Source organism: Nocardia barduliensis (assembly GCF_013315795.1).
Lineage (GTDB): Bacteria > Actinomycetota > Actinomycetes > Mycobacteriales > Mycobacteriaceae > Nocardia > Nocardia barduliensis.
Map to the genome: position 1 here is coordinate 1 of NZ_JABLTE010000006.1, position 55,729 is coordinate 55,729.

The 55,729-nt window shown below is 69.1% G+C and carries 54 protein-coding genes and 1 pseudogene (1 of these 55 cut by a window edge); 18 read left to right on the forward strand and 37 right to left on the reverse strand.

Features of this window, described 5'->3' with window-relative positions; translation table 11 throughout:
* The 7 genes from HOV91_RS04305 to HOV91_RS04335 form a co-directional block, all read right to left on the reverse strand.
* The coding region (locus tag HOV91_RS04305; RefSeq protein WP_174184123.1) for a family 1 glycosylhydrolase at positions 1-1,187 on the reverse strand (1,187 nt) is incomplete at its 3' end.
* A 93-nt stretch (positions 1,188-1,280) separates the two neighbouring features.
* Positions 1,281-1,862, reverse strand: a complete 582-nt coding sequence (locus HOV91_RS04310) for a TerD family protein (protein WP_174184124.1) — start codon at positions 1,860-1,862, stop codon at positions 1,281-1,283.
* 100 nt (positions 1,863-1,962) lie between these two features.
* Complete coding sequence (locus tag HOV91_RS04315; protein ID WP_438822630.1) at positions 1,963-2,898, reverse strand: phytoene/squalene synthase family protein; 936 nt, start codon at positions 2,896-2,898, stop codon at positions 1,963-1,965.
* A complete protein-coding gene (gene crtI, locus HOV91_RS04320; protein ID WP_174184125.1) occupies positions 2,895-4,430 on the reverse strand; it encodes a phytoene desaturase family protein in 1,536 nt (511 codons plus the stop codon). Before crtI ends, HOV91_RS04315 begins: the two co-directional genes overlap by 4 nt.
* A 15-nt stretch (positions 4,431-4,445) precedes the next feature.
* Complete coding sequence (locus HOV91_RS04325; protein ID WP_174184126.1) at positions 4,446-5,564, reverse strand: polyprenyl synthetase family protein; 1,119 nt, start codon at positions 5,562-5,564, stop codon at positions 4,446-4,448.
* A 65-nt stretch (positions 5,565-5,629) separates the two neighbouring features.
* Complete coding sequence (locus HOV91_RS04330; RefSeq protein WP_174184127.1) at positions 5,630-6,124, reverse strand: DUF6764 family protein; 495 nt, start codon at positions 6,122-6,124, stop codon at positions 5,630-5,632.
* A gap of 126 nt (positions 6,125-6,250) precedes the next feature.
* Complete coding sequence (locus HOV91_RS04335) at positions 6,251-6,862, reverse strand: TetR/AcrR family transcriptional regulator (protein WP_174184128.1); 612 nt, start codon at positions 6,860-6,862, stop codon at positions 6,251-6,253.
* 42 nt (positions 6,863-6,904) lie between these two features.
* On the opposite strand from HOV91_RS04335, the gene HOV91_RS04340 reads away from it, so the two are divergent.
* The gene (locus HOV91_RS04340) at positions 6,905-7,408 is read left to right on the forward strand and encodes a DUF6463 family protein (RefSeq protein WP_217439511.1); all 504 of its coding nucleotides are present in this window, start codon (positions 6,905-6,907) and stop codon (positions 7,406-7,408) included.
* A gap of 132 nt (positions 7,409-7,540) precedes the next feature.
* Here the strand turns inward: HOV91_RS04340 and HOV91_RS04345 are convergent, their stop codons facing one another.
* From HOV91_RS04345 to HOV91_RS04360, 4 genes are all read right to left on the reverse strand, one after another.
* The gene (locus HOV91_RS04345; protein ID WP_174184129.1) at positions 7,541-7,873 is read right to left on the reverse strand and encodes a hypothetical protein; all 333 of its coding nucleotides are present in this window, start codon (positions 7,871-7,873) and stop codon (positions 7,541-7,543) included.
* Positions 7,864-8,562, reverse strand: a complete 699-nt coding sequence (locus tag HOV91_RS04350) for an MspA family porin (protein ID WP_312884460.1) — start codon at positions 8,560-8,562, stop codon at positions 7,864-7,866. Before HOV91_RS04350 ends, HOV91_RS04345 begins: the two co-directional genes overlap by 10 nt.
* 37 nt (positions 8,563-8,599) lie before the next feature.
* Positions 8,600-10,543, reverse strand: coding sequence for a glycoside hydrolase family 15 protein (locus HOV91_RS04355; protein ID WP_246349823.1), 1,944 nt, complete (start codon positions 10,541-10,543; stop codon positions 8,600-8,602).
* Positions 10,544-10,703: 160 nt separating this feature from the next.
* Positions 10,704-11,285 (reverse strand): TetR family transcriptional regulator, encoded by a 582-nt coding sequence (locus tag HOV91_RS04360; protein ID WP_174184131.1) that lies wholly within the window; start codon positions 11,283-11,285, stop codon positions 10,704-10,706.
* 84 nt (positions 11,286-11,369) lie between these two features.
* Between HOV91_RS04360 and HOV91_RS04365 the strand changes: the two genes are divergently transcribed.
* From HOV91_RS04365 to HOV91_RS04375, 3 genes are all read left to right on the forward strand, one after another.
* Entirely contained in the window at positions 11,370-11,846 is a 477-nt protein-coding gene (locus tag HOV91_RS04365) for a DUF4334 domain-containing protein (protein ID WP_438822631.1), read from the forward strand.
* Between the two features lie 6 nt (positions 11,847-11,852).
* Complete coding sequence (locus tag HOV91_RS04370) at positions 11,853-12,941, forward strand: NAD(P)-dependent alcohol dehydrogenase (RefSeq protein ID WP_174184229.1); 1,089 nt, start codon at positions 11,853-11,855, stop codon at positions 12,939-12,941.
* Between the two features lie 177 nt (positions 12,942-13,118).
* Entirely contained in the window at positions 13,119-14,771 is a 1,653-nt protein-coding gene (locus HOV91_RS04375) for a pentapeptide repeat-containing protein (RefSeq protein ID WP_174184133.1), read from the forward strand.
* Positions 14,772-14,904: 133 nt separating this feature from the next.
* Here HOV91_RS04375 and HOV91_RS04380 read toward each other — a convergent pair whose 3' ends face one another.
* Positions 14,905-15,507, reverse strand: coding sequence for a DUF3558 domain-containing protein (locus tag HOV91_RS04380; RefSeq protein ID WP_174184134.1), 603 nt, complete (start codon positions 15,505-15,507; stop codon positions 14,905-14,907).
* Positions 15,508-15,700: 193 nt separating this feature from the next.
* On the opposite strand from HOV91_RS04380, the gene HOV91_RS04385 reads away from it, so the two are divergent.
* The 3 genes from HOV91_RS04385 (at position 15,701) to HOV91_RS04395 (ending at position 18,562) form a co-directional block, all read left to right on the forward strand.
* A complete protein-coding gene (locus HOV91_RS04385) occupies positions 15,701-17,122 on the forward strand; it encodes a cytochrome ubiquinol oxidase subunit I (protein ID WP_246349824.1) in 1,422 nt (473 codons plus the stop codon).
* Between the two features lie 2 nt (positions 17,123-17,124).
* Positions 17,125-18,165, forward strand: a complete 1,041-nt coding sequence (locus tag HOV91_RS04390) for a cytochrome d ubiquinol oxidase subunit II (protein ID WP_174184231.1) — start codon at positions 17,125-17,127, stop codon at positions 18,163-18,165.
* Positions 18,166-18,418: 253 nt separating this feature from the next.
* Positions 18,419-18,562, forward strand: a complete 144-nt coding sequence (locus HOV91_RS04395; protein WP_174184135.1) for a hypothetical protein — start codon at positions 18,419-18,421, stop codon at positions 18,560-18,562.
* A 177-nt stretch (positions 18,563-18,739) separates the two neighbouring features.
* Here the strand turns inward: HOV91_RS04395 and HOV91_RS04400 are convergent, their stop codons facing one another.
* The 12 genes and pseudogenes from HOV91_RS04400 to HOV91_RS04455 all read right to left on the reverse strand — a co-directional run bounded on the left by HOV91_RS04400 (position 18,740) and on the right by HOV91_RS04455 (position 31,741).
* A complete protein-coding gene (locus HOV91_RS04400) occupies positions 18,740-19,006 on the reverse strand; it encodes a hypothetical protein (RefSeq protein ID WP_174184136.1) in 267 nt (88 codons plus the stop codon).
* A 19-nt stretch (positions 19,007-19,025) separates the two neighbouring features.
* Positions 19,026-19,163 (reverse strand): hypothetical protein, encoded by a 138-nt coding sequence (locus tag HOV91_RS04405; protein ID WP_174184137.1) that lies wholly within the window; start codon positions 19,161-19,163, stop codon positions 19,026-19,028.
* A 258-nt stretch (positions 19,164-19,421) separates the two neighbouring features.
* Positions 19,422-19,664: pseudogene (locus HOV91_RS04410) on the reverse strand (IclR family transcriptional regulator domain-containing protein); the annotation flags it as partial.
* A 180-nt stretch (positions 19,665-19,844) separates the two neighbouring features.
* Positions 19,845-20,408: a DUF8020 domain-containing protein gene (locus tag HOV91_RS04415; RefSeq protein WP_246349825.1), complete on the reverse strand. Its 564-nt coding sequence runs from the start codon at positions 20,406-20,408 to the stop codon at positions 19,845-19,847.
* A 157-nt stretch (positions 20,409-20,565) separates the two neighbouring features.
* The gene (locus HOV91_RS04420) at positions 20,566-21,999 is read right to left on the reverse strand and encodes an aldehyde dehydrogenase family protein (RefSeq protein ID WP_174184138.1); all 1,434 of its coding nucleotides are present in this window, start codon (positions 21,997-21,999) and stop codon (positions 20,566-20,568) included.
* A gap of 2 nt (positions 22,000-22,001) precedes the next feature.
* A complete protein-coding gene (locus HOV91_RS04425; RefSeq protein ID WP_174184139.1) occupies positions 22,002-23,708 on the reverse strand; it encodes a thiamine pyrophosphate-binding protein in 1,707 nt (568 codons plus the stop codon).
* Positions 23,698-24,624: an SDR family NAD(P)-dependent oxidoreductase gene (locus HOV91_RS04430; protein WP_174184140.1), complete on the reverse strand. Its 927-nt coding sequence runs from the start codon at positions 24,622-24,624 to the stop codon at positions 23,698-23,700. Before HOV91_RS04430 ends, HOV91_RS04425 begins: the two co-directional genes overlap by 11 nt.
* A gap of 42 nt (positions 24,625-24,666) precedes the next feature.
* The gene (locus HOV91_RS04435) at positions 24,667-26,496 is read right to left on the reverse strand and encodes a flavin-containing monooxygenase (protein WP_174184141.1); all 1,830 of its coding nucleotides are present in this window, start codon (positions 26,494-26,496) and stop codon (positions 24,667-24,669) included.
* 58 nt (positions 26,497-26,554) lie between these two features.
* Positions 26,555-27,931 (reverse strand): aromatic ring-hydroxylating oxygenase subunit alpha, encoded by a 1,377-nt coding sequence (locus HOV91_RS04440; RefSeq protein ID WP_174184142.1) that lies wholly within the window; start codon positions 27,929-27,931, stop codon positions 26,555-26,557.
* A 30-nt stretch (positions 27,932-27,961) separates the two neighbouring features.
* Complete coding sequence (locus tag HOV91_RS04445; RefSeq protein ID WP_174184143.1) at positions 27,962-28,822, reverse strand: SDR family NAD(P)-dependent oxidoreductase; 861 nt, start codon at positions 28,820-28,822, stop codon at positions 27,962-27,964.
* A gap of 7 nt (positions 28,823-28,829) precedes the next feature.
* Positions 28,830-30,440 carry an SMP-30/gluconolactonase/LRE family protein gene (locus HOV91_RS04450; protein ID WP_174184144.1) on the reverse strand — a complete coding sequence of 537 codons (1,611 nt, stop codon included), beginning with the start codon at positions 30,438-30,440 and terminating at the stop codon, positions 28,830-28,832.
* A 494-nt stretch (positions 30,441-30,934) separates the two neighbouring features.
* On the reverse strand, positions 30,935-31,741 hold the full coding sequence (locus HOV91_RS04455) for a FadR/GntR family transcriptional regulator (RefSeq protein ID WP_174184145.1): 807 nt from the start codon (positions 31,739-31,741) through the stop codon (positions 30,935-30,937).
* A 121-nt stretch (positions 31,742-31,862) separates the two neighbouring features.
* Here HOV91_RS04455 and HOV91_RS04460 point away from each other — a divergent pair, with 121 nt between their 5' ends.
* The 5 genes from HOV91_RS04460 to HOV91_RS04480 are packed head-to-tail and all read left to right on the forward strand — an operon-like array spanning position 31,863 to position 37,122.
* Complete coding sequence (locus HOV91_RS04460) at positions 31,863-33,032, forward strand: acyl-CoA dehydrogenase family protein (RefSeq protein ID WP_174184146.1); 1,170 nt, start codon at positions 31,863-31,865, stop codon at positions 33,030-33,032.
* A gap of 32 nt (positions 33,033-33,064) precedes the next feature.
* Entirely contained in the window at positions 33,065-34,006 is a 942-nt protein-coding gene (locus HOV91_RS04465) for an acyl-CoA dehydrogenase family protein (RefSeq protein ID WP_174184233.1), read from the forward strand.
* Positions 34,007-34,010: 4 nt separating this feature from the next.
* Positions 34,011-34,787: an enoyl-CoA hydratase/isomerase family protein gene (locus tag HOV91_RS04470; RefSeq protein ID WP_174184147.1), complete on the forward strand. Its 777-nt coding sequence runs from the start codon at positions 34,011-34,013 to the stop codon at positions 34,785-34,787.
* A complete protein-coding gene (locus HOV91_RS04475) occupies positions 34,784-35,980 on the forward strand; it encodes an acyl-CoA dehydrogenase family protein (RefSeq protein WP_174184148.1) in 1,197 nt (398 codons plus the stop codon). The genes HOV91_RS04470 and HOV91_RS04475 overlap by 4 nt, the downstream gene beginning before the upstream one ends.
* Positions 35,977-37,122: an acyl-CoA dehydrogenase family protein gene (locus tag HOV91_RS04480; RefSeq protein ID WP_246349827.1), complete on the forward strand. Its 1,146-nt coding sequence runs from the start codon at positions 35,977-35,979 to the stop codon at positions 37,120-37,122. Before HOV91_RS04475 ends, HOV91_RS04480 begins: the two co-directional genes overlap by 4 nt.
* A gap of 18 nt (positions 37,123-37,140) precedes the next feature.
* On the opposite strand, the gene bfr is transcribed toward HOV91_RS04480, so the two are convergent.
* From bfr to HOV91_RS04515, 7 genes are all read right to left on the reverse strand, one after another.
* Positions 37,141-37,620 (reverse strand): bacterioferritin, encoded by a 480-nt coding sequence (gene bfr / locus HOV91_RS04485; protein WP_174184149.1) that lies wholly within the window; start codon positions 37,618-37,620, stop codon positions 37,141-37,143.
* Positions 37,621-37,677: 57 nt separating this feature from the next.
* Positions 37,678-37,869 (reverse strand): (2Fe-2S)-binding protein, encoded by a 192-nt coding sequence (locus HOV91_RS04490; protein WP_083888136.1) that lies wholly within the window; start codon positions 37,867-37,869, stop codon positions 37,678-37,680.
* Between the two features lie 153 nt (positions 37,870-38,022).
* Positions 38,023-39,732 (reverse strand): class I adenylate-forming enzyme family protein, encoded by a 1,710-nt coding sequence (locus HOV91_RS04495; RefSeq protein ID WP_174184150.1) that lies wholly within the window; start codon positions 39,730-39,732, stop codon positions 38,023-38,025.
* Positions 39,733-39,757: 25 nt separating this feature from the next.
* On the reverse strand, positions 39,758-40,951 hold the full coding sequence (locus tag HOV91_RS04500) for a MaoC family dehydratase (RefSeq protein WP_174184151.1): 1,194 nt from the start codon (positions 40,949-40,951) through the stop codon (positions 39,758-39,760).
* A 13-nt stretch (positions 40,952-40,964) separates the two neighbouring features.
* Complete coding sequence (acuI, locus tag HOV91_RS04505) at positions 40,965-41,948, reverse strand: acrylyl-CoA reductase (NADPH) (protein WP_174184152.1); 984 nt, start codon at positions 41,946-41,948, stop codon at positions 40,965-40,967.
* A gap of 144 nt (positions 41,949-42,092) precedes the next feature.
* Complete coding sequence (locus HOV91_RS04510) at positions 42,093-42,869, reverse strand: SDR family NAD(P)-dependent oxidoreductase (RefSeq protein ID WP_312884461.1); 777 nt, start codon at positions 42,867-42,869, stop codon at positions 42,093-42,095.
* Entirely contained in the window at positions 42,866-44,407 is a 1,542-nt protein-coding gene (locus tag HOV91_RS04515; protein WP_312884462.1) for a class I adenylate-forming enzyme family protein, read from the reverse strand. The genes HOV91_RS04510 and HOV91_RS04515 overlap by 4 nt, the downstream gene beginning before the upstream one ends.
* 106 nt (positions 44,408-44,513) lie before the next feature.
* Here HOV91_RS04515 and HOV91_RS04520 point away from each other — a divergent pair, with 106 nt between their 5' ends.
* From HOV91_RS04520 to HOV91_RS04535, 4 genes are all read left to right on the forward strand, one after another.
* The gene (locus HOV91_RS04520; RefSeq protein ID WP_174184236.1) at positions 44,514-45,680 is read left to right on the forward strand and encodes a CaiB/BaiF CoA transferase family protein; all 1,167 of its coding nucleotides are present in this window, start codon (positions 44,514-44,516) and stop codon (positions 45,678-45,680) included.
* Positions 45,677-46,948 (forward strand): acetyl-CoA hydrolase/transferase family protein, encoded by a 1,272-nt coding sequence (locus tag HOV91_RS04525; RefSeq protein WP_174184154.1) that lies wholly within the window; start codon positions 45,677-45,679, stop codon positions 46,946-46,948. Before HOV91_RS04520 ends, HOV91_RS04525 begins: the two co-directional genes overlap by 4 nt.
* Positions 46,948-47,715, forward strand: a complete 768-nt coding sequence (locus HOV91_RS04530) for an enoyl-CoA hydratase/isomerase family protein (protein ID WP_174184155.1) — start codon at positions 46,948-46,950, stop codon at positions 47,713-47,715. The genes HOV91_RS04525 and HOV91_RS04530 overlap by 1 nt, the downstream gene beginning before the upstream one ends.
* A 173-nt stretch (positions 47,716-47,888) precedes the next feature.
* Positions 47,889-48,203, forward strand: coding sequence for a 2Fe-2S iron-sulfur cluster-binding protein (locus tag HOV91_RS04535; protein ID WP_174184156.1), 315 nt, complete (start codon positions 47,889-47,891; stop codon positions 48,201-48,203).
* 190 nt (positions 48,204-48,393) lie between these two features.
* Here the strand turns inward: HOV91_RS04535 and HOV91_RS04540 are convergent, their stop codons facing one another.
* Genes HOV91_RS04540 through HOV91_RS04555 form a run of 4 tightly spaced genes read right to left on the reverse strand, consistent with a single transcriptional unit; the run spans position 48,394 to position 52,607 of the window.
* Positions 48,394-49,263: an SDR family NAD(P)-dependent oxidoreductase gene (locus HOV91_RS04540; protein ID WP_174184157.1), complete on the reverse strand. Its 870-nt coding sequence runs from the start codon at positions 49,261-49,263 to the stop codon at positions 48,394-48,396.
* On the reverse strand, positions 49,260-50,174 hold the full coding sequence (locus HOV91_RS04545; protein ID WP_174184158.1) for an LLM class F420-dependent oxidoreductase: 915 nt from the start codon (positions 50,172-50,174) through the stop codon (positions 49,260-49,262). Before HOV91_RS04545 ends, HOV91_RS04540 begins: the two co-directional genes overlap by 4 nt.
* A gap of 24 nt (positions 50,175-50,198) precedes the next feature.
* Positions 50,199-51,428, reverse strand: coding sequence for an acyl-CoA dehydrogenase family protein (locus HOV91_RS04550; protein WP_174184159.1), 1,230 nt, complete (start codon positions 51,426-51,428; stop codon positions 50,199-50,201).
* A 33-nt stretch (positions 51,429-51,461) separates the two neighbouring features.
* Positions 51,462-52,607 (reverse strand): acyl-CoA dehydrogenase family protein, encoded by a 1,146-nt coding sequence (locus HOV91_RS04555; protein WP_174184160.1) that lies wholly within the window; start codon positions 52,605-52,607, stop codon positions 51,462-51,464.
* Between the two features lie 140 nt (positions 52,608-52,747).
* Between HOV91_RS04555 and HOV91_RS04560 the strand changes: the two genes are divergently transcribed.
* Together HOV91_RS04560 and HOV91_RS04565 are read left to right on the forward strand one after the other, a co-directional pair.
* On the forward strand, positions 52,748-54,049 hold the full coding sequence (locus HOV91_RS04560) for a cytochrome P450 (protein ID WP_312884463.1): 1,302 nt from the start codon (positions 52,748-52,750) through the stop codon (positions 54,047-54,049).
* Positions 54,046-54,234, forward strand: a complete 189-nt coding sequence (locus HOV91_RS04565; protein WP_174184161.1) for a ferredoxin — start codon at positions 54,046-54,048, stop codon at positions 54,232-54,234. The genes HOV91_RS04560 and HOV91_RS04565 overlap by 4 nt, the downstream gene beginning before the upstream one ends.
* A 14-nt stretch (positions 54,235-54,248) precedes the next feature.
* Here HOV91_RS04565 and HOV91_RS04570 read toward each other — a convergent pair whose 3' ends face one another.
* Both HOV91_RS04570 and HOV91_RS04575 read right to left on the reverse strand, forming a co-directional pair.
* Positions 54,249-55,043, reverse strand: coding sequence for an NAD(P)-dependent oxidoreductase (locus HOV91_RS04570; protein ID WP_174184162.1), 795 nt, complete (start codon positions 55,041-55,043; stop codon positions 54,249-54,251).
* Between the two features lie 13 nt (positions 55,044-55,056).
* A protein-coding gene (locus tag HOV91_RS04575) for an NAD(P)-dependent oxidoreductase (RefSeq protein WP_174184163.1) crosses the window boundary here: on the reverse strand, positions 55,057-55,729 show its 3' portion. The gene runs 146 nt beyond the window's last position; only the last 673 of its 819 coding nucleotides appear in the window; its start codon lies beyond the right edge, outside the window; its stop codon occupies positions 55,057-55,059.

The window sequence follows — 55,729 nt, forward strand, 5'->3', positions numbered from 1 at the left end:
GTGCGCACGTCCACGGTGTAGAGGCCGAATCGGGGGGTGTAGCTGCCCCATTCGTAATTGTCGGTGAGGCTCCAGTAGTTGTAGCCCATGAGGTTCATGCCGTCGGCCTTGGCGCGCTGGAGCCAATAGACGGTGTCGCGCAGGTGATCGCCGCGGGAGTAACCGTCGGCGCGCGGACGGCCGTTCTCCGAGGGCATGCCGTTCTCGACCACGTAGAGCGGCTTGCCCGGGAATCGGCGCGAATAGAATTGCAGCGCATAGTAGATACCCTCGGTGCGCAGCGGCAGCTCCCAGATCTGCGGCCCCGGCAGGTTCGGCATCGCCGAGCCGCTGGCCCGCACGATGGACTCGATCAGCGACTGGGCCGGATCGTAGGCGAAGTAGTAGTCGACGCCGACGTAGTCGAGCCGGTCGCCGATGCGGTCGATCAGAGGACCGTTGACCTGGGCCTCGGAGCCGGCCACATAGCCGACATTGCTGGTCACCTGGGCGCCCGGCTGCTGTTGATGGATGTAGTCGTAGATGGCGTTGTGTGCCTGCGCGACTCGCTCCAGCATCTCCGCGGCGTCCGCGGCGCCTCGGCGCACCTCGTGCATGATGTAGGCGACGGGCTCGTTCACCGTGACCCACAACGGATTCCGGGAAGCGTAGCGGTCCACGACGTTGCGCATATTGGCCAGCCAGTCGTCGACCATCCGCGGATTGCGCCAACCGCCGCGGTCTACCGCCCAGCCGGGGTAGACCCAGTGATCGAGGGTGATCATGGGGCGCATCCCGGCCCGCTCGACGCTCGCGATGACCGCGTCGTAGAAGCGAAACGCGCCCTCGTCCCACACTCCCGGCGCGGGTTGCAGTCGGGCCCACTCGATCCCGATCCGGAACACCTGCGTGCCGAGCCCGGCCGCGAGCTGGATGTCCGAGTCGTACCGGTTGTAGAAATCGACCGAATCGCGCAATTCGTCGTAACCCGGGTTCCCGGCGACGTACCGCGTCCAATTGCTGTCGGGCGCACGGCCTTCGGACTGGAATCCCGACGTAGAGACGCCCCAGAGGAACTCCGAGCCCAGCGGCGCCGGGCCTGCGACCGGCTGGATCAGCGGGGTGGCCGGGGCGTGAGCGGCCAGCAGCAGCGTGGATGCCGCGGCGGCGAGCGCGGCCAGGACGTACCGACGGAACCGAGATCGCATCCGCCCAGGGTAGCCGCGCTCGTCCGGCGAGTGTCGAAATCCGCGTATCGGGGCGATTCGAAGCGTGGACAGCCGACGCCGAACGTACCGTCGCTACTGCATCGCGAAACGCAGCAGTGCCTGCATGTCGCCCTGCTTGATCTTGCCTTGGCGGTTGAGGACTTCCAGCTGCCACTGATCGCCGTTGCGGAAGGCGCGGGCGACCGCGTTGGCGTTGTCGGTGCCAAGGAGCGAGGGCCAGATATCGGCGACTTGCTGACTGTTGCCGCCGGTCGCGTCGTAGATCTTGAAGGAGATGTTGTTCGCCTTCTCGAAGGAACTGCCCTTCTTGAACGCGGCGGCGACGAAGATGATCGCGGTGATCGCAGTGGGGACATCGGCGAAGGTCACGTGGATGGTCTCGTCGTCACCGGAAGCGGCGCCGCTCTGCTCGTCACCGGTGTGCGAGACCGCGCCGTTGCCCAGGGGGTCCAGCGAATCGAGGCCGGCGAAGCGCACCGGGTCGTTGCCTTGCATGAGGATGGCGATCAGATCGAGATCCACACCCTTCTTGCGGCGCGCCCAGCCGAGTGCACCGCCGCTCGTGCCGGAGGACGGATCCCAGCTCACCCCCACACTCAACTTCGAGATACCTGCGAGGTCTGCGGCACCGTCTTCTTTTCTGAGCGTAATCACGACATCAGGATACTGATGGTTGCCTGTCGCGCTCGGCGGACAATCGACTTCGCCTCCGCTACCAGAGCCAGCGGAATTCGCACCGTTCCCGCCGCAATCGTCACCGGTTCACTCGGCGCGCCCACCATGCCTTGGCGAGTCCGGTCGCCCCGACCCGGGCTCGCCGCCGGTTCGGCACCGTGGCGCGATGGTGGAACACGGCGAAGTCGCTGTCCTCGATGCGGTCGAGAATTTCGGCGTACAGCGTCGTCGCCGTCGCTACGCACGGGCGCGAGCGGCGGTGCAGCAGCGCGATTCCGGCGTCGGCGAAGCGGTAGATGTCGCGAGTGAGCGCGGACTGGGCCGCCAGGGCGCGGCGGACCCGGGGCTCGGTGCGCTGACGTGCCAGGCACCAGTGCAGGAGGTCGCGATCGACGCCGAAGTCGGCCAATTCGTCGGCGGGGAGGTATACCCGGTCACGGAGCAGGTCCTCGCCGACATCGCGCAGGAAGTTGGTCAGCTGGAACGCCTTGCCGAGAGCGGCGGCATAGGGTGCGGCCTCGGTCGCGCAGGCGGTCCCCAATACCGGCAGGAGCTGCAATCCGATCACTTCGGCCGAACCGTAGATGTAGGTGTTCAGCGCGGCGCGGTCGGGATAGTCCGTCACGGTCAGGTCCATCCGCATCGATGCGAGGAAAGCGTCGAACAGGGCTGCTGGCAGGCGATAACGATCGGCGGTGTCGAGAACCGCGGGGAGGACCGCGTCGGCGGTGGCCCGGCGCTCGCGGAAACATCCCGCCAGTGCGTCCAGTTGCTGTGCTCTCTCCATGGTGTCGCGCTGCGGGGCGAACTCGTCGAGTATGTCGTCGGCTCGGCGCGCGAACCCGTACAAGGCGTGCACCGCGGGACGTTGATCAGGTGCGAGCAGTCGCGTCGCGAGGAAGAAGGTCTTTCCGTGGCGCGCGTTGAGCTGCCTGCAGTACCGGTAGGACCGCTGCAATTGCGGGTCGGTGATATGGGTGGCGGTACGAGTCATCTCGATTCCGATCACAGTCATCGATCGATGCGGGCGGCGGTGAGTGCGCTACCCGCCTGCGCGGAGCGGTGATGCCGGGCGGGTCGCAGGCCGGTGATGCGGTCCGCGGCGAGTCTGCCCGAGATCAGCACCGGCGGAATGCCCACCCCGGGCACGGTCGAGCCACCGGCCAGCACGACGTTGTCGATCCCGCGCGGCATGTTGGCGGGCCGGAACGGACCGGTCTGGGTGAAGGTGTGGGCGAGCGCGAACGGGCTTCCCGCGAGCATGCCGCGGCGCGCCCAATCGGCGGGCGTGTCCACGCGCAACAACTCGACATCGCCGAATCGGGCACCGAGACGCTGCTGAGCGATTCCCACGATGTGCTCGGCGTAGCCGGATCCGTCGCGGTCCCAGTCGATCCGGCCCCGTTCGAGATTGGGGACCGGCGCGAGAACCGACAGCAGGTCCCGCCGCGCCGGAGCCAGCGACGGATCGCTGGCCGTGGGACGAGTGACCAGCAGCGAAGGATCGCGCATCACCTGCCCCCGGTCGATGACATCGCGAAAGGACTCCTCCCACGCGTCCCCGAACAGCAAGCTGTGGTGCGCTGTCCCGGTCGAGGGCGCGCATGCGAGATGGGCGATCACCGCCGACGGGGCGGAGGTCAGCGGAACCGGCCGCCGTGGTGCGCGCCCGAGCAGGCGGTATGCCTCGGGTAGTTCCGTCGTCAGCACGACGGCGTCGCAGGGTATCCGGTCGCCGTCCCGGGTGAGCACGCCGGTGATCCGGGAGCCCGTGCGTTCCAGGGCGGTCACGGCGGTGTCGTAGCGGAATCGGACACCGGCATCGGTCGCCGCGCCCGCCAGCGCGTCCGGAAGCGCGCGCATTCCGCCCTGCGGGAAGAAAACGCCGCCGATGGTGTCCATATAGGCGATGACCGCATAGGCGGCCAGCGCCCGGGTGGGCGCGACACCCGCGTAGAGGGATTGAAAGGTGAAGACACGCCTGAGCTCCGGGTCGTGTATGTAGCGAGCGACGGCGCGATCCCACTTCCCGAAACCACCCAGCGCGACCAGTCGGGCCAGCGAGGGGGTCAGCATCGACAGCGGCGAGTCGAAATTGGCCGCGATGAACCGGTCCATCTCCGCTCGGTACAAACGTGTCAGCCAATCCCGCAGGCGGCGATAACCGTCCGCGTTGGCGGCGCCCGCGAAGCGGCGGATCTCCTCTTGCATCCGCTCGGCGTCCGTGTGTACCTCGAGCGTGCGCCCATCGGCGAAACTCGCCCGGTACGCGGGCTCGACGGGCAGTAGCCGTAACCGATCCGCCGCGCGGGCTCCGGCGGACGCGAAGACACTTTCCACGAGTTCCGGCATGGTCAGGACCGTCGGACCGGTGTCGAGGCGGTAGCCGCCGAGTTCCGCGTGTCCCGCTCGTCCGCCCGGTACCGCGTCCCGTTCCACGACCGTCACCTCCCGGGACCGGCCCACCAGGTGCATGGCCGCGGAGAGACCGGCCAGACCGGCCCCGACGATCACGACCCGGTCGGTGGCGCCATTGACGGTGCGCATCGGTAGAACCTCCTGTCAGGCAACGCGTTCGGCGCAGGCGGTGGCCATGCTCCCGAGGGCCGCGCGCAGCGGTGCGGTGAAGATCGCGCTGTCCAGTGCGCTCCGCGCTCGGGCCACCCGCTCGGCGATCATCGCCTCGGCCTCGGCGGGTGCACCGGATTCGACGATCAGAGTTCGGGCGCGGTCGAGTTCCTCGGCCCCGAGCCGGGGACGATTCAGCAGCTCCGCGAGTTCGGCCCGGGCCGACGGGGTGGCCATCTCGCGTGCGAGCACCAGCACGGTGGTGGCCGTGCGCTCGGCGAGATCGCCGTCCGCGGGCTTGCCGGTCACGGACTGCGACCCGAGGACGCCCAGAATGTCGTCGCGCAACTGGAACGCCTCGCCGACCGCCGTGCCGTAGCGGCCCAGCGCCTCGAGGACGGGTGCTGGGCAACCGGCGAGTGCGGCGCCCATCTCCAAGGGGCGTCGCACCGTGTAGTTGCCGGATTTCGCTCGCGCGATGGCCAGGACCGAAGCCGGCGTCGGCTCGGTGCGCGCGTCATTGAGCAGATCGGCGAACTGCCCGGTCGCCAGCTCCAGCCGCATGGCGTCGTAGCGCGGCCATACCGGGCGCAGCGCCGATTCGGTGCAGCCGCTTTCCCGCAGCATCCGTTCGGCCCACACCAGGCACATGTCGCCGAGCAATGTCGCGGCCGACTCGCCGTACCTGGTGGACGAGCCGGGCGCGCCGCTGCCGCGGTGGAGTGCGGCGAACCGGACATGCGCGGCCGGGGCGGCTCGGCGGGTGGCGGACTGGTCCATGACGTCGTCCTGCAGCAAGGCGAACGCGTGGAGCAGTTCCAGGCTCGCGGCGGCCCGCAGTGCCGCCGCGTCATCGGGTGCGCCACACAGCCAGCCGAGATACATGAACGTCGACCGCAGGCACTTCCCGCCTATCGCGTATTGGCGCAGGACCTCCTGTGCGCCGAGGCGGCGAAGGGCCGGGGGACATTCGCGCAGGAGGAAACCTTGGATTTCGCCGAGCACCGCTCGGCGCACCGCCGCACGCCACCGCGGGAACGAGTCCTCTGCCGCGAGGACCGGGATTCCACCGGCCGAGGCGGCGACCGTCGATCCGGGCGACACGATGGTCATCACCGACCCCTTTCCCAAGCCTCGGGCTACCACTCGACCTCCATGATGTTACACGTAACGATGCACTATCGCTGCGAGAAGCAGCCCTGCCAGGTTTGGAAATCACCGGCGAAGGCCCAGTCGCCGGAGCATGTCGGCGCCGAGGTTCCGGTCACCGCGACCGTAGATCCCGGGCCTGCGATGCCGATCGACAATCCAGGGCGCACGCCGGTGGTCGTGACGGTCGCGCCGGGTCCGATGGCAATCGCGGCGGGGCCGGACAGGGGGGCCGAGTTCGAACTCGCCGTGCCGCCGTTCTGCGCGATTGCCAGGGAAAGGCTGGTCGGTGCGGCATTGGCGGAGGCGGTTCCGTCGAGGCCGTAAGCGGCCGCGGCCCCACCCGCGGCGCTGGTGGCCGAACACGAGGCGCCGCTGTCGGAGGTCAGCGTCGCCGCGGGGCCCGGAGCCGGGCAGGCCGCTGGAGCGGCGGCACCGGTGGGCGCGGCGACGAGTATGCCCAACGCTGCCGCAGCGACGCCGGTCGCCAGCCCGAATGCTCGCATGCGAATCGGTGGATGCATGACGTTCTCCTCTCGGTCTTGGGTCTATAGGACTCCACAATACGCGATTAACGATGCAAATTCGATGCATCACCTACTGGTTAGCGGGCGCCACACCCGCCAGTGCGGGACGGCGGGCATTCGGCGCTAGGCGGGCGGCGGCCGGAGAAGGTGTTCACCGGCGAGCTGGATGGCTTCGCGCGTGGTGTACCCGGGGTGGTCGGCCACGATGAAGTGGCGGCCGATCGCGAGGGCGAAGGTCAGCGTGCTGCGTGCCTCGATCTCGTCGGGGTCGGTGATGAAGGCACCGAACATCTTGCGCAGGAATCCCATGCGCTCGTTGTCGATACGCCGCAGGCGCGCGGCGACGGACTCGTCGTTGCGGGCCCAGGCGCGGACCGCGAGATCGATCCGGTGCAGGTCCTCCGCGAAGGTCAGTCGTCCCGCGCGACGGATCCGGTCGGCGGCATCGACGCCTTCGGTGTCGGCCTGGGCGATCACTTCCGTCGTGCAGCGCCGCTCCCATTCGTCGAGCATTTCGCTGAGCAACGCGGGGCGGCCGTCGAAGTGCCCGTAGAACCCGCCTTTCGTGACGCCGAGTTCGGCGGCGAGTGTCTCGACGCGGACGGCGTCGGGCCCGCCTCGGGCCAGGGCCTCGAGTCCGGCCTCGATCCAGCGGGCTCGGGTCGTGCGGGGGACAGCGGGAATCTGGTCACCTCCATTGCTCGCGCCGCTTTTATACGTTACCGTACAGACCAACTGTACGGCACCGTATAAAAGAGCAGCCGCACCCTGCCCCGCATGAGCGCGACAGAGTCGGGGCGTAGGAGAGGGCAGGTCACGATGAACTCCAAGCGAATGCTCCGCTGGGCGGGCGGCATCATGCTCGTGCTGGGCACCGGCCACCTACTTCTGCTGGCGCTCGCCGCCTGGCAGGAGATCACCGGCTGGGTGGACGAGGGGCTCTGGGCGGCCGTGCCGCTCACGCTCGCGGGCGCGGAGTCGGCGTCGACCGTGGAGTCCCTGGAGAACAAAGTCACCTTCTGGGCCGGCCCGGGCAGCTTCGCCGTGCCGCTGATCCTCCTGGGTCTCCTGATCTGGCATCTCGCAGGCCGCGGAGTGGCAGTACCCGCCTGGCTCGGCTGGAGTCTTGCCGTTTGGTGTGTGCTGGGCGGCGTCCTGCTGGTGCCGTCCCCGTACTTCGTCGGCGTCATCGCCGGGGTGCTGATCATCTGGGCGGCGCGACAGGACGACCAATCGCCGCGTGCGGCGGCGTCCACGTCGTCCGTGGTTGAACGAACCTGATCAATCCGTACCGCACTCCTGAGCCGGGTGGGCGAGGCGGTGCTATCGCGGTGGTTGACAGCCCTCGGGACCGGGGTCGATATTCCTGCTCGGCCGAGTGACGGGGGCGAAGCGCCGCCCCCGGCTCGTCGGCTACTTGGCCGGCACGATCGGCGTGCCGCCGCCCGGACCCGGCGCGGGCGGAACCAGCGCGCCCGCAGGTGTATTGGTGCTCGGCGCCGACCGTGCGGGCGGCGGCGCCAGCATCTGCAACGGCAGAGCTGGTGGCGGGGCCGCGGGCCCACGTGGTGTGGGCTTGTCGGTGCCGCACCCGGGAGATGCGGACCCGCCTGGTGTCTCGCCGCAGGTTTGCGGAGGGCCGGCCGGAACAATGGGTTCGGCGGAGGCGGTGGCGGCGGCCAGGATCAGTGAGACCGACACACCGGCCGGTGCGATCCAGCGCCGCCACATCGGGATCACAGCCATATCGGGTCACCGTAGACGGCGACCGAATTGTCCGCCGTCGCCGTGGAGATCGACACGACCGCGAACGAACGCAGGCTGACCGCGCCCGCACACGCATCGATCTTGATCTGGATCTGATCGACCGAGATCGAACCGTGCGCGCCGGCGAGCGCTTTCGTGCCGAACGTGATGCTGCTGATGGTGCCGGGCTTGATGGTCGTCGACATGTTGGGCAGCGCCAGCGCGCTGCCGCCGACCGCGAGCCCGGGGGAGGGGACGACGGTCACCGACGCGTTCGGGCCGATCGCCGCGGAGATGCCCACGGTGAGGCCGTTGGAGACATCGGCTTGGCAGCCGATCTGGTAGCCCAGCTGCAACGTGCCCGAGTTCACCGCCGCACGGCCTTCGCCGCCGATATCGGCCGCCGCCGAAAGCGTGACGAAGCCTTCTCGGGTGAACGGGGTCGCGGCCAGATTGGGCACGCGTTGCACGTCTTCGGCGGTCTTGCTGATCCGCAACTCCCAGCCGTCCTCGGTCTCGACGACGCGAGATTTGTCCGCCACTGGATCAGCGGCCGCGGGGGCGGTGGTCATGCCGAACGCCGCGGTCGCAGCGATGCCGAGCATCGCTATGGTCGAGCCCTTCAATGAAATCCTTAGTCCTGGTAACAGTCGGACGTGATAGTACTGACTCCGGGCTCGCCGCGGCACGAAAGACCGCTCATTTCCGCACCCCGCACGGTTTTCGTCACCGGTGGATGTATCCGCGGGTGAGTGGCGCATCGTCCAGTCGCGGCGCGATCGACTCGCCGCCGAGTGCCTGCCGCAGCAGCGCCTGTTCGTCCTGGATGACGTGCATCACCGCGTTGATCAGGGCGAGATGGGTGAACGCCTGGGGGTAGTTGCCCCAGTGCCGTCCGGTGCGGGGATCGATCTCCTCGGCGTAGAGCCCGAGCGGGCTGGCGTAGCCGAGCAGTTTCTCGCACAGTTGCTTGGCCCGTTGCTTTTCACCGATCTCCGACAGCGCCGAGACGAGCCAGAACGAGCAGATCGTGAATGCGCCTTCCGCCCCGGCGCAGCCGTCGTCGGTCTCGTCGACGCGGTAGCGCAAGACGAGGCCGTCTTCGGTCAGTTCCTCGGCGATGGCCAGCACGGTGTTGCGTACCCGGTCGTCGTCGGGAGGCAGGAAACGAACCAGCGGGATGAGCAGCGTCGAAGCGTCCAGCGCCGTGCTGCCGTAGTACTGGGTGAACACCCGCCGGGAGTCGACCGCGTGCGCGCAGATGTCGGCGTGGATCTCGTCGGCGGCCCGTTGCCAGCGTTGGGCGCGGTCGACATCCTGGTGGATGCGAGCCAGCCGGGCGCCGCGATCCGCGGCGACCCAGCACATCACTTTGCTGGAAGTGAAGTGCTGGGGCTGACCGCGAACCTCCCAGATGCCGTGATCGGGGTCGCGCCAGTAGGTGAGGGCGCTCTTGACCGCCCGCCCCAGCAGCGGCCAGGCCCGCGCATCGATTTGATCTTGATGGCGGGCGTAGAGGTAGACCGCGTCCAGCGCCGCCCCCCACACGTCGTGCTGGCGTTGGCGGTACGCGTCGTTGCCGGTGCGCACGGGGCTCGCGTTGTCGTATCCGCGCAGATGGGGGAGGGTGTGCTCGGTGAGATCGGTTTCGCCTCCGATGCCGTACACGATCTGCATGTCCCTGGCTTCCTCGGTCAGGTCGAGGATGTAGGAGAAGAAGTCGTTCGCCTCCCAGCTGAAGCCCAGTGTGTACAGGCCCCACAACGCGAAGGCGGAGTCGCGGATCCACGAGTAGCGATAGTCCCAATTGCGTTGCCCGCCCGGGGTTTCGGGCAGTGACGTGGTGGCGGCGGCAGCGACCGCGCCGGTCGGCGCGAAGGTCAGTCCCTTGAGGGTCAGCGCGCTGCGGGTCAGTTCCGCGGTCCACGGATGGTCCGGGAAACGACCGCCTGCCAGCCAGTGCCGCCAGTGGTGAATCGTGCGCAGCAGCCGTTCTTCGGCTTCCTCGACGTCGCCGGGGGCGTCGCGAGTGCCCCAGGAGAGCGCGCAGAAGCGGGTGTCGCCCGTCTTCAGCATGGTGCGGGCGACCGCATGCGTGCCTTCCAATCCCAACCGCATGTCGGTGCTCAACGTCAGCTGCAGATCGGTTCCGTCGGCGCTGGCCTGTGCGAGGTAATAGCTGCCGAGGTAGTCCCACCGGGCGCGATACCTGCCGTAGTCGAAGGCGGGTTGGCAATCGAGGTTGAAGTGGATCTGGCCGGTCTCGCAGTGCACCGTCCGCAGCAGAATGTGTTCGGCGTCGTAGTCGGTGGGGGTACGCCGATGGGCGCTGCGGCCCGGTGTCTGGTGCCGCCACGGCCCCACCAGCAGCACATCGCGCACCGTCGCCCACCCGTCGCCGCTGCGCCAGCTGGTCTCCATGACCATGGTGCCGGGGATGTACCGACGGTCGGTGGGCACCATGAAGTCGGCAGGGGCGAACCGGAACGAGCCCGCGGATCGATCGAGGATCGCCGCGAAGACGCTGGGGGAGTCCATCCTGGGCAGGCACATCCACTCGATGGCTCCGCTGGGGGCGATGAGAGCGGTGACTTCGCAGTCGGAGATGAACCCGTAGTCATCGATGCGCGGGAACGCCGTGAGCCGCGGCGCGCGTTCGATCTCGTCCATGCCTTGCTCCATCGTCGTCTCGGCCCCACCTTCGGCCGGGCATCCGCGGGATTACCTGCTGGACCGCCTTCCCTCAGCGCTGCGAGCGATACGGGCGTGCGTGACGTGACGCTCTCCTAGCCCATCACCTTCGGGGCTGTGTCGGCAAGCCCCTGCGAAGTCAGCGACGGTCTTCCGCGCGGGGCGCATCCGGGCTGACCAGGCGGTGGGCGGCGAGAACCGTCGCGGCGCGGCGTTCGCCGATGTTGTGATGGTCGGTGCGGGTGGCGTGCATGGCCGCGGTGCGGGCGAGGTCGGTCAGCATGACGATCAGGGTGACGGGCCCGAACGCCTCCGTGATCAGGCCCCGGTCCTGCCCATGGCGGATCTCGGCGAGTTTTCCGGCGATGATGCGGCGGATGGCGTCCTCGGCGGCCGGGATGTGGGTCTGTTCGATCTCGGCCCACGCCTGCAGACGCGCGTTGTCGGGGTGCGCGATGTAGTGATCGAAAAGCCTGCCCACGTAACCGGGCAGGTCCGCGGCGTCGAGGGCGGTCTCGTCGGTGGTCTGCGTGACCCATTCCTCGGTGACCGCGGCATACAGCTCGTCCTTACCCGCGAAATACGCGTAGAGCCGGTCTTTGCTCGCCTTGGCCGCGGCGGCGATCCGGTTGATGCGCGCGCCGGCGATGCCGTACTGGGCGAACTCCGCTTTGGCCGCAACGAGGATTCGATCACGGGTGGCCTGACCTGCTGCGCGCATGGCGGCATCCTATCTTGCCGAACCTTTTGGTTCGGATATACAGTTGCCGAACCAAAAGGTTCTGGAACTGCGCTGGGAACGAGGATGGGCATGGGCTCCGAGGGGAATGGCTGGCGGGATCTCGCCGAACGGGAAACCGGGGTGTCGGCGGCCGAGCTGGATGCGCTGTGGGCCGGATTGCCGGTCGCGCGTGCCGAGGACATCTTGGGTGAGTGGAAGGGGGCGGCGTTCCCGACCGGGCATCCGCTACGCAAGGCGCTGTCGGCGAGTCGCTGGTACGGCAAGACTTTTCGCGGCCTGCTCGATGCTCAGCCGTTGATCTGCCGTGCCGAGGACGGGTCGCTGTTCTCCAATGTCGAACTCGGCGGCGGCGGGGAAGCGACGTTGTGGAACATCGAATTCCGCGGCGAGGTGACCGCCACCATGGTCTACGACCGCCGCCCGGTCTTCGACCACTTCAAATGGCTCGACGACAACACGCTGATGGGCATCATGAACGGCCGCCCCGACGTGGTGCTGGTCGACGGCGAGCACTTCTATTTCCTGCTCGAGCGGATCTGAGCGATGGTGACCACCACCGCGGTGCTGTCCCGCGATCCCGCCGCGCCGTTCACCGTCGAAGCCGTCGAGATCGACGAACCCCGCGACGACGAGATCCTGGTGCGGGTACAGGCCACCGGCATCTGCCACACCGACCTGGTCACTCGGGCGGCGGGCGGCGCCGACCGTCCCGTGCTGCTCGGGCACGAGGGCACCGGAGTGGTGGAGACCGTCGGCGCTGCGGTGACCGGCGTGCGGCCCGGGGATCGTGTCGTGCTGACCTTCCGGCATTGCCGAACGTGCCGGAACTGCCGAGCGGGTCGCCCGGCGTATTGCGTGCGCGCGCTGGAACTCAACCAGTTCGGGGCCCGGGCGGACCGGACGCGCCGGGTGACCGTCGCGGGAGCGCCGGTGCGGGACGGGTTCTTCGGCCAGTCCAGCTTCGCCGCGTACGCCTTGAGCACGGTCGACAACACGGTGGTCGTCGACACCGAGGTCGATCCGGCGGTGCTGGCTCCGCTGGGGTGCGGGTTCCTGACCGGCGCGGGCGCGGTGCTCAATGTGCTGCGGCCGGACCGGGATGCCCGGGTCGCCGTCTACGGCGCGGGCGCGGTCGGCATGGCGGGCGTGCTGGCGGCGCTGGCGTGCGAGGTCGCCGAACTGGTCGTGATCGAGCCGTCACCGTTCCGGCGGGCATTCGCGCGGGACCTCGGCGCCACCGCGGTGCTCGATCCGGCGGCCGACGACATCGTGCCCGCGGTTCGCGAGCTGACCGACGGCGGGGCCACCCACGCACTCGACACCACGGGATCGGCGAAAGTCCTCGCCGCGGCGGCCGCCGCGGTCGCGATCGGCGGCACCGTAGTCGCGGTCGGCCTCGGCGCCGGAGTGCCGCCGATCGACCTGCGCGACATCGTATTGGGCGGCAAGGCGATCCGCGGTTGCCTCGAAGGCGACGCGGTACCCGCGACCTTCATCCCCTACCTGCTGGACTTGCATGCCGCGGGCCTCTTCCCGATCGATCGGCTCGTCACCACATACCCGCACACCGATATCAACCTCGCACTCGCCCAGCAGCATGAGGGCACCATCGTCAAACCCGTTCTGACTTGGTGACCGCCCGGCCGTCGAGATCCCGAAACCTCGTGCCCAACGCTCATCTCGGCGACCCCGCATCCGGGTGCTGTCCGCGGAACGTCGGAGTACCGCACGCGATAGTGTGGCTTCGAGCACAATCGGATGATGCTCGGGTGGGTGAGCGCATTCGGCGCACAAAGACGTAGCGGATCGAGTGTGGCGCGGACGCGGCGAGACAAGACCACGTTGTCGGCCTTCGGTCACCGCGCTGGACGGATCGGCTTGTTCGCCGCTGTCGGCTACGCGCTCGTCGGCGGGCTCGTCGTGGCGGGCGTGGCTTACGGTTTCCTGCGACTGATCATGCCCATCGATAGGGGCAGAGCCGCGGCCGAGATCGAAGTGACTCGTGTAGCACTGACCGTTGTCGCCGGGGTCGGCGGTGTGGTCGCGTTGGTGATCGCCTACCGGCGGCAACGCGATCTCGAGCAGAGCAAGTTCGTGGAACGTTTCGGTGCGGCGGCCGCCCAGCTCGGCGCGACCGATGTCGCGGTCCGCATCGCCGGGGTGTACGCGATGGCCGGAGTAGCCGACGAAACCGACGGCCCACGCCGCCAGCAATGCATCGACGTGCTGTGCGGCTACCTTCGGCTGCCGTACAGTCCCGAACTCGGCGGCAACCACCAGACCAAGGACATCCGCAAGTATCCGGCTGTCGAGCCGTCCGGCTTCGAGAACGAACAACATTTCGAGTATCGGCAGAACGATCGAGAAGTTCGCAGAACCATCGTGCGTGTGATCGCCGATCATCTGCTACCGGGGACCGAATATGCCTGGTCGCCTTACAATCTCGACTTCCGCACCTCGCGCCTGGAAGCCGCGGACTTCGACAACGTCACATTCTCGGGCACCGCTCGATTCGACAACGCCACCTTCGTCGGGGGCGCTCGGTTCGGCGGGGCGACCTTCACCGGAACCGCCTCCTTCCACCAGGCGAACTTCAGCGGCGACTCCTGGTTCCACAAAGCGGCCTTCACCAGCGCCACTTCGTTCGGCGAGGCGATCTTCAGCGGCGACGCTTCGTTCGGCGAGGCGAGTTTCAGCGGCGACACTACGTTCGGCGATGCGACGTTCAGCGGCGAGACATCCTTCGGCGAAGCGACCTTCAGCAGCGATATCTCGTTCGATGGGGCGACCTTCGGAAACGATACGTTGTTCCGTGGGGCGACCTTTACCGGAACCACTTCGTTTCGAAGCGTGACTTTCACCGGCGATGCCTGGTTCCACGGGGCGTCTTTCGACAACAATTCCTGGACCTGGTTCCACGAGGCGATCTTCGCGCGCACCGCCGTATTCGGTGGAGCGATTTTCACCGGCGACGCACGGCTCGACAGGGTGACCTTCACCGGCAACGCCTGGTTCCAAGGGGCGACCTTCAGCCGCGAAAGTTCTTTTCACGAGGCGACCTTCACCCGGAACGCCTCGTTCAGTGCGGCGAGGTTCACCGGAGCCGCCTGGTTCTACGGCGCGGCCTTCACCGGTGACACCTCGTTCGACAAGGCCGCCTTCGACAACGAAGCGTTGTTCCGCGGGGTGACCTTCACCGAAACCGCTTCTTTCCGCAATGCGGCCTTCGGCGGACCCGCCTGGTTCCACGGCGCGACCTTCACCGGTAACGCCTCGTTCGCGCAAGTTCTGTTCCAGGGCCGGACCAGCTTCGCCCTGGTCGACTTCGGCACCGGGCAGATCCTGTTCACCGAGCCACGGCAGTGGGGCCCGCCCCTGCCCGAATTCGACTGGAGCGAAGGTGGCGAGGGAAAGCCGGAGAATGTCGAACCTGTGGAATGGCCGCCCGCTGTGGCGACAGCGTGAATGCGGCAACGCGTTGTGAGCATCATCGGCCGCGAGGCTCGGCGCACCACCTAGTGAGCGTGATGCTCAGGCCACATCGGTATCGCAAAGGGAAGTCGCGGCGGTGCGGATGTCGGGTGGCTGGGATGGACGATCACCGCAGGCGCCCGGCGATCGTGGTGGCGACGTCGATTGTCTTGGCGCAGACGTCCCAGTCGACGCCCGTGGCTATCCCGGGGGCGGCGATTCCCAGATAGAACGATCCGCCTGACGGCACCGACACGTGGAGGGCGCAGCTGCCGTTACGGCCGTCCGGACGGATAGTGGGATCCAGTACGGCGCGCCGGCCCGCGACCGTGATCGTCCGCTCCAGCGGCTGGTGAACCTTGCGCTGCCCGAGATCGGTGAGGTCGGCGTTGTGGGGCGCGAAGCCTATGGTGAAACTGCCGGACGCTCCGGTTTGGATGGAAGACCACGTGCAGCGCGGCAGCTGCTTCGGGGGCGTGGACGCCTTGGCTTCGGGTTCGAGCACGAAGCGGGCGATATCGTCCGGCCCGAGCACACTGCACGGGTGATACGTGAGATCGGCCAGCGTCCACGGCTGCGGCGGTGCGGCCGTGGACGTGGTGACGCTGCTCGGCGATGCCATAGGCGACGGCCTGTCGGCGGTCTCGCAACCAGCCACCGTCGCGGCGACCACGACACTGCCGACCACCCCGGACAACCATCGGTGTCGATCTCGCAGAGAATTCCCCATCGGCGCTCCTCCCTATACCGATCACACCACAATCCCCGCCGACATCGATAGTCACGGATTCCCATCCGGACATGCCGTCTCAGCCCACGAAGGCGGAGCGACTTGCTGGTTTGTGAACGGTGAATGGGGATACCACGCGAAAGGGCCGGAGTGTGCGGGTATGCGGCTCCCGAGACCGCGGAAAGGGGCTGGCATGGTGTCGAGCACGCTCGTCGCGCTCTACCAGGCGTCGGCGGAGCCGCCGCCCGGTCTGTTGCCCGCGCGCCAGCAGATGGCGTTCTCACTGGGGTGGCACATCGTGCTGGCCTGTTTCGGGGTGGCGTTCCCCGCCATGATCTACGTCGTGCACCGCCGTGGCATCATCCGCGACGACCCCGTTGCGTTGGGACTGGCCAAGCGGTGGGCGACGGTGTCGGCGATCCTGTTCGCCATCGGCGCGGTCTCCGGAACGGTTCTCAGCTTCGAAATGGGCCTGCTGTGGCCGGGCCTCATGGGCCGCTACGGCGACGTGCTGGGCTTGCCGTTCGCCTTCGAAGGCCTCTCCTTCTTCATCGAAGCGATCTTCCTCGGCATCTACCTGTACGGATGGGGTCGCATGCCGCCGCGCAGGCATCTCGCGATGCTCGTCCCGATGGGCGTCGCGGGGGTGGTCGGCACGTTCTGTGTGATCAGCGTCAACGCGTGGATGAACAATCCGACCGGCTTCCGGCTCGTCGACGGCGCGGTGACCGACGTCGATCCGTGGCGAGCGATGTTCAACGACGGTGTCTACCTGCAGTTCGCGCACATGTGGGTGGGGGCGTTCATGCTCGTCGGGTTCCTGGTGGCCGGTGTCTACGCGGCCGGTCTGCTGCGCGGACGCCGTGACGACCACCACCGGCTGGGTTTCACGGTCCCGTTCGTCTTCGCTTCCGTCGCCGCGCTCGCGCAACCTCTCATCGGGCACGTTCTCGGGATGCGGGTGCACGATACGCAACCGGCGAAGTTGGCGGCATTCGAACTGGCGACCACCACCGAAGGCCCGGCCCCGCTGCGGTTGGGCGGCGTGCTGGTCGACGGGGAGGTCCGCGGCGCGCTCGAGATCCCCCGCCTGGGTTCGATCATCGCCCGCAACTCGCTGACCGCCCCTGTCCCCGGTCTGGACGCGGTCCCCGTCGAGGATCGGCCGCCGGTCAACATCACCCACCTCGCGTTCCAGACCATGGTCGTCATCGGCACCCTGCTCGCGCTCATGGTGCTCGTGTTCTGGTTGCTGCGCTGGCGGCACCGCGACCTACGCGACCAGCGCTGGTTCCTGTGGGCGGCGGTTGCCGCCGGTCCCTTGGCAGTTCTCGCGCTGGAATGCGGCTGGATCGCCACCGAAGTGGGCCGCCAGCCGTGGACGGTGTGGCAGGTGCTACGCACCACCGACGCCGCCAGCACGAGCACCGGCCTGTGGTGGAGCTATGTCAGCGTGCTGCTGGTGTATGTCGGGATGACGGTGGGAGCCGTCGTCGTCCTGCGTTCCATGGCCCGCCGCTGGCGCGGCGGCGCCACCACCATCACCGCCCCCTACGGGCCCGGAGCGTCGCCGGTCGACCAGGAGCAGCGCGCCCGCAGCATCGGAGAGCCGTGACGATGGATCTCTCGGACGTGGTGGCGACGGCGATGTTCCTCGGGGTGGTGGCGTACGCGCTGTTCGGCGGCGCGGACTTCGGCTCCGGATTCTGGGATCTGACCGCGGGTGGAGCGCGGCGTGGCAGCCGCCTGCGGGTGCTCATCGACCACAGCATCGGGCCGGTGTGGGAAGCCAACCACGTCTGGCTGATCTACATTCTGGTGTTCCTCTGGACCGCCTATCCGACGGTGTTCGCGGCCGTCATGACCACCCTGTTCATCCCGATGAGCCTGGCCCTGCTCGGAATCGTCTTGCGCGGGGCGAATTTCGCGTTCCGCAAATACTCCGCGACGCTGGGCCAGGCGCGCCTGTTCGGCGCCTTGTTCGCTGGCGCGTCGCTGATCACGCCGTTCTTCTTCGGCACTGCCGTCGGGGCGATCGCCTCCGGCCGGGTGCCCGCCGAGGGGTACGGCGACATGGTGCAGTCGTGGCTCAATCCGACCTCCCTGCTGGGCGGCACGCTGGCCGTGGGAACGTCCGCCTTCTTGGCCGGGGTCTTCCTCACCGCCGACGCCGCGCGGTCGGGCGACCACGCGCTCGCCGAGTATCTGCGCGTCCGCACGCTCGTCGTCGGCGGTGTGACCGGGGCGGTCGCGATCGCGGCGATCGCACCGATCCGGCAGGACGCGCCGACCCTCGGCGCCGGACTGCTCGGCCGTGCGCTACCGCTGATCGCGCTGTCGGCCGCCGCGGGCGTGCTCACGCTCGTCCTGGTGTACCGTCGCCGCTTCGGGTGGGCGCGGGTGCCCGCGGCGGCCGCGGTAGCCGCGATCGTCATCGGATGGGCGGTCGCGCAGACCCCGTGGATCCTCGTGGATCAGATGCTCATCGCCGATGCCGCGGGTGCGCGAGCGACACTGCTCGGACTGCTCGCTGTCGTGGCCGTCGCAGCCGTCACGGTGCTACCCGCTCTGGCCTATCTGTTCTGGCTCACCCAGACCGACGCGTGGGTGCGCGACGAGCACGAGCCGGTCGCCACCGAGGCGCCGGAGCAGGTGTAGGGCGCCGGGCGAGCGGCCCGCGGGCATGCCCGGATGCGGAGGTCGCGGTCGACAACCGATTCGCGGAAGAGGTACCGAAAGATCGGTTTGTTTACGGTCGCGCGTGGTATCCGCTGCACGTATCGGCTCGACAGCGCGGTCGTGCCGGTACGCACCGGGGCGCCCCCGCTGCTCGAACGATGTCGCGAAAGCTCGCGCCGCGCGAGAACGAGGTGCCTCTTGTCATAGCTGGACGGCGCAGAGGAATTGCATCGTGATCGAGGACGTGAAAATGCCCCGCACCGACGAGGAAGACCGGGACCGGATCATCTGGCCCGAGTCCAGCAAGATGAGCGCATGGTGGGCGGATGTGATGGGGCACCGGTTCCCGCGAACCCAGACCGTGACATCGGGGTGATCCGGTCCTCCCACACGCGGGTGCGCTGCGCGGGCGCCGCCTCCTCGTCGGTCACCAGCCCCGTCAGCCGATTCAGTCGCGGAGTGATCCGCCGGCCGCGCGAGTTCGCGGGCCGGGCTGACTCTTAGCTGATCGTGCTGATCGCGGACGGAGACGGGGCAGTGTGCGGCACTCGCGCTACGCGCCCGAGCCTTCGGGCTGCGGTGACCGGCGCAGCGCGAGAAGTTTGTCGATGATCTCGATCGCCGTCAGCGGAGAAGGTGCGGTGCCGGGCGCGGCGTCGCTGCGGATTCGCGCGGCCAGGCCCGCGGGGCAGCCGTCCCCAGGCCGCGCGGTGGTGGCGCATGCCGTACAGCCCTCGACAGCATCGGCGAGATGGGCTTCGACATTGCGCACATCGAGCGCGGCGATCAAATCCAGCCCGCTCAAGAAGTTGATCGGCATGTCGATGGGTTCCTCTGGCTCAATATCCGATCGGGTCGGCGGTCGCCCAGGATTGTTCCAGCCTGCCCCGTTCCGCGGAGTCCGACACGGCCGGATATCGGAACTGCTTCCCGGTGACCAGGTGGTGACCGGGCAGTTCGAGGGCGGGCTGGAACATTCATCCGGCGGGTGCGGCTCAGTTGCGCGGCCTACGACATTGTCGGCCTACCGACGACCTTGTCGGAGCGGATGTCCGGTGACAGCGTTGTCGTTCGGACAGAGGCAGCACCCGTTTATATAGGCTCCGCATCGGTAATGTAACAGATGGATATAGGTTCTGGGAACCCCTAGCGAACGGCAAAGTGTCTGCACTCGATCCTGTTCGACTGTGGTTTCTCGTGTATGTTGCCGGGAGCAGGCAAAGATTCAGCGAAGTTCAAGACGGGACGGAGTCGCCGGTCGACAGCCGAGCCCGCCGGGTGAGGGTGAGCCCTATCCCGTCGGCAGCCGCGCGGACCGACGCCGCGTGCGCGTCGGGATGGAACCGGTGGGACGGGCCCGCCACGCTGATCGCCGCCACCACCTGGTCCGCTTCGCGGACCGGGGCGGCCACGCAGACGAGACCGGGAGCCGATTCCTCGAATTCGAACGCCACCCCCTCGGCCGCTATCCGATCCAGGACCTCATCATCGACATCGCCCTGGATCTGCTCGCCCAATCCGGCGGGGTAACTGCCGAGCACACCGCGCCGGAGGGACTGTCGATCAGCTGAGGGGCCGGACAATAGGGAGCGGCCGAGCGGATTCGTGATCCGCCCGGCCGATGTCGAGTACCTCTATTCGGTTCTCCGGAATGTCGATCAGAACGGCGTGAAGAAGAAGCCGAACCAGGCACCTACCGCAGCGCCGACCGCGCAACCGATGACGGCGCCGACGACGAAGAACCAGATTCCGATGGCAATGCCGATCGCGCAACCGATCGCCGCGCCCAGAACGGCGCCGCCGAACAGCGCGTCGTGCATCAGGCCCTGCACCTCGGGTGCCAACGCGGCGGGTGACGGCACGCCGGCCGCCGGTGTCAGCGTCAGCGTCCTACCCGACGGATCGAGCGACGGTGTGATGGAGAAGTTTTGACCGGTCTCCATACGCAGTGTCGTCGGGATCGCGCCGACGATCGCGCCGTCGTCAGCCAGCACGTTGACGGCGGCCGGTGTCACCTCGAACCGCCCCGAGTCCAGATCGACCGTAGCGGTGCGGTGATCCGAAGCCAGGGTTGTCGTGTAGGAGATAGGCCCATCCACCCCGTTCATCGTGAGGTCTGCCAGGGTGCCCTCACCGTGTGCTGTGGCCGTTGCTATACCTGTCGTCGCTATGGCGAACAGGGCGGTAGCCACCAATTTCTTGATAAACATTTGGAAGTCCAATCATCGGACGATGTTGTTGGAATTCCCCCGGGCGGGCGACATTGACCGTCAAACCTGATCCTTCCCCCCACCTGGTTGAATGTCGATAGGTATTCCGTATGGGTAATTTCCATAACCGAGGTCGGAATTTTTCTCATGCCCTGCCGTGGTCCTCGATCTATGACACTTCGTCCGGCGCGTACCCCAGGATGCCCTTGATCTCCAGATAGTCGTGGAATCCGAATTCGCCCCACTCCCGGCCGTTCCCGCTCTTGCGGTAGCCGCCGAACGGGCAGTGGAAGTCGAAGGCGTCGTTGATCGACACCCAGCCTGCCCGGATGCGCCGCGCCACGGCGCGCGCCTGCTCGAGGTCGGCGCCCGCCACGTTGCCCGCCAGGCCGTATTCGGTGTCGTTGGCGATCTCGACGGCATGGTCGATGCTCTCGTAACCGAGGATGGTGAGCACGGGGCCGAAGATCTCTTCCCGGGCGATGGTCATGTCGTTGGTGACGTTCGCGAAGACGGTCGGCCGCACGTAGTAGCCCTTGGTGAGCCCGTCGGGGCGGCCGGTGCCGCCCGCCACCAGCGTGGCGCCTTCGTCGATGCCCCGCTGGATGAGCGCTTGGACCTTGTCGAACTGCGCCGCGGAGACCACCGGACCCAACGCGACGTTCCCGGTCGGATCGCCGACGGTGAGCGCATGCGCGGCCCGGCGGGCGACCTCGACGGCCTCGTCCATGCGGGCGCGCGGGACCAGCATGCGGGACAGGGCACTGCAGGTCTGGCCGGAGTTGGTCATGATGGTGGCGACGGCGCTGCCGACATTGGCCGCGAGTTCCGCGTCGTCGAGCACGATGTTCGGGCTCTTGCCGCCGAGCTCCTGGGTGACCCGCTTGACGCTGGGCGCGGCGTTGCGCGCGATCTCGATGCCGGCGCGGGTCGAGCCGGTGAAGGAGACGAGGTCCACGTCCGGGTGACGCGACAGCGGCACGCCGACGCTCGGCCCGTCACCCTGCACGAGATTGAACACGCCTGCGGGAACGCCCGCGGCATCGAGGATCTCGGCGAAGATCTGGCCGACGAAGGGAGCCTGCTCCGACGGTTTGAGCACCGTGGTGCAGCCGGTGGCCAGGGCCGGGAAGACTTTCACGGCGATCTGGTTCATCGGCCAGTTCCACGGCGTGATCAAGCCGCAGACGCCGATGGGCTCCTTGACGACCAGCGTGGCCGCGCGTCGCTCCTCGAAGACGAAGTTCTCCAGGACCTCGATGGCGGTCGTCAGGTGCCCGGCTCCGAGATCGACCTGGAAGCCGCCGGCCAGCGCGCTCGGCGCGCCCATCTCCTCGGTCAGCGCCGCGGCGAGATCGCCAGCGCGCTTGCCGTACTCCGTGCCGATCGCCCGCAGCAGTTCGACCCGCTCGCCCACCGAGGTCGCCGACCAGCCGGGGAAGGCGGTGCGGGCGGCCGCGACCGCCCGGTCCACGTCGGCGGCCGACCCGCTCGCTACCGTGCCGCACACCTGCTCGGTCGCCGGGTTCACGACCTCGAAGGACCGCGCCTGGGCCGGGTGGACCCAGGCGCCGCCGATATAGAACCTGTCGTATTCGCGCATGACTACTGTGTCCCTTCCGCGTACCAGGTGCGGAACTCGTCGTAACTCGGCATCTCCTCGGAATTCGCCTTCGGGTCGACGGCGACGTGGATGACGCCCGGTTTGCCGCTGGCGTACGCCCGTTTGACGGCGGGGGCGATGTCCTCGTCGCGGTCGACGTATTCGCCGTAGCAGCCGAACCCCTCGGCGACTTTGTCCAGGCGGGTGTCGGTGCTCCAGTGCGTACCCGTCTCCAGCGACCCGGGCCCGAACAGGCCCTTGTAGACGCCGACTTCGAGGCCCCATGCGTAGTCGACGGCGACCACGCAGACCAGCGGGAGGTTCAGTCGCGCCGCGGTCTCCAACTCGCCGATGTGGAACAGGAACGACGAGTCGCCGGTGATCAGCATGACCGGCCGCTTCCTGCCCTCGGCCACCGAGGCGCCGACGGCGTAGGGCAGCCCGGTGCCGAGATGGCCGAAGTTCTGGTTCCAGATCACGTCGTGCGGCTTGGCCTGCGAGTAGGTCCAGCCGAAGATCGTCGTGGCGCCGCCGTCGCGGACCATGATGCCGTCGGAGGGGAACACCTTGGTCGCCTCCACGATCAACCGTGCGGGGTGCACCGGAGACCGGCCCGACGGCGCCGTTTCGGACAGCTCCGCCAAGCGGGCGGCGTCCTGCTCGATCCAGCTGGCCAGCTCGGGCGACGGCGTGCGCGGCGTGTCCTTCAGCGCGTCGACCAGCTGCGGGACGATCGCGCGCAGGTCGCCGACGAGCGGCACGTCGATCGGCCGGTTGACCCCGATCGCTTCCGGATTCTGTTCCACCAGAACCCATTTGCGGTTCGCCTCGCCCGCGACCCAGTGCCGCCCGACCCCGTAGTGGACGGGCTCACCGAGTTCGGTGCCGATAGCCAGGCACAGATCCGATCTCACCACCGCATCGATGGACGACGGTGAGAAGCCGTAGGCGAAGGTGTGGTCCTCGAGACCTTCGATATACGAAGTGCCGCCGGAGGTCTGGACGACCGGGCAGGCCATCAGCTCGGCGAGCGCGCGCACCGATTCCCCGGCGCGCGCGGTGTGCACGCCGTGCCCCACCAGCAGTACCGGCTGTCGTGCCGCGCGGATCAGTCGTGCGGCCTCCTCGATCCGGTCCTGGCCCGCGGTCTGGCCGACGAGGCGATACCGGCTGGGCGGCAGGGGTTCCGGTACGTCGAGTTCCTCTTGGATGATGTGCTTGGGCCACTCGATGTAGACCGGTCCGGGTGTCCCGGTGAGCGCCCGGCGCAGACCCTCGCGAATGATCTCGTCGGTCTGATCGGCGTATTCGATGCTGGCGCTGTACTTCACCGACGGTGCGAAGAGTTCGGCCTGCTTGACGAACTGGATCCGCCCGCGCCGCACCCGCTGCTCGGTGATCCGAGCGCGTTGCCCGCCGAGAAAGATCACCGGCGAGTTCTCGACCTTCGCGCACATCATCGCACCTGCCAGGTTGGCGACACCGGGGCCGAGGGTGCCGATGCAGACCGCGGCCTTGCCGGTCATCCGCGACACCGCCTCGGCCATGAATCCGGCCGATTCCTCGTGATGCGGTGCGACGACGTTCCAACCGCGTTCCTCGGCGAGGTGGAACATGTGCACGAAATTCGGGTCCGGAATGCCGAATATCGTGTCGATGCCCTCGGCTTCGAAGAGCTGAAGGATACGTTCGTAGACCTTAACGGGCATGCTGTCCTGCCTCCGTGGCTAGCTCGAAACTCTTCCTGATGTGATCGCTGTGCCCCGCGGGGACGGCAGGCAGAATCCAAGAGCCGGTCGTATCGCGGATGGCGTCGATCTGCTCGCCGATCTCTTCGACCGTCCACGAGGGGCGGTAGACCCCCGCGGTCTCGGCGATATAGGCCCGCGCCACGCGCCCGGCGACCGACACCAGCATCTCGCCGGTGATCGAGCACGCCTCGTGGGCGAGCCACCCGACGGTCGGCGCGGCCAGCTCCGGCCCCATGGGCGGGTAGGACGAGGTGTCCAGCCCATCGGCGAGCCTGGTCACCGCGGCGGGCACGATGACGTTGCTGCGGACGCCGAATTCCGCTCCCTCCAACGCGACCACGTTGGACAGGCCGATCACACCCGCCTTCGACACGGCGTAGTTGGCTACGCCCTTGTTGCCGTAGAGGCCGCCGATCGACGAGGTGAGCACCACGCGGCCGTAGCCGGCGTCGGCCATGACCGGGAACGCGGGCCGGACGACGTGGAACGCGCCGCGCAGGTGCACGTCGAGCACCGCGTCGAAATCCTCGTAGCTCAGCTCGCGCAGCGACCCGTAGCGGACGTTGCCCGCGTTGTGGACGAGGATGTCCAGGCGGCCGTAGTGGTCGAGCGCCGCGTCGATGATCGCCTGCCCGCCCGCGGCGGTGGCCACCGACGCGGTGCAGGCGACGGCCGAGCCGCCCGCCGCTTCGATCTCCGCGACCACCTCCGCCGCGGGGTTCGCCTCGACGTTGTCGCCACGCACACTGCTGCCGAGATCGTTGACGACCACCTTCGCGCCTTTCGCGGCCAGCAGCAGCGCGTACGCGCGCCCCAACCCCCGTCCGGCGCCGGTGATCACGGCTACGCGATCGTCGAATCTCAATTCTCGCAAGTTGTCCGATCCTCTCGCAGGTCCATCGCGGCTCAGGTCCCGTCACTCACCCAGGACGAGGCCCTCCAACCGGCCCGCGTCACGCCAGTCCCGCAGCATCTGCTCGAGCACATAGAAGCCGCCCCAGAAGGGATCACCGAGGAACGACCGCCCGTTCGGCTCGCCTTCGCTGTTGTAGTAGCCGGGCGTGCATTCGCGCACGAAATTGCTGTTGTCGAAGGAGTTCGCCCGGATGGTCGCGATCCACGCCTCCTCGGCGGCCGCGCTGGGCTCCACCGTGGTCGCGCCGCGGGCCAGGGTCTCGGCGATGATGTAGGCGATGTGATCGGCCTGCTGCTCGAACATCCGCGTCGTGGACGCGGTCACCCCGCCCTGGACGAACCCGGTGGCGAAGTGGTTCGGGAACCCGTGGGACAGGATGCCGTGCAGGGTACGGAACCCCTCGGCCCAGTGGTCGTAGAGCGAACGGCCGCCCCGGCCGGTGAACGGCTGGATCGCGAGCCTGCGGTCGATATCGCTGCTGATCTCGAAGCCGCTGGCGAAGACGATGCAGTCGACCTCGTACTCGACGCCGTGCGCGACGAGCCCCTTCGCCGTGATGCGCTCCACGCCCTTGGTGTCGGAGACATCGATGAGCGTGACGTTCGGCCGATTGAACGCCTGCAGGTAGTTGTCGCTGAAACCCGGCCGCTTGCACAGGTGCCGGTAGTACGGCTTGAGCGCCTCGGCCGTCGCCTTGTCCGCCACGATCTCGTCGACGCGGCGGCGCACCCGCTCCATCGCGCGGTAGTCCTCCGCCTCCTTGAGTTCCATGACCTTCATCGGATTCGTCGCCAATTCGGCCCAACCGCCGGTGGCGTCCAGGTGGGCGGCCACATTACGGGCGACCTCGGTCCAGCCGTCGCAGATCAGGTCCGGCTCGCCCGGCGAGTAGAACGCGTAGGCGGCGTTGTGGAAGTTGCGTTGCCGTTCCTCCCGCCAGCCCGGCCGCAGCGACTTCACCCATTCGGGATCGGTCGCCGTGTTTCCGCGCTCGAAGATGTAGGACGGCGTGCGCTGGAACACGTAGAGGTGTTCGGCGCCTTCGGCCAGGTGTGGGATCGTCCCGATGCCACTGGCGCCGGTGCCGATGATGGCCACCTTCTTGTCGCCGAGCTTGTCCAACCCGCCCTTCGATGTGCCGCCGGTGTACTCGTAGTCCCAGCGCGCGGTGTGGAAGGTGTGGCCCTCGAACTGCGTGATGCCGGGGATACCGGGCAGCTTCGGCCGGTTGTAGGGCCCCTGGCACATCACGATGAACCGGGCGCGGATGTCGTCGCCCCGATTGGTCGCGATCCGCCACCGTTCGATCTGCTCGTCCCATTCCAGCGCGCGGATCAGCGTGTGGAAGACCGCCTTCTCGTACAGGCCGAAGTGCTTGCCGATGCGCTGGGCGTGTTCGTAGCACTCGTCGCCGAAGGAGAACTTCTCCTTCGGCAGGTAGCCGGTCTCTTCCAGCAACGGCAGATAGCAGTAGCTGTCCGAGTCGACCTGGATGCCGGGGTAGCGATTCCAGTACCAGACCCCGCCGAAGTCGCCGCCCAATTCGATGATCCGGAAGTCCTCGACACCGGCCTGCCGCAATCGGTGCGCGGCGATGAGACCCGCGAAACCACCGCCGAGGATCGCCACCTCGATCTCGTCGGTGATCGGCTCGCGCGGCACGACCGGCGTGTACGGATCTTCTTCGTAGTAGTCCGCGAATTCGCCCTCGGTCAGCAGGTACTGTTTCTGTCCCTCGGGACGCAGGCGCTTGTCACGTTCGGCGAGATATCTCGCGCGCAGGGCATCCCGATCGACATCGGGCGTAACCGTGGGCTTGCACTCTTGCATTCGAATTCCTGGATCTCTAACTCGGGTCGTTGGTGACGGACCGGCCGGGTCCCGCTCGTCAGGTCAGATCGCGCGGCTCGCCGGTACCCATGTAGGCGGCGAGGTTGTGGTGGAGATTCACCACGCTGCGTTCGCGATAGGGGTTGGGTTTCGGCCCGGAGAAGCCCCGGCTCTTCATGCCCTGCTGGACAGCGGCCATATTGGAGAAGTCCTGCGGGAGGACGGTCCGCCAGCCGGGATCGCCGACCGGGGTGTACTCCCACTCGGTCTGCGGCTCCTCGCCGGGTGGGAAGAGTTCGAACACGGCGGCCTCGAAGACGCACTTGTCCGGGTCGTAGCCGTAGGGCCGGAACCGGTAGCACAGCATGTTGTTCAGCGCGTGACCGATCTGGAAGTTGGGGAAGATCTGCCACGCGGTACCGGCCCGGGCGACGATATCGGGGTCGACCTTCGGCCAGACCACGCCGCGCGCCTCGTCCTCCGACCGCGCGGTGTCGAGCCAGTAGCGCAGCACCTCGTGGGCCGGCGTGCCCTCGGGCAGTTCGTCGACCAGCCGGTTGGCGACATCGACCAGCGTGCGCGTGGTGTTCGTGTTGGCGTTCTCCCAAGTGAAGTTCTGGAGCGTGGCAGTCGAGACGCGCGCGTCGGGACCGCTGCCGACACGCACCTTGGCCTGGTTCTCCTCCATGCCCTTTGGCGCGTCGTAGCCGATATTGCTGTGCTTGCCCTGCGCCCGCGACCACCCGAGGAAAGTGCCGAAGTTCATGAACTCCGGGTGGGTGTAGGGCACGTGGTAGGTCTCCATGAATGCCTCGAAGGCGACTTTCCAGTTGCAGTCGAAAGTCAGCCACCGCCGCCAGCGATAGCGCATGTTCTCCAGTTCGAAGTGTTCGAGCAGACCGGCCGCGGGCTCGAGGTACTCCCGGAGCGGTTCGGCGTCGGGGTCCATGTTGATCCAGATCCAGCCGCCCCACGTGTCGACCTGCACGTGGTTCAGTCCGTCGTTGCGTTCGGTGAGCCCACAGACCCAGTCCTCGCGCTCGGCCGCGAAGGTATTGCGGCCCTCCAGGTCGTAGCGCCACCCGTGGAACCCGCAGACGAACTGCTTGCGGCTGCCGCGGGCATCGTGCGCGCCCGGCGGGGTGTCGACGAGTCTGCGGCCGCGATGGGCGCACACGTTGTGGTAGGCCCGGATGGTGTCCGGTGCGGTGCGCACGACGATGATCGAGTCGTCGAGGATCTCGTAGGTGAGGAAGTCGCCGACTCGGGGGATCTCCTCGACGCGTTCGACCTGCTGCCATACCCTGGCCCAGAGCTTGTCGCCTTCGGCGCGTGCGTATTCCTCGGAGATGTACGCCTCGACGCCGATCGTCATCGGCGCCGACAGCGGTTCGTCGGTCGCGGAATCCGTTGTCTCGGTGGTCGTTTCGCTCATGACATGCTCCTGGTCACAACTTCGGGTGCGTCAGCGGGTGATCGATGCGCGGAAGTTCTCGTCCTTGAGGAACAGCGAGGTGTGGTCCTCGCCGAGATGGGTCCACCTGAGGTTCAGGCCGCCGTCCACGAGCAGGGTCTGGCCCGTGACGTAGGTCGACAGATCCGACAGCAGGAACAGGATCGGTCCCGCCTGCTCATCCGGACGCCCGCGTCTGCCCATGGCGATGGCGCGGCGGTCCCGCTGGGGATCGTCGTCGACGTAGGTGCCGGAGGCCGGTGTCTCGGTGACACCCGGCGCGATGGCGTTGACCCGGATGCCGTCCTGGGCCAGCTCCACCGCCAGGGTCCTGGTCGCCGCCACCAGCGCCGCCTTCGCGGTGCCGTAGGCGATATGGAACGGTGCGGTGTTCATGCCGCTGATCGAGGACAGCGATACCAGGGAACCGGGTCTGCCCTGCGACTTCAGCTCGGCGGCCACCGCCTGGCTCATGAAGAACATCGTCTCCAAGTTCTGCGCGAACAACGCGCGCCAGTCCTCCCTGGTCACCCGGGTCGCGGGCATCCAGGTGCGCGCCGCGGCGCCGCCCGCCACGTTGACCAGCCCGTGCAGGAGGCCGGGCGCCGTGCGGGCGTGCTCGAGTACGGTCGCGACGCCCTCCTCGGTACCGACGTCGGCCGCGACGGACACCACGGAAAGACCCTCCGCGGCCAGTGGTTCGACATGTGCGCCGAGGTTCTCCTTCGAGCGGCTCACCCCGATCACAGTGGCGCCCGCCCTGGCGATCAGCCGCGTCACCGCGGTGCCGATACCGCCACCGCCAGCGCCCGCGACGATGACGACGCGTCCGGAAAGTCCGAAGAAGTCGTGTGTGAGGCCGTCGTCGGTCATCGTCGGATCAGGCCTTCCCGCGCAGTGCGAGCACACTGCCCTCGGCGTCGGCGGACAGGTAGACCGTGCCGTCCGGTCCGGCGGCGATGCCCGCGAACGGGCCCATGGGTCCGGAGAACGGCGGAGTCCCGCGCAGCGGTTTGGCGACCACCCCGGGCGGCGCGCCGACCGGGAGATTCGCGGCGAGCGTCTGCCGGGCCTTGGTCTCGAGATCGACGCCGATCAACGCTTTGAGGCCGACGTCGAGGATGAGCAATTGCCTGCCGCGCACCAGGATTCCGTGCGGCGTCTCCAGTCCGTCCACCACCGTGTCGACTCCGCCGCCGCCGATCGAGACGATCCGACCGGCCCCGGATTCGGAGACCAGGGCGGTGCCGTCCGGGCCGAATGCCACCCCCATCGGGGCGTCGAGCCCGGAGGCCGGCACTTCGACCTGTCCGGCCCGGATCGAAAGCACCCGGCCCGTGCCGAGTTCCGCGGCCACGATCGTCCTGTCGGCAGTTGCCGCCACCCCGTAGAGCTGATCGAACCCGTCGGCCACGACATCGGGCTCTTCGCCGGTTCCCGGTCGGTAGTACGAGATCTGCCCGGTGGAGGTGGCACACAGGAACTCGCCCGGGCCGACCGCGCTGACGCCGCGCACGTAGCCCGGGTTACCCGCGCTGAAAAGCGAGGCGACCGTGTGCAATTCGCCGTCACGCAGAACGTAGAAGAAGGTGCCGTCGGCGACGTAGAGGTCGCCGTCCTGGCCGACCGTCAGATCCAGCGGCCACAGCAGCCCGCCTTGCAGAACGGACCGGGTCTGTCCGGCGGTGAGAATCTCGGTGATCGCACCGGAGAAGTTCGAGACGAACAGCCGGTCGCCGACGAAGGTGCAGTTGTCCAGGCCCGGGTCCAGGCTCGCCAGCACCTGACGGTCACCGGTGCGCGGATCGATCCGCAGCACCTCGCCGGTCTGCACCTGGGTGGAGACGAGGAAGCCCGCGGAGTCGAACTTGACCGAGTCGGGCACGCCGAGATCACCCACGACACGTTCGGGCGCACCGCCGTCGGGATCGATGCGCCAGATGTCGTTGGTCCCCATCACCGGGTAATAGAGCAGACCGTCGGGGCCGACCTCCATGGCGTTGGGCATCGGCAAGTTGTCCTGCAGAACGCGCGGCGCGCCGCCGTCCAGCGGCAGTTCCATGAGGCGACCGCCGATCCGGCATTCGTTGACGAACAACCGGCCGTTGTGCACGGTGATGCCGTTGGCGCCGGGCAGATCGTCGCGGATCACCCGGGTGCGGCCGTCGGTGCCGCGCATGCTGACGCGTGCGTCCATGTACTCGGTGGCGATGAGGTTGCCCTCGGGATCGAAGGCGAGGTCGTCGGGGGCGACGATGTCGCCGCCCTTGGCGCTGACGGTCTCGAGGTCGCCGGTGGCGACGTCGAGTGCGCTGATCTGGCTGCCGGCCACCTGGGCCACGTAGATTCGCCCGTCGGCGCCCGTACGCAGGCCGTTCGCGCCGAACAGCCGGCTCGGCGGGGTGAGCTGTCGGACGGTCCACCCCTCGGCGAGGGTTATCGGTGTGGTGGTGCGGTAGCGCGCCCCTCGAGTCAAGGCGGGGCCTCCCATGCGATGAGAAAGTCGATGTTCGAGATGTGGCACAGCCCGGCCCGGCGGCCCGGGACGACGGGAATCCGGTCCCGGGTAGAGCGGGCGGATGTGTCGTGGGCCACGCTACTTCAATCCTCGCAAGGATAGCAATACTTGACCTGTTGGCTACCGCTGAGTAGGTTACGGTTGTCGGTGTCGGGCGCTGAATGCGAAGATCGGGGCGGTGCCCCGGTCTGGATCGCTGGGGCCGAATCGAGCCACATAGTGCCTGTTCAGCCGCAGTTTTTAGAGAACTCGGTATCCGCTTGCGATGCTCGGCCCTGTGCGGGCGCTATGCGGACGGCCAGAACCCATGTTTCGTCCGGAGAGGCGCTGACCAGCCGCTAGGTAATCCACTTTCACGCTGTGAAAATGGCATTATCGTACGCTGCTCCGGCTCGGCGGAGCAACGCGTAACCGAAGCCGCCCCTGGTCGATGCGGGTCGTTGTGACGATGCGGCAGGCCGACGAACTCAGATCTGCGAGCGGAGGCCGGATTGGATGGCCAGCCGCGTCCCGGCGGACGAGGCGTTCACCACGCCGTCGTCGAAGCGCTGCAGCACCAGTGTCTGGGTGGCGGCGAGATGGGTCCGGTACAGGCGCTCGGCTTCGGCTGCCCGCCCCTGCGCGATCTCCCTGGTGATGCGGCGGTGGGTGCGCAGGGCTTCGGTCGACTCGGCCTCGGACGGGTATTCCCCGCGCCGGGTCAACGCCTCCGCCCACGCCTCTTCCTGTGCCGACCACAGGGTGACCAGCGTGCTCACGACGTAGCGAATGGTCAGGTTCGGGGTGAACGAGACGATGAGGTCGTGGAATTCGCGGGCGGTGTGGGTGAAGGCGACGCCGTCGTCGACGAGTTCGGCCGACTTGTCCACGTTCTGCGTGAGCGCGGGGACGACGGTCTCGGCGCGGTCGGGCCGCTCGGCGCAGGCGGCCGCGCACAGCGGTTCCAGTGTGCGCAGGCCCGCGGCGAGATCGCCGAGGGTGACACGCGCGCCTTGCAAGGCCAACCCCAGGTGATACGCCGCCGACGTTTCGTCGGGGCGGTGCACTTCGGCGCCGCCCACATTGCCCCGGCGGACGGTGACGAGGCCCTCGGTCTCCAGGATGCGCAGCGCCTCGCGGATCGAGGGGTAGCTCACCCCGAAGTCCTGGACCAGCTGATCCTGGGTGGGGAGGCGGTAGTTCTCGTCGCCGGCCAGGATGCGGGTGCGCAGTTCGGCGGCGACGGTCTCCGCGATGCGCCGCTGCGGCACCCGGCCGCGCTTGGCGGCCGTCACGCGGTCCGCCTCTGGTTGGTCCTCACCCGGCACGCCTTTCCGTCATGGCGGCAGTGTAGTCACCGCGGAATGACCATACAAATATTGCTATCCTTATGAGGATTGAAGTACCATGCGCCCCATGGACTTCACGATGGGTGAGGCCGCCACCCGGCTCCGGGGTGAGCTGCGGCGGCTGATTGCCGAAGAGGTCCCCGCCGACTACCTCGGCGCGTTCACCGACGATCCGGCCGATCTGGCTGTGGCCCAGCGATTTTGCCGGGTGCTCGCCGCACGGGGCCTGCTGTGCGCGGCCTGGCCGGCGGAGTTCGGCGGCCGGGGCGCCTCAGTGTGGGAGCAGACCGTGGTTCGCGAGGAGATGTGGGCGCACCACGAACCGCGCGGGGCGCAGTACATGGGCGTCAACTGGGTGGGCCCGACGATCATGCGGCACGGCACGGCCGAACAGCAACGCGAGCACCTGCCGCCGATCGCGCGCGGCGCGGTGATCTGGTGCCAGGGATTCAGCGAGCCGGACGCCGGTTCCGATCTCGCCTCGCTGCGGACCACCGCCCGACGCGATGGTGACGGCTGGCGTATCTCCGGCCAGAAGATCTGGACCTCGTACGCGACCATGGCGCAGTGGTGCTTCCTGCTCGCGCGCACCGCGACCCGGGCGCGGAAACAGCAGGGGCTCACCGTGTTCCTGGTGCCGATGTCCGATCCGGGAATCGAGGTGCGGCCGATCCGGTCGATGCTCGGACCGCACCATCTCAACGAGGTCTTCTTCGACGGGGTGCGCGTGACCGAAGCCGACGTGCTCGGTCAGGTCGACGAGGGCTGGTCGGTGGTGCAGGAGGTGCTGGCGTTCGAACGCGTCGGCATCGCCCGCTATGCGCGCTGTGAGCGGCTGTTGCAGGCCGCGCCGGACGTGCTCGGGCAGCGGTGGGACACGGTGCCTGCCGAGCTGCGCGGTCGCTGGGCCCGCACGCTCAACCGGGCCCGGCGGGCGCGGCTGCTGGCGTACCAGGTGATCGCGCTGCAGAGCGCCGGGCGGGTCGCCCCCGGCGACGCCGCGGCCTACCGCATCGCGGTGACCAGGCTCGACCAGGAAAGCGCGAGCGTGCTGGCCGAACTCGCCGCGTTCGCGGGCTCGCGGGAGGAGACCCAGCGCAGGTTCCGGCGCGCGGTGGACGACCACTGGCGATACGCGAACGCCGCGACGGTGGCCTCCGGCAGTATCGAGATGCAGAAGATTCTGCTGGCGCGCTCGTTGCTGAGTGGGCCACGCCGGGCGGGGGAGGCGGCGTGACCGCCGCACCGTTCCCGGCGGACGGACGGGCGATGACCATCGAACTCTGCGCCGAAGCACGGGAGTACGGCGTGCAGGCGCTGCGCGCTTTGCGCGCGGCCGGAGGCGACGAACTGGTGCAGTGGGCCGAGCGGGAGCCCGCGCGGCGGAACCTCGTCGCGCCGGTGCTGGGTGAACTCGGCGCCTGGGACCTGGAGCCGCGGCGTGATCCGGTCGAGCTGGAAGCGGCTGCGGCGCTGTGCCGCAGCGCCGGCTACTGGGCCACGCCCTACCCGGTGGCGGAGCGGCTGGCCCGTCCGGTCGACCTGGACGTCGACGGGTTGGTGGTGGTGTCGGATGACGAGCCCGCCGCGGCGGTCGCGGATCTCGACCTGCGCTGGGCGGCGGTGACCTTGGACGGCGCCAGGGGGTCGGTGGTGGTGCGACCGTCCGGTGTGTCCTCGCGTGAGTCGGCGTTCGTGGCGCGACTGGACGTGTCGCCGGTGGACGCCGACGGCGCGGCCGACCTGGCGCTCGCGCTGGTACTGCCGTGCTGGACCCTGCTCGGCATGCTCGATCGCGCGGTGGAACTCGCCCGCGCCCATGTGCTGGTGCGGGAGCAGTTCGGCAAGCCGCTGGCCGAGTTCCAGTCGGTGCAGTTCCAATTGACCGACGCCGAGGTGGAACGCCGCGGTGTGGACATGCTCGCCCGCTACGCGTTGTGGAGCATCCAGGCCGATCGCGGCGAGGCGCTGATCGATGCGCTGGCCCTGCGCGCCGCGGCGCTGGAAGCGGCCGAGGCCGTGTTCCGCGTGGCCCACCAGCTGCACGGTGCCCTCGGCTTCTGCGACGAGTCGCCACTGTCGTGGCTGTCGCGCTACAGCCTGCCGTCGCGCAGGCTGCCGCTCGGCTTGGTCGCCACCGAGGATCTGCTGGCCCGGCTGGCGGGCCGCCGTGGCCTGACCGGTTTGTTCTCCGAGCCGGGGGAAGGGTGACGCCATGCGCTACGACCTGCCCGACGCGCTGACCGTCGCCTCCGAAGGGCCGGTCCGCGTCGTCGTCATCGACCGCCCCGGCGAGCTCAACGCGGTGAACGCCGACTTGCACCGAGCGCTGGCGCAGGTGTGGCGGCAGCTGGCCGCGGACCGGGAGGCCCGAGTGGTGATCCTCACCGGCTCCGGCCGGGCCTTCAGCGCGGGCGGCGACCTGGACTGGATCACCTCTTTCCTGGACGACCCGGTCGCACGGGACGAGAGCATCCGCGAAGGCGCCCAGATCATCGAGGAGATGCTGCGCTTTCCGCTGCCGGTGATCGCCGCGGTGAACGGTGCCGCGATGGGGCTCGGCGCCAGCCTGGCAGTGCTGTGCGACGTCGTGCTGATGTCCGATCGCGCCTACCTGGCCGACCCGCACGTCGCCGTCGGCCTGGTCGCCGGGGACGGCGGCGCCGCGTTCTGGCCGCTGCTCACTCCGATCCTGCGGACGCGGGAATACCTGTATACCGGCGACCGGATCGATGCCGCCACCGCCGTCGAAGTCGGGCTGGCGTCGCGGGTCGTGGCCGCGGACGACTTGCTGCTCGAGGCACGGAAACTTGCCGTCCGGTTGGCTGCCCTGCCGCCGGAGGCGCTGCGCAGCACGAAACGGGTGGTGAACATGTATCTTTCCCAAGCGCTCGGCGGTCCGATGCAGGCCGGTTTCGCCGCCGAGGTGGTCACCATGCAGTCCCCGGAACACCGGGACCGGCTGCTGGCGCTGCGACAGCGGGCACGGTGACCGGGCACGACCTCGACGAGTTCCGCGGCGAGGTCCGGGACTGGTGCCGTACGCATGTGCCCGCCGATTGGCGGCGGACGCAAACCGGCCCGACGGACGCGGAATTCGTACGCTTCCAGCACGAGTGGTTCCAGCGGCTACGCCGCGCCGGATACGCGGTGCCGCACTGGCCGCGCGAATACGGCGGTGGCATGTCCGTCCCGGAACAGATCGTGCTGTACCAGGAACTCGCCGCGCACGACGCGCCGCGACTGGTGCTGGCCTTCGTGGCCGTTCACCACGCGGCCGCGACGCTGCTTGCCGCGGGCACCGAGGAACAGCGGCGCAGGCATCTCCCGGCGATCCTGGACGGCGAGATCTGGGTACAGGGTTTCTCCGAACCAGGCGCCGGGTCCGATCTGGCGGCGTTGCAGACCAGCGCCCGCCGTGACGGCGGCGGCTATGTCGTGACCGGGCAGAAGGTGTGGGCCAGCGGTGCGCAGTACGCGGACTGGTGCCTGCTGCTGGCTCGCACCGACCCGGCCGCCCCGAAGCGGCGCGGGATCTCCTACTTCCTGCTGGACATGCGCAGCCCCGGCATCGAGGTGCGCCCGATCCGGCAGGCCACTGGGGAATCGCACTTCTGCGAGATATTCCTGGACGAGGTGCGCATCCCGGCCGACGGATTGGTCGGTGCGGAGAACGCGGGCTGGCAGGTGGCGCAGCAGACACTCGGCGCCGAACGCGGCCTCACCATGCTGGAATTGTCCGAACGGCTCGGTAACACCGGATTCCGCCTGCTGGTCGAGGCTTGCGAGCGAGCCGATCCCGAGGGCGTGCGGCCGCTGGACGACGCTCTGGTGGCCGACCGGCTGGCCGCGCTCGACATCGAGATCGCCGGATTGCGCGCACTGTGCCGCGACCTGGTGGAGCGGCACGACGCGGGCCGCGCGGGTCCGGCCGACGCTTCCGTGGCGAAGTTGTACTACAGCGAATTGTTGCAGCGGATGACGGACTTCGGCACGGAGGTCGGGGGAGTGGCCGCGCACACGATACTGCGCAAACCGATGTCCGGCGGCTGGGAGTCGGGCGCCTGGGTGCTCGACTTCGTCGGCTCTTGGGAATGGACCATTCCGGGCGGGACCAGCGAGATCCAGCGCACCATCATCGCGGAGCGCGGACTCGGCCTGCCCAGAGAACCGGCGGGAACATGATGAGCGACGAATTCGCCGAGATCCACGACGAAATGCGAGCGATCGCACGCGACCTGCTGGGTAATGCCGATGCCGAGTCTGCCGTCGACTGGTCGCTGATCGCCCGCTCCGGGTGGCTCGGGCTGGAAGCGCCCGCGGCGTTCGATGGAGCCGACGCCACGTTCGCCGAAGTCGCGGTGATTCTCCAGGAGATGGGCCGAGCCGTCGCCCGCGGCGCGTACCCTTCGGTCGCGGTGCTCGCCGTCGGCGCGCTCGGCCTACTGGAGCCCCATCCCGGACGAGACGAACTGTTTCGCGGCACCGTCGCGGGCGCGGTGCTGCCGGTTGTCGCGCTCACGGCGGAGGAGCGGGTCGGCGCCGTGGCGCCCGGCGCGCACGCTGATCTCGCGCCGTTCCGGCTCGTGCCCGATACCGACGGCCTGCGACTGCACGGTAACGCCGACTTCGTGCTCGACGCGCCCGGTGCGGACCGGCTGCTCGTACCCGCCCGCCATCCCGACGGCGAGATCGTCATCGCGGTAGTGGAACCTGGTGTTGCGGGGACAGCCGTCACCGCGCGACCGGTCGTCGACGCGACCCGTAGTCTCGGGCGTGTGAGCGCCGTCGGCGTCGAGGTGGCGCCGTCGGCGGTGTGGCGATTCCACGGCGACGGAGAGCGCGCCCTGCGGCGGTTGTACGACCGGGCCGCGTTGGCGACGGCCTGCGACAGTCTGGGGCTGAGCGAGGCCATGCTCGCGGCCACCGTCGACTACGCCGAGGTGCGCGAGCAGTTCGGCCGTCCGATCGGTTCCTTCCAGGCCGTCAAACACGCGTGCGCGGACATGCTGGTGCAGATCTCGGTGGCCAGGCAGCTGGTGGCGGCCGCGGTCCGGGCCGAGGTCGCGTCCGCACCGGAGGCCGCGACCGCGGTTTCGATGGCCAAAGCGTTCGCGACCGATATGGCGGTGCGGGTGACGGGGAAGGCCATGCAGCTGCACGGCGGCATGGGTTACACCTGGGAGAGCGGGATCCACGCATACCTCAAGCGCGCCACGCTCGATCGGTCCCTCTTCGGCACGCCTGCCCAGCACCGGCAACGACTGGCCCGGCGATACGCCTCGGCGCGGCCAGCGCAGGGGGTATCGCCGGGCAGCCACTCGTAGGCGCGCCGGAAATCCGGATCAGTCCCCCGGCGCCTCGGTGAAACGCTGGAGGTACAGCGGCTCGCCCAGTTTCTCCACCAGATCGAGTTCGGTCTCCAGGTAGTCGACGTGCTGCTCCTCGTCTTCGAGAATGTGCTCGAAGATGCGAGCGGAGGTCACGTCGCCGCGCGAACGCATCAACTCGATGCCCCGGCGGAGCCGTTCGACCGCTTCCAACTCGATTTGCAGGTCGGCCCGCAGCTGCTCGGGCACGCTCTGCCCGATGCGCAGCGGGTTGAGCTTCTGGTAGTTGGGCAGCCCCTCGAGGAACAGAATCCGGTCGGTGAGGAGCTCGGCATGTTTCATCTCATCGATGGACTCGTGCCGAGTGTGCCGCGCCAGCTTGGTAAAGCCCCAGTTCTCCTGCATCTTGGCGTGCAGGAAGTACTGGTTGATCGCCGTGAGTTCGGCCGTCAGTTGCTCGTTGAGCAACGCCACGATGTCCTTGTCGCCGTCCATAGCAGCGATCGTGGCACAAAATGCGCGCAGCGCGCAGAGACCGCCTGGCGTGTCGGGTCAGGCGGCCGAGGGCTGGGCCCCGGTCGTCGCGCGGGCACGGCCGATCACCTCGGCCAATCGCGCCGTGCAACTGCCGCAGCCGGGCTTCCAGCCGCAGGCGTTCTTCACTTGGCGGACACTGTCGGCCCCGGCCGCAACGCAGGTGTGCACGTCACCTTCGGACAGCGCGTTACAGATGCACACGTACATGAAGCCTCACAGCCAGGGTTACCGTTTCACTGAGGTTAGCCTCGACTAACGAGGTAAGCCTCCCCTAATGTATATCAGGTCGATCCGCCGGTGGGAACCCCGGCGCGCCGCCGGTTCCGATGGCCGGCGTCCCGCCCGCGACGGACCGTGGTTCTAGCCCTCGGCCAGCCGTTTCGCGGCGAGCTGTCGCAGGTCACTGGATTTGATCTTGGCGCTGCCGGTCAGCGTGATGTCTTCCTCGGCGAACAGCAGCACGTGCCGGGGCACCTTGTAGCTGGCCAGCCGCTCGCGCAGGAAAGCGCGGATCTCCGCGGGGTCCACCATCGCATCGGCGCGGGGCACCACGCACGCGACCACGACCTCGCCGAGCGTCTCGTGCGGGACGCCGACGGTACGCGCGACCTCGACGCCCGGGAACCGGATCAGCGCTTCGTCCACCTCCAGCGGGGAGACGTTCGCGCCGCCGGTCTTGATGATGTCGGTGAGCCGCCCTTCCCAGTACAAGCGGTCGGCGTCGTCGAGGTAACCCCCGTCGCCGGTGTGGAAGTAGCCGTCGGCGTCGAGCGTCTCGTCCAGCGGGGTGCCGAGGTAGCCGAGCATGAGCGTCGGTCCCTTGACGCAGATCTCACCGCGCTCGCCGCGGGCCAGCACGTCACCGCTGAGCGGGTCGACGATCTTGACGGTGTTCCCCGGCAGCGGCAGGCCGCTGCTGCCCGCGATCTCGTCCTCGGGTGTGCCGGACGGAAAGCATGTGGTGATGGTGAAGGTCTCGGTGTTGCCGTAGGCGTGCCCGGGCTCGGTCCAGGTGGTCGACACGCTGGGGTGCCGCGCGGCGGGCGTCTGCACGTCCACGAAGCGCAGGCCGCTCAGATCGGTGGCGGACCAGTTGGGCGCGCCTTCCAGTTGCGCCCACTGATGCGGCCACGCGACCGGGAAGTTCACCCGCTCGGCCCGCATCAGGTCCAGCGCGGCGGCGGCGTCGAAGGTCGACTGCAGCACCAAGCTGCCGCCCGCGGCCAGGGTGGCGCCCAGCGCCTGACCGAAGTTGCCGGACCAGAAGAAGCCGTTGGCGGTCCAGCAGCGCACGTCGTCGTCCGGGCCGAATCCGAACATGCGCCGGAAGCGCCACATCTGGATGGCGACGCCGCGGTGGGCGCTGCGGATGCCTTTCGGCTTGCTGGTGGTGCCCGAGGAGAAGAACAGCACCGCGGTGTCGCTGGGCTGCACGGTGGCGGCCGTCGCCTCGACCAGCGCAGGCGGCTCGGCGTGCCCACGTGCCAGGAACGTGGGCCAGGAATCGATCGCTCCGCCCGGCACCGGCTCGCCGACCACCGCGAGGTGACGCAGGAACGGGTAGGCCGTCGAGCGCACGGCGCCGGGCGCGCCTGCGCCGATCGCCGGTTCCAGTTCGGTGAGCACGGCGGCGAAATCCTTGTTCGCCACCCTCCGCTCGAACAGCAGCACCGAGATGCCGGACAGCCGCAGCAGATGGTCGAGTTCCGCCGGGCTGGAGAAGGTGCTGAGGGCGACGGCCACGCCGCCCGCCAGCGAGGCGCCGAAGACGGCCGAGAGCCATTCCGGCCGGTTCGTCATCAGCACGCCGACCCGGCAGTCCTTGCCGACCCCGCAGGCGCGCAGGGCGCGCGCCACTTCGGTGGCGCGTTCCCACAGGCCGGTGTAGGTCCAGCGGACCACGCCCGTGTCGGTGTGCGCGACGAGCGCCTCGCGGTCGCCGTACCGCTCGGTGACCTCCCGCAGGAAGCCGGGCAGCGTCAGCGGCCCGAGACCCGGCTCGTCGGACAGCGGCGGGCCGGAGGCGATCGCCACGGCTCGTGTGGGTGCGTCGTTGGTATCGGTGGCCATGGTGGGCCTCTCCCGTCTCTCGCCGTCAGTACGGGAGCTCGACCTCGGCCGTGCAGTCCACCAGTACTCCGGAATCCTGGTTGGTGAGCCGCAGCCGCACTTGCGCCAGAGGCACGCCCCACGCCGAATCCGTTTCCTTGCCGATGATCTCGGCGTCGAAGTAGGTCACGTCGCCTTCGAAGGCGGGCAGTCGGAAGTCCGCCTTGGTGTGGCGCACCATGCCGTCGTGCCCGGCCCAGTACGCGAGGTAGTCGGTGCACCAGGCGCCCATGGTGGCGCCGTAACCGTAGGCGCGTGCCATACCGACCTCGCCCGCCTTGGCGGCGTCGATATGCCCGCGAGAGGGGCCGACGTACAGGCCGTCGCGCTTACGCGGATCGATGCGCGCGCCCTCCTCGTCGAAGGCGAATCCTTCGGTCCAGCCCGGATCCTGGTAGATCCACGGATCGTCGATTCCGTCCGGCGCGGTCCAGTGGAACGTGCCCCAGATGTTGAACAGGAAGGCGCGGTACTCGGTGGTGAAGCTGGCGATGGTGTGCGGGCCGATCACTCGGCGCGGCAGCCGGTCACCGACCTTCACCTCGTCGAAGTGCGGCGAGACGCCCGCCCGGTTGGACAGGATCCACTCGTGGCGAAGCGACTCGATCTCGGCCAGCTCCGCGCTGGTCCAGGTTCGCACCTCGCCCGATTGGTTGTCGTACATGCCGCGCTTGTTGGCCTCCGACGCCAGATAGCGGATGGCGGTGGACCTCTCGCGAGCGACCAGCACGCCGTTCTGATTGCGGTGGGTGGTGTCGCCGCGGGAGAACATGGTCGGCCCGGCGAACTTCGTCTCCACCACCTTGTAATCGTGAAATCGCCGGTCCTGGAACAATTTGTCACCCGGACGCACCGGGCAACCGTAGAACCACCATTCCTCGCCGCCGAAGATCAGGTGGCTGCCCGGGATGTGACCGACGCACGCCGGCTGTGCGCCGTGCCCGTAATCCAGTGCGACCGCGATCGATTGAGGTGCGACTATGCCGCCGTAGCGGGATTCCCGTGCGAATTCCTGGTCCCAATGCAGGGGACTGGGATAGTCCATCGCCATCACCCAGCGGCGGATGTCGGAGGAACTGCACGGTTCCCACAGTTGGCCGCCGCCCACCGGCTTGCCGACCCGGTGGTCGACGTCGGTCAGATCGAGTTCGACGGCGGATTTCGCCGATTTCCTGGTCACGACATCCTCCTGATCAACGATTCACGTCGACGACGATCCGGCCGCGGACGGTGCCGTCGATGAGCCGGCCGGCCGCGGTGATCGCCTCGCCGAGCGGGATTTCCTGAGCGATGCCGTCGAGGACCGCCGGGGCCAGGTCGCGCGCCAGCCGGGCCCAGGCGTCCAGGCGCCGTTGCTTGGGCGCCAGCACGCTGTCGATGCCGAACAACGTCACCCCGCGCAAGATGAACGGGGCGACCGTAGCCGGGAAGTCCATGCCCTGCGCCAAGCCGCAGGCGGCCACCGCGCCGCCGTACCGGGTCTGCGCGCACACATTCGCCAGCGTGTGGCTGCCGACGGTGTCGATCACGCCCGCCCAGCGTTCCTTCTGCAGCGGCTTGCCGCGCTCGGCCAGTTCGGCGCGATCCACCACGGTGTCCGCGCCCAATTGCCGGAGGTACGCGGTCTCGGTGGTCTTGCCGGTGGCGGCCGCCACGCGGAACCCGGCCTTGCTCAGCAGCGCGATCGCGACGCTGCCCACGCCGCCGGTCGCGCCGGTCACGAGGATCTCGCCGTGCTCGGGACGTATGCCGTGGTGCCACAGCGCTTCGACGCACAGGCTGGCCGTGTAGCCCGCGGTGCCGATCGCCATGGCATGACGAGCGGTGAACTCGGCGGGCCGGGGCACCAGCCAGTCCCCGTTCAGGCGGGCCCGCTGGGCCAGGCCGCCCCAGTGCGTTTCCCCGACGCCCCAGCCGTTGAGGATCACGTCGTCGCCCACCGACCAGTCCGGGTGACCGCTTTCGGCGACGACGCCCGCGAGGTCGATGCCGGGAACCATCGGGAACGCGCGCACCACGGGCGATTTTCCGGTAATGGCGAGGGCGTCTTTGTAATTGACCGTGGAATAGGCGACCTCGACGGTGACGTCCCCCTCGGGCAGCGTCGCTTCGTCCACGTTCGTCAGCGTGACGCGCGGTCCCGCGTCGTCCTTCTCGATCAGAATTGCGGCAAACATGCGGCGAAACTTCCTTCCTCGACGGGTGGAGTACCAATGTTCGAGAATGCGTTTACGTCTGAGAGAATGTAATTCTCGTTTGGCAAGAATGCTTCCATTGTGCGTTTCGGGTGTCAACCGCCGATCGTGCTCCGCCGCCGCGGCTCAGCGGGCGGTCCAGCCGCCGTCCACGACGACGGTCTGGCCGGTGACGTACCGGGCGGCGTCACCGGCCAGCCAGGTGACGGCGCCGACGATGTCCTCCGCCGCCGCCTCGGTGGGCAGCGGGGTGTTGCGGCGCAGGTAGGCCGCGCCGCGCTCGTCGTCGTAGAGACTGTCGGTGATCTCGCTGCGGAAGAAGCCGGGCGCCACCGTGTTCACCCGGATCGAATGCCGCGCCCACTGCACGGCCAGTTCGGCGGTGAGGCCGGAAAGACCGGCTTTGCTGGCGGCGTAGGACGCCTGCGGGATGCCGGGTACGCCGACCCGCCCGCTGATGGAGGAGATGTTGACGATCGAGCCGCGGCCCACGGTGCGCATGTGCGGGAACACCGCCTGGGCGAGCAGGAACGGGGCCACCAGGTTGAGTTCCAGGGTTCGGTGGACGGCCTCGAGCGGCTCGGCCTCGGCGGGCTCGGTGGTGAACCGGTTCCCGGCCGCGTTGACCAGGATCTCCGGCGGGCCGAGTCGGTCGGCCACGGTGCTGACCACGTCGCCGATATTCTCGGTCCGGGTCAGGTCGCACACCACGGCGAACCCGCCGATGCGCCCGGCGAGGTCGGTCAGCCGGTCCGCGCGCCGGGCGGCGACGGCGACTCGCGCGCCCAGCGCGCCGAGTGCTTCCGCGACGGCGGCGCCCAGGCCGGAGGACGCGCCGGTCACCAGCGCCACCCGGCCGTCGAGATCGAACATGCGCAGGGCGGGGCCGGATCGGGCGGTCACGGTCGCTCCTCGGTCGTCGCCCCGGCCACGGGGGTCACCAGCTCGGCCAGCCGCGCGCGTTCCACCTTGCCCATGGCGTTCACCGGTAGAGCGGTCACCCGGGTCCAGATCTCCGGCACTTTGTACCCCGCCAGTTCACGGCGGCACAATCGCGCCAGATCCGCGAAATCTACCGTGGGCTGCGCACTTTCGATGACCGCCGCGACCTTCTGGCCGAGTCGTTCGTCGGGCACCGCGCACACGGCGACCTTGGCCACCCCGGGGTGCGTCGCGATGACCCGCTCCACCTCGAGGGGGTAGACGTTCGCTCCGCCCCGGATGATGACCATCTTCTTGCGGTCCAGCACCGACAACCTGCCTTCGGGGTCGACGGCGCCGATGTCGCCGGTCGGGAACGGGCCGGGTTCCGGCGGACGCACGCCGCCGGGCTCCCGGTAACCGAGCATCGGTGTCCACCATCCCGCCCAGTGGCCGGAGGTGGCGGGGTTCAGCCGCAGTTCGCCGAGCGATCCGGGCGGCAGCCTGCGTCCTTGCTCGTCATAGGCGGCGACGTCGTAGTGCGGCAGCACCCGGCCGCTGGTGCCGGGGAACCACTCGTCGCCGGGCGGATCGATGGAGACGACCGTGGGCGCCTCGGTGAGACCGTAGGTGGCGCGCGGGACCGGTCCGTGCGCTGCGGCGAAGGCTGTGCGCACCGAGTCGGGAGTGTCGCTGCCGCCGCTCCAGACCTCGTGCAGCGAGCCGAGTTCCGCCCCCGGCCGGCGCGCCAAGTCGTAGAGCTGCGCGGGCGCGCAGTTCCAGACCGTGACGCGGTGCTCGGCGATCCAGTCGGCGACGCCGTCGGCGTCGCGGCGGTCCATGACCACCGCGCAGCCGCCCGCCTGTGCGGTGAGCAGGGTGGACAGCACCATCAGATTGAGAATCGTCAGCGGGAAGCTGTCGCCTTTACGCAGGCCGGCCCCCCAGCCGCGGGTCGCCGTCAGCACGGCGCCGGGCAGCAGCAGGTTGCGCTGGCTGTGCACCACGGCCTTGGGTTGCCCGGATGTCCCGCTGGTGAAGGCGATTCCGGCCGGGAGGTCGATGTCCTGCTCGACGCGCGGGGCGGGCGCCGCGCGGTCCAGCAGTGCCGCCCAGTGGTCGGGGTCGACCGCCCCCGGCGCGTCGATCCGGCACCGGGGCCCCGCGAGCACGACGGCCGGATCGCACAGAGCGTGCAGGTGTCGCTGTTCGCTCGCGGTTAACGCCTCGCCGACGCCCGCCCACACCGCACCGATGCGCTGCGCGCCGTGGAAGGCCGCCACGATGTCCAGGTCGTTGGGCAGGCAGGCCGCGACGCGGTCGCCGGGGCGAACGCCGAGCGACCAGAGCGCACCGGCGGCGCGGTGGGCCCGATGATCCAGTTCGGCATACGTCCACGCGCCGGACGCGGCGACCAGGGCCGTGGCATCGGGCCGGGTGCCGAGGGCTTTGTCGAGCACCGCGGCGATCGGGCGGAGGGCGTGCGGGCCGGGCGGTGCGTCGCCGGTGAATCTGTCCACAGGCTCCTTGATATCACTATCCTTGCAAAGATTCATCAGATAGGCTCACGTCGGCCCGATGAGGCGGTTCGGTGACGGGCGCGGGGTCGGGAAAGAGGCGGTGGTGATGGAACACAGTGGTCCGCTGTCCGGAGTCCGTGTCATCGATCTGACGGCGATGGTCATGGGCCCGTACTGCACGCAGATCATGGCCGACATGGGCGCGGACGTCATCAAGATCGAGCCGCCTGCCGGGGACAACACGCGCTACATCTCGGTAGGGCCGGAACGGGGGATGGGCGGGGTCTTCGTCAACGTCAACCGGGGAAAGCGCAGCGTAGTGCTCGATCTGCGGTCCGAGGACGACAAGCGCTCTCTGTGCGGGCTCATCCCGCGGGCCGATGTGTTCATCCACTCCATGCGCGCCTCGGCGATCGCCCGGCTGGGCTTCGGCTACGACGAGGTGGCCGCGCTGAACCCCGCCATCGTCTACACCAACTGCTACGGCTACGGCCGACGCGGCCGGGATGCCGGTCGCACGGCCTACGACGACACCATCCAGGCCGAGTGCGGGTTGCCTTTCGTGCAGGAGCAGTTGACCGGCGCCGCCGGATACGTCGGCACCATCATGGCCGACAAGATCGCCGGGCTGACCGCGCTGTACGCGACCACGATGGCCCTGTTCCACCGGGAACGCACCGGGGAAGGGCAAGAGGTCGAGGTCGCCATGTTCGAGACGATGGCCGCGTTCATGCTGGTCGAGCACGCCAACGGAGCAATGTTCGATCCCCCGCTCGGACCCGCCGCCTACCCGCGCGCGCTGACGCCGAATCGCAGGCCCTATCGCACCGCGGACGGCTACCTTTCCGCGCTGGTCTACAACGACAAGCAGTGGACGGCATTCGTGGCGGCGGTGCGGCCACCGTGGGCCGGGCCGGAGTTCGCGACCCTGGAGCAGCGCGCGGCGAGAATCGAGACCGTCTACGCCCGCCTCGCCGAGACCTTCCGCGAGCGCAGCACCGGGGAGTGGTTGGAACTGCTTCGGGCGCTGGATATTCCCGCCGCTCCGGTGCGCTCACTGGACGACCTGTTCGACAATCCACACCTCAGGGACGCGGACTTCTTCCAGACCTGTGACTCTCCCTATGGAGCGGTGCGTTTCCCGGGTCCGCCAACGTGGTTCTCCCGCACCCCGGGGCGGATCGCGGGCCCCGCGCCCCGCCTCGGCGCCGACACCGCCGAGGTGCTGAGCCGGTCGGCCGAGGCCCGCCCGCGCGGCCAGGGGCGGTCGTGACCGTCCTGCTCGACGCGGCCGAGCTGGACCTAGGCTCGATCCTGCGGCCTGGAGACCGCGTCGTGGTCGGGCAGGCCTGCGGCGAGCCGACCACCTTGATAGGGGCGCTCATCGCGCAAGCCGGGGCGATCGGCGACGTGTCCGCGTTCATCGCGACGAGTTTCTCGGGCCTGTTCACCCCCGCCGCGACCGACGCCTTCGCCCTGCGCAGCATGGGGGCGATCGGCGCGTTGCGGACGCTGACCAAGGAGCATCGGCTCGGCATCGTCCCCTGCCACGTCAGCCGGGTGGGCCCGATGATCGAGGCCGGAGTCCTCGGCTGCGACGTTGCTTTCGTGCAGGTGAGCCCGGCCGACGAACGCGGTGGACACAGCTTCGGGCTGGTCAGCGATCATGTGCGCGCGGCCGTGGCGGCGGCGCGCGTGGTGGTCGCCGAGGTCAACGACCGGGTGCCTTTCACGCTGGGGGAGCGGCTCGCGAGCGCCGAGATCGACTACGCCGTGCGGGTATCCCGCGCGCCGGTGCAGGTGCCGCCCGCGCCGATCGGCCCCGTTGACGCGGCGATCGCCGCGCACGCGGCCGCCTATATCGAGGACGGCGCGGTGCTGCAGATCGGCGTCGGCGCCGTGCCGGAGGCCGTGTTGCGCCTGCTGTGCGACCGTGCCGATCTCGGTGTGCATTCGGGGATGATCGGCGACGGGGTTGTCGACCTGGTCGAGGCGGGCGCGATCACCAACGCGCGCAAGAACATCGATCGCGGGGTCTCGGTCACCGGCGCGCTCATCGGCACCGAGCGGCTGTACCGGTTCGCCGACCGGAATCCGGCGATCCGGATGTGCACCACCGACTACACCCACGACGCGGGCGTTCTGGCCCGGCTGGAGCGGCTGGTCACCATCAATTCCGCCTTGGAGGTCGACCTGACCGGGCAGGTGAACGCCGAGCAGAGCGGCGCGGCCTATCTCGGCGGTACCGGCGGGCAGGTGGATTTCGTTCGCGCGGGCGCCCGTTCGCCGGGCGGTCACGCGATCATCGCCCTACCGTCCACCGCCAAAGGCGGCACGGTCAGCCGGATCACCGCGACGCTGTCCGGTCCGGTCACCACGGCGCGCAGTGACGTCGACGTGATCGTCACCGAATTCGGCGCCGCCGAACTCGCCGGGCGGACGCTGGCCGAGCGCACCCGCAGGCTGATCGCCGTCGCGCACCCCGATTTCCGCGCAGAACTGGAGCGGGCGGCCCATGTCGTCCAGCGGAGAGGTTTCTGATGTCCGACGCCGTTGTCTTCGAATCCCGGCCCGACGGGATCGCGATCATCACCCTCAATCGACCGGAACGGCGCAACTGTCTGGCGCGGGACGTGCGGGCGGGACTGTTCGAGGCATGGGAACGCTTCGAGCGCGATCCCGGCTTGCGCGTGGCCATCCTCACGGGCGCGGGGTCGAAAGCCTTCTGTGCGGGCGGGGACCTCGCGGAGATGGTGGCGACCGGCATGACGGTGCCGCCACGGGACATGTACCCGCTGCCCTACGACACGCTGGAGCTGTCCAAGCCCACCATCGCTGCGGTCAACGGCGCGGCGTTCGCCGGAGGCTGGATGATCGCCCAGGCCTGCGACCTGTGCGTCGCGAGCACCACCGCGACCTTCGCGGTCACCGAGGTGAAAGTGGGCCGCAGCTCGCCGTGGGCCGCGCCGCTGATCCACATGATCCCGCAGCGGGTGATGATGGAGATCCTGCTGACCGGCAAGCCGATCGATGCGCGGCGGGCCTATGAGATCGGGCTGGTGAACCGGTTGGCCGAACCGACCGAACTGATGGACACCGCGCTCGGGCTGGCGGCCGAGATTCTCGCGGGCGCTCCGCTGTCGGTGCGGGCCGCCCGGGAGACGGTCATGCTCGCGACCGAGATGGGGCGCTCGGCCGCGCTGCAAGCCGCGCGGCATGCGTCGGTGCGCTGCTACACGAGCGAGGACGCGCAGGAGGGTCCTCGCGCGTTCGCCGAGAAGCGCAGTCCGCGGTGGCTGGGCCGCTGACCCGGCCTTCCGGTGCCATGTGCCGCACGTCCCCTGTTGACCCCTTTGCCACAACCATGCTAAGCATGTGCACAGCACGTGCATGCTGGGCTGAGTGCTCAGTCTGCGCCGGAACGGCGACCGCGGTGCCGGCGACGGCGCTTGCGTCCCCCACCGATGAGGAGTGTGCCGTCATGGCCGTATCCCCCCTGTCCGAGTCGCCGGAGACGGTCACCCGCGGGGTGGTGACCGTGCTGTTGGACGGCACCGAGTCCACCATCGAGGCGCGCCCCGAGGAGACCGTGCTGGAGGCGGCGAAGCGAGCCGGGTTGAACCCGCCGTTCGCTTGTGAGGAGGGCAACTGCGGCACCTGTATGGCGCGGCTTGTCGAGGGCCGCGTCGAGATGCGGGTGAACGATGCCCTTACCGACGAGGACGTGGCCGAAGGTTATGTGCTCACCTGTCAGTCCTTCCCGCAGACCCCTTCGGTCGTGGTCGACTACGTGTGAGCCCATCGTGCACTGTGTGCGGCCGAGAATGCCCGCAGTGCAAGAGATCCAGCCGGTCGCGTGGGGGCTCGGTGCGCTGAGCTGCTGATCGCCATGCACGTCCACCAGGACCTTGCCGATCGCGCGGCTGTCGGCGACGTGCCGCAGCCCGGCCGCCACCTGCTTCTGCCTGCGCCCTCACGCCGCCGGATCAGGGGTGCGGCGGCTGGACGTCGCCGCGCAGCAGCCGCAACGGTGCGTGGTTGGCCCAGCCCTCCCGGGGCCAGTTGAACCAGCCCGCCGAGGCCGAGGTCCCGCCGTCCGGGTGCAGGGTCGTCCCCGTGACGTAGGAGGAGAGATGCGAGGCCAGGAAGACCACGCAGTGCGACACATCGGCGGCCTGCCCGGCCCGGCCCATCGGAATGGCGACCCGCACGCCGGTCGGATCGTCGAGCGAGCCGTCCGCGTGCGCGAAACGAGCGAGATTCGGAGTGGGAACGTAGTCCGGGGCGACGTTGTTCACCCGGATGCCGTCCGGGGCGACCTCCACGGCCAGGGTGCGGGCGAACTGTTCGACCGCCGCCTTCGCCGCCGCGTAGACCGCGAAACCCGGTGCGGCGCGGTGCGCCTCGATGGTGGTGATGTTGACGATGCTGCCGCCGCGCCCGCCCGCGCGCATCCGGGCGACGGCGAGCGAGCAGGCGTGCAGCACGTGCGTCAGGTTGCTGCGCAGCAGCGCGTCCCAGCCGTTGGCCGTCGTCTCGGTGAACGGGGCTCGGAACGTGCCGCCGACCACGTTGACCAGGATGTCCAGCCGGTCCCACAGCGCGTCCACTTTTTCGAAGAAGGCGCCGAGCATCCGAGGGTCGCGGGCGTCGCCGACATCGACCAGAGCCTCGCAACCCTGCTCGTCGAGCGCGCGCCGCAGGTCGCGGGCCGCCTCCGGATCGAGGTCGAGCACCGCCGGGCGCACCCCGTTCGCGGCCAGATCCGTGACGATCGCGCGCCCCAGGCCTCCGGCGCCGCCGGTGACGACCGCGACGGTGCCGTCCAATCCGGCCCGTTGCTCGAACCACGTCATCGCGGAGACCCTTCGAGATACGTCTCGCCGAACGCGGCGAGAAAATCGAGCGTGGTCTGATAGTCGCGCGTGCGGCTGGACACCACGATCCAATCCACCCCCGCCTGCGCCAGTTCCGCCAGCGCCCCCCGATGCCGGTCGACGTCGCCGGTGGGGCGGGTGATGCCGGGGGCGTTGTAGGAGTACACCAGGTCGATGTGTCCGGCACGCCCGGCCGCCGCGGCGCCCGCGCGGATCTCGGTGATCTTGCGGGCCAGTTCCGGCACCGGCCCCAGTTCGGGGGTCCTGGCGGTAGTGCTCAGTTCCGTGCCGCCGGTCATCGGGATCCAGCCCTGGGCGTGCGCGGTGACCCGGCGGCGGCTGACCCGGGAGTTGCCGCCGATCCAGATCGGGATCGGCTGCTGCACCGGCCGCGGTCTTGCCACCACGTCGCGGGCGCTGAAGTGGCGGCCGGTGTAACTGAACGGATCACCGCGCCAATGCAGCGGCAGCACCGCGAGCGCTTCGTCGAACAACGCGTTGCGCTCGTCGAAATCGACGCCGAGCGCGTGGAATTCGCTCTTCTGATAACCGGCCCCGAGCCCGAGGATCACCCGGCCGCCGGAGAGTTTGTCCAGCGTGGCCGCGGATTTGGCGAGCAGCATCGGGTTTCGATAGGGCGCCACCGTGAGATAGGTGATCAGCCGCAGCCGCTCGGTGACGGCGGCGGCGAAGGCGAGCGCGACGAAGGGGTCCAGGGTCTGATGCCCGCCCGCGCCAAGCCAGCGCGCGCCGGGTGCGGGATGCTCGCTGAGCGAGAATCCGTCGAATCCGTGCCGTTCGGCGGCGGCGGCGACCTCCGGCAAGGGGCCCGCGTCGAGCAGGTCCCCGTCGTACCCCGCGGTTTCCGGATAGTGGAAGATGAAACGCATCGTCCTTCTCTCACTTCGCACGGGTCATCGGCCGTGTTCGACCTGGTTGAACGGGACGTCGCGATCGGCGGCGAACTCGCGGGGCATGCCGAGCACGCGCTCACTGATGACATTGCGTGCCATCTCGGTGCTGCCGCCCGCGAGACTCCACGCCGACCGGAACAGGTAGTCGAGCCCCACCTCGGCGGTGTCGGCCGCGTCCCCCGGCCCGTGCGTGGCCGCGGTGGAGCCGGCGATGCGCACCGCCATATCCGTTTGCAGCCAGGCGTTCTCGGCGCTGAACAGCCGGGTGATCGCACCGGCCGAGGCAGGCAGGTCACCGGTGGCGATGGCCCCCGAGACGTGCGCGATGAGCTGATCGCGCACCACGTTCATGGCCCGCGCCTCGCCGATGTCCTCCCGGGTGCGCGGGTCGTTCCATTGCCCGGTGGCCCTGGCCAGCTCGATCAGCCGGTCGACTTCCCCGCCCAGATGCGGACGCGCGCCGCTGGTGTAAGGCGAGGTGCCGCCCAGCGCCGCGCGCTCGTGGTGCAGCAGCCGGGACGCGGCGTCCCAGCCGCCGTCCACGTGGCCGAGCACCGACTCCGCGGGCAACGCGACGTCGTCGAAGAATTCCTGGCAGAACTCGGTCGAGCCGGTCACCTGCTTGATCCGCTGCACCGTCACCCCGTCGGCGCGCACCGGCACCAGGAACATGGTGAGCCCGCGATGCTTGGGCACCTCCCAGTTGGTGCGGGCCAGGCACAGGCCGTAGTCGGCGGCGTAGGCGCCGGAACTCCAGATCTTCGATCCGTTGAGGATCCAGCGCTCGCCGTCGCGTTCGGCGCGCGTGGTGAGCCCGGCCAGATCCGATCCGCCGCGCGGCTCGGAGAGGAACTGCACGAGGATCTCCTCGCCGCGCAGCACGGCGGGCAGGTGGGCGCGCTTCTGCTCCTCGGTGCCGATGTCGAGCAGGCTCGGCGCGCAGATCGCCAGCGTCGGCACGTTCAGCAGCAGCGGCATCTCGTAGGGGAGCGATTCCTCGTTGAACGCCCGCTGGTGGGCCGGGCTGAGCCCGAGTCCGCCGTACTCGGCCGGGAAGCAGATTCCGGCGAAGCCGCCGTCGTGCAGGATCCGTTGCAGTTGACGGGCCCGATCCCACGCCTCGTCGGTGTCGGGCTTGTGCTCCGCGGCGGAAGCGGGCGGCAGGTTGTCCCGCAACCAGGTCCGCGCGCGGGCGCGGAAGTCCTCGACGGGCTCCAGATCTGTGGTCATAGCGGTGCCTTTCCAGGAGGGGTTCGATCCGGCTCACGCGGCTGCCGTGTCGAGCAGGTCGGTGATGTGGCGCCGGTGTTCTTCGGGCGTGCCGTACAGGGCCCGGCCCAGGGTGATCCGGCGCAGATACAGGTGCAGGTCGTGTTCCCAGGTGACGCCGATGCCGCCGTGCAACTGCACGCAGTCCTGGGCGATCACCGGTGCTTTCGCGCCCACGTACGACTTCGCGATGCTGATCGCCTCCCCTGAGTTCGCGGGGTCGTCGTCCCACGCCGCCGCGGCGGCGGCCGCGGTGGCCCGGCAGGCTTCCAACCAGGTCTTGTTGTCCGCCATCCGGTGCTTGAGCGCCTGGTAGGAGGCCAGCTGCCGGCCGAAGGTGTAGCGGTCGGACAACCAGGTCGACGTGGCGGCGAGCGCGGTGTCGGCGGCGCCTGCCATCTCGGCGGCGGTGAGCACCGCAGCCGCTCGCGCCTGGGCGCGTATCGCGGATGCGGCCTCGCCGCCCGTGTGCGCCACCGCGTTCGCGGACACCACCACGTCGTCGAACGACACGCGCGCGGTACGGCGGACCAGATCCAGCGTCCACATCGGGGTGATCGTCACGCCCGGGGCGTCGGCGCGTACCAGCAGCTGGACCGGGCCGTCCGGGCTCTGGGCGGTCACCAGGAAAAGGTCGGCCTGATCGCCCGCCTCGACGCGATCTTTCACACCGTTGAGCCGGTAGCCGTCGCCGTCGTGTTCGGCACGGGTACTCGGCTCGCCCGCGGAGGGGGACAGCGCCTCGAAGCCCCGGCCCGGTTCGTACACCGCCCAGGTCACGATCGTCTCGCCCGCGCAGACGGCGGTGACGAGTTCGGCGAGACGATCCGCTTGCGCGGCGAGCCCGGCCAGGACGGCACTCGTGGTCACGAACGGGCCGGGCGCGCAGGCGCGGCCCAGTTCCCCGGCCACCGAGGCGAGTTCGGTCATCGCCCGCCCGGAAACCGTTCCGCCGCCGAGTTGCTCGGGCACCAGCATGGCCGTCCACCCCAGTTCCGCCCCGCGCCGCCACCAGCTCCTGTCGAATCCGGTCCCGGACTCGGCGAGGGCGCGCACGGTGCCCACCGGCACCGTGCGCGCGAGGAAATCGCGGGTGGTCGACTGGAAAAACCGCTGATCCGCGGTGGTGTCGAGGGGCATGGTCCCGGTCCTTCGGTTGACGCGCGGCGTAGGATATGGAAATCTCATACTCACAGATGAGAGGCATATTCTCAATCACGGAAGTCGACCGGCAATGTTCGCCGCGGGCGGGCCGGTCGGGGCGTCGAAGGGATCGTCGAGTGGTGAACAACTTCCAGGAGCTGGACTTCTTCCTCGGACAGGAGCTGGTCGCCGATCCGTACCCGTACTTCGACGCGCTGCGCGCGCAGTGCCCGGTGACCCGCGAGAAGCACCACGACGTGATGATGGTGACCGGCTATGACGAGGCGCTCGAGGTCTACAACGACGTCGAGCGGTTCTCCTCCTGTGTCTCCGTCACCGGTCCGTTCCCCGGTTTCCCCGTGCCGCTGGAGGAAGGGGCCGACGTCGACGCTCTGATCGCCGAACATCGGGACAAACTGCCGATGAGCGACCAGTTGCCGACCCTTGACCCCCCGGTGCACACCGACCACCGCGCCCTGCTGATGCGGCTGATCACCCCCAAGCGCCTCAAGGAGAACGAGCAGGCGATGTGGGCGATCGCCGACCGGATGCTCGACCGGTACCTGGCCAAGGGCAAGGGGGACTGCATGCGCGAATTCGCCGGTCCCTTCACGCTGTACGTGATCGCCGATCTGCTGGGTGTGCCCGAAGGCGATCAGGAGGAGTTTCTGCAAGCGCTGCAACGTGATCCGCACCGCGAAGGAGCCAGCGTCGGCAGCACCGCGGGGGAGAACATGTCGCACAACCCGATCGAATTCCTCTACGCCAAGTTCTCCGGCTACGTCGAGGATCGCCGCACGAACCCGCGGGGCGACGTGCTGACCAGCATGGCCACCGCGACCTTCCCGGACGGTCGCGAGCCCGAGGTGCTCGACGTGGTTCGGGTGGCGGCCAACCTCTTCTCGGCAGGCCAGGAGACCACGGTCCGGCTGCTCAGTTCGGCGCTGAAGATCCTGGCCGAGCGCCCGGACATCCAGCGGTACCTGCGCGAGGACCGCAGCCGCATCCAGAACTTCATCGAGGAGTGCTTGCGGATGGAGAGCCCGGTCAAGGGCGATTTCCGGCTCGCCAAGGTGTCCAGCACGGTCGGCGGGACCGAGGTGCCCGCAGGCACGATCCTGATGGTGGTCAACGGCGCCGCGAACCGCGACCCGCGCCGGTTCGACGATCCCACCACGTTCGCGGCGGAACGCTCGAACGCCCGCTCGCACTTGGCTTTCGGGCGCGGCGTGCACACCTGCCCGGGTGCGCCGCTGGCGCGTGCCGAAGCGCGGGTCGCCATCGAACGACTGCTCGAGCGCACCACCGACTTCCGCATCGACGAGAGCGTGCACGGCCCCGAGGGCGCGCGCGACTACCGTTACCTGCCGACCTTCATCCTGCGCGGGCTGACCGCTCTGCACTTGGAGTTCGACGTCGCGGAGGGCGGGGCCCGATGAAGGTCACCGTCGACGCGGATCGTTGCCGGGGGCACGGCGTCTGCCTCGGCCTGTGCCCGGAGGTGTTCTCCTTGACCGACGACGGCTACGCCGAGACCACCGTGGCCGAGGTGCCCGCGCGCCTCGAGGCGCAGGTGCGCGAAGCAGTGCAGTCCTGCCCAGAGCGCGCGATCGTCGTCGAGTGAGCGCGGCGGCGTGCTCACTCGGCGGGCACGCCCGCGTCGATCGCGGCGTCCAATATGCCGAGATCGCCGCCCAATTCGGTCACCAACGCGCGAGCCACCGCCACGTCTTTGCGGAGGAACTGGCCCACCGAGGCGCGGAAGTCCTCGACCGCGCCCTTCCCGGCGACGCTGGCGACGGCACGGCCGCTGCTGCTCGCGTGCGGTAGCGCGGCGAGCAGGGTGGCTTCGTGCACACCCAGCTGGCCGCCGAGCCGGATCGCGTCGGCGACCAGCCCGATCTGCGCCGCGAACAACGCGTTGTTGACCAATTTCACCCGCTGTCCGGCGCCGAGCGGGCCGACGTGCAGGACCGGGTCGGCGTAGGCCCGCAGCACGGGCCGCGCACGGCGCACCGCCTCCTCCGCTCCGCCGAGGAAGACGGTGAGTTCGCCGGTGGCGATATTGTGCGGTCCGCCGCTCACCGGCGCGTCCACCACTGCGGCACCGGGAGCCGCCGCCGCGATTTCGGCCACCGTCGCGGGGCTGCCGGTGGTGTGCACGATCAGCACGGCCTGCGGCGGCAGCTCGCGCAGCAGCGTGCCGCCGAGGCACACCTCGCGGACCTGGTCGTCGGTGAACACACACACCACCACGGCATCCGCGGCTCGGGCGGCCTCGGCGACGTTCGCGACCGGTTCGGCCCCGATTCCGGTGAGGTCCGCGCGAGAGTCGGCGGACCGCGCCACCGCGCGGACGGTGTGCCCGGCCCGCACCAGGCGCTCGATCATCGGGCGGCCCATCCGCCCGGCTCCCACGAATCCGATGCGCACGCGAGTCCTCCCTTCAGCGCTGCCGGTCCATCAACGCGAGCGTCGCGTCGGCGGCCCCGAGCACGATGCCCGGGGCGACACCCGCCGCGTCGGCCAAGTCGGCGACCAGGCCGACGTCCTTACGGAGCAGATCGCCCGCGTGCGCGGCCAGCTGGTCCAAGGTGCCGCCCGCGGCGACGATCCGGCCCAGCGCGAAACTGTTCGCGGTGCCGTGCGTGATCACTTCGCCGAGCCGGTCCGGGCTGATGCCGAGCCCCCTGCCGAGCGCCAGGGTGCCGGCGGCGGTCGCGAGATTCGCGGTGAACAGCAGGTTGTTCAGCAGTTTGGTGGCCTGCCCGGAGCCGACGTCGCCGAGGTGGACGATCGGATTCGCGTAGGTCTCGAACACCGGGCGGCTGCGCTCGACGGCCGCGCTCGCGCCGCCGACCATGACCAGCAGCCTGCCCTCCGCTGCGGCGGGCCCGCCGCCGCTGACCGGGGCATCGATCAGCGTGACCTGCCGCGCCGCGGCCAGTTCCGCCAGCTCCCGGCAGGTGTCGGGGTGCACGGTGGCGTGCACGGCGATGATCGAACCCGGCGCGAGTCCGGCCAGCACGCCGTTCTCGCCGGTGACCACCTGGCGCACGTCGGCGTCGCCGACCACACAGAGACACACCAGATCGCTGCGCGCGGCCAAGGCGGCGGGC

Excerpts from the sequence above, each read along its gene's own strand:
- HOV91_RS04315 (WP_438822630.1), bottom strand. The coding sequence starts at position 2,898 with ATGACTGTGATCGGAATCGAGATGACTCGTACCGCCACCCATATCACC.
- crtI (WP_174184125.1), bottom strand. The coding sequence starts at position 4,430 with ATGCGCACCGTCAATGGCGCCACCGACCGGGTCGTGATCGTCGGGGCC.
- HOV91_RS04325 (WP_174184126.1), bottom strand. The coding sequence starts at position 5,564 with ATGACCATCGTGTCGCCCGGATCGACGGTCGCCGCCTCGGCCGGTGGA.
- HOV91_RS04330 (WP_174184127.1), bottom strand. The coding sequence starts at position 6,124 with ATGCATCCACCGATTCGCATGCGAGCATTCGGGCTGGCGACCGGCGTC.
- HOV91_RS04340 (WP_217439511.1), top strand. The coding sequence starts at position 6,905 with ATGAGCGCGACAGAGTCGGGGCGTAGGAGAGGGCAGGTCACGATGAAC.
- HOV91_RS04345 (WP_174184129.1), bottom strand. The coding sequence starts at position 7,873 with ATGGCTGTGATCCCGATGTGGCGGCGCTGGATCGCACCGGCCGGTGTG.
- HOV91_RS04355 (WP_246349823.1), bottom strand. The coding sequence starts at position 10,543 with ATGGACGAGATCGAACGCGCGCCGCGGCTCACGGCGTTCCCGCGCATC.
- HOV91_RS04360 (WP_174184131.1), bottom strand. The coding sequence starts at position 11,285 with ATGCGCGCAGCAGGTCAGGCCACCCGTGATCGAATCCTCGTTGCGGCC.
- HOV91_RS04365 (WP_438822631.1), top strand. The coding sequence starts at position 11,370 with ATGGGCATGGGCTCCGAGGGGAATGGCTGGCGGGATCTCGCCGAACGG.
- HOV91_RS04380 (WP_174184134.1), bottom strand. The coding sequence starts at position 15,507 with ATGGGGAATTCTCTGCGAGATCGACACCGATGGTTGTCCGGGGTGGTC.
- HOV91_RS04385 (WP_246349824.1), top strand. The coding sequence starts at position 15,701 with ATGGTGTCGAGCACGCTCGTCGCGCTCTACCAGGCGTCGGCGGAGCCG.
- HOV91_RS04390 (WP_174184231.1), top strand. The coding sequence starts at position 17,125 with ATGGATCTCTCGGACGTGGTGGCGACGGCGATGTTCCTCGGGGTGGTG.
- HOV91_RS04400 (WP_174184136.1), bottom strand. The coding sequence starts at position 19,006 with ATGCCGATCAACTTCTTGAGCGGGCTGGATTTGATCGCCGCGCTCGAT.
- HOV91_RS04405 (WP_174184137.1), bottom strand. The coding sequence starts at position 19,163 with ATGTTCCAGCCCGCCCTCGAACTGCCCGGTCACCACCTGGTCACCGGG.
- HOV91_RS04420 (WP_174184138.1), bottom strand. The coding sequence starts at position 21,999 with ATGCGCGAATACGACAGGTTCTATATCGGCGGCGCCTGGGTCCACCCG.
- HOV91_RS04425 (WP_174184139.1), bottom strand. The coding sequence starts at position 23,708 with ATGCCCGTTAAGGTCTACGAACGTATCCTTCAGCTCTTCGAAGCCGAG.
- HOV91_RS04435 (WP_174184141.1), bottom strand. The coding sequence starts at position 26,496 with ATGCAAGAGTGCAAGCCCACGGTTACGCCCGATGTCGATCGGGATGCC.
- HOV91_RS04440 (WP_174184142.1), bottom strand. The coding sequence starts at position 27,931 with ATGAGCGAAACGACCACCGAGACAACGGATTCCGCGACCGACGAACCG.
- HOV91_RS04445 (WP_174184143.1), bottom strand. The coding sequence starts at position 28,822 with ATGACCGACGACGGCCTCACACACGACTTCTTCGGACTTTCCGGACGC.
- HOV91_RS04450 (WP_174184144.1), bottom strand. The coding sequence starts at position 30,440 with ATGGGAGGCCCCGCCTTGACTCGAGGGGCGCGCTACCGCACCACCACA.
- HOV91_RS04460 (WP_174184146.1), top strand. The coding sequence starts at position 31,863 with ATGGACTTCACGATGGGTGAGGCCGCCACCCGGCTCCGGGGTGAGCTG.
- HOV91_RS04465 (WP_174184233.1), top strand. The coding sequence starts at position 33,065 with ATGACCATCGAACTCTGCGCCGAAGCACGGGAGTACGGCGTGCAGGCG.
- HOV91_RS04470 (WP_174184147.1), top strand. The coding sequence starts at position 34,011 with ATGCGCTACGACCTGCCCGACGCGCTGACCGTCGCCTCCGAAGGGCCG.
- HOV91_RS04480 (WP_246349827.1), top strand. The coding sequence starts at position 35,977 with ATGATGAGCGACGAATTCGCCGAGATCCACGACGAAATGCGAGCGATC.
- bfr (WP_174184149.1), bottom strand. The coding sequence starts at position 37,620 with ATGGACGGCGACAAGGACATCGTGGCGTTGCTCAACGAGCAACTGACG.
- HOV91_RS04490 (WP_083888136.1), bottom strand. The coding sequence starts at position 37,869 with ATGTACGTGTGCATCTGTAACGCGCTGTCCGAAGGTGACGTGCACACC.
- HOV91_RS04495 (WP_174184150.1), bottom strand. The coding sequence starts at position 39,732 with ATGGCCACCGATACCAACGACGCACCCACACGAGCCGTGGCGATCGCC.
- acuI (WP_174184152.1), bottom strand. The coding sequence starts at position 41,948 with ATGTTTGCCGCAATTCTGATCGAGAAGGACGACGCGGGACCGCGCGTC.
- HOV91_RS04520 (WP_174184236.1), top strand. The coding sequence starts at position 44,514 with ATGGAACACAGTGGTCCGCTGTCCGGAGTCCGTGTCATCGATCTGACG.
- HOV91_RS04530 (WP_174184155.1), top strand. The coding sequence starts at position 46,948 with ATGTCCGACGCCGTTGTCTTCGAATCCCGGCCCGACGGGATCGCGATC.
- HOV91_RS04535 (WP_174184156.1), top strand. The coding sequence starts at position 47,889 with ATGGCCGTATCCCCCCTGTCCGAGTCGCCGGAGACGGTCACCCGCGGG.
- HOV91_RS04540 (WP_174184157.1), bottom strand. The coding sequence starts at position 49,263 with ATGACGTGGTTCGAGCAACGGGCCGGATTGGACGGCACCGTCGCGGTC.
- HOV91_RS04545 (WP_174184158.1), bottom strand. The coding sequence starts at position 50,174 with ATGCGTTTCATCTTCCACTATCCGGAAACCGCGGGGTACGACGGGGAC.
- HOV91_RS04550 (WP_174184159.1), bottom strand. The coding sequence starts at position 51,428 with ATGACCACAGATCTGGAGCCCGTCGAGGACTTCCGCGCCCGCGCGCGG.
- HOV91_RS04555 (WP_174184160.1), bottom strand. The coding sequence starts at position 52,607 with ATGCCCCTCGACACCACCGCGGATCAGCGGTTTTTCCAGTCGACCACC.
- HOV91_RS04565 (WP_174184161.1), top strand. The coding sequence starts at position 54,046 with ATGAAGGTCACCGTCGACGCGGATCGTTGCCGGGGGCACGGCGTCTGC.